Annotated in this window: 72 protein-coding genes, 2 tRNA genes and 1 pseudogene (2 of these 75 cut by a window edge); 66 read left to right on the top strand and 9 right to left on the bottom strand. The window is 36.1% G+C overall.

The genetic code is table 11. The features are described from left to right. The 3 genes from HFC68_RS02735 to HFC68_RS02725 all read left to right on the top strand — a co-directional run. On the top strand, positions 1-256 hold the final stretch of the coding sequence (locus HFC68_RS02735; RefSeq protein WP_158190488.1) for a Cof-type HAD-IIB family hydrolase. 566 nt of this gene lie to the left of the window's left edge; 256 of the gene's 822 nt are visible here — the last part of the coding sequence; the start codon falls outside the window, past its left edge; its stop codon occupies positions 254-256. A gap of 201 nt (positions 257-457) precedes the next feature. After that, on the top strand, positions 458-649 hold the full coding sequence (locus tag HFC68_RS02730; RefSeq protein ID WP_167399666.1) for an AbrB protein: 192 nt from the start codon (positions 458-460) through the stop codon (positions 647-649). Between the two features lie 24 nt (positions 650-673). Further along, on the top strand, positions 674-952 hold the full coding sequence (locus tag HFC68_RS02725; RefSeq protein ID WP_011673189.1) for a hypothetical protein: 279 nt from the start codon (positions 674-676) through the stop codon (positions 950-952). Positions 953-1,051: 99 nt separating this feature from the next. Here the strand turns inward: HFC68_RS02725 and HFC68_RS02720 are convergent, their stop codons facing one another. Beyond that, positions 1,052-1,276: a hypothetical protein gene (locus HFC68_RS02720; protein WP_002833755.1), complete on the bottom strand. Its 225-nt coding sequence runs from the start codon at positions 1,274-1,276 to the stop codon at positions 1,052-1,054. A gap of 171 nt (positions 1,277-1,447) precedes the next feature. Between HFC68_RS02720 and HFC68_RS02715 the strand changes: the two genes are divergently transcribed. Beyond that, positions 1,448-1,531, top strand: a tRNA-Leu gene (locus HFC68_RS02715). Between the two features lie 61 nt (positions 1,532-1,592). On the opposite strand, the gene HFC68_RS02710 is transcribed toward HFC68_RS02715, so the two are convergent. The 4 genes from HFC68_RS02710 to HFC68_RS02695 form a co-directional block, all read right to left on the bottom strand. Next, entirely contained in the window at positions 1,593-2,741 is a 1,149-nt protein-coding gene (locus HFC68_RS02710) for a tyrosine-type recombinase/integrase (protein WP_167399665.1), read from the bottom strand. A 150-nt stretch (positions 2,742-2,891) separates the two neighbouring features. Then, complete coding sequence (locus HFC68_RS02705) at positions 2,892-3,548, bottom strand: O-antigen ligase family protein (protein ID WP_167399664.1); 657 nt, start codon at positions 3,546-3,548, stop codon at positions 2,892-2,894. A gap of 67 nt (positions 3,549-3,615) precedes the next feature. After that, positions 3,616-4,026, bottom strand: a complete 411-nt coding sequence (locus tag HFC68_RS02700) for a hypothetical protein (protein ID WP_167399663.1) — start codon at positions 4,024-4,026, stop codon at positions 3,616-3,618. Between the two features lie 4 nt (positions 4,027-4,030). Further along, positions 4,031-4,369 carry a helix-turn-helix domain-containing protein gene (locus HFC68_RS02695; RefSeq protein WP_159295067.1) on the bottom strand — a complete coding sequence of 113 codons (339 nt, stop codon included), beginning with the start codon at positions 4,367-4,369 and terminating at the stop codon, positions 4,031-4,033. Between the two features lie 271 nt (positions 4,370-4,640). Between HFC68_RS02695 and HFC68_RS02690 the strand changes: the two genes are divergently transcribed. The 5 genes from HFC68_RS02690 (at position 4,641) to HFC68_RS02670 (ending at position 6,925) form a co-directional block, all read left to right on the top strand. Further along, positions 4,641-4,856 (top strand): hypothetical protein, encoded by a 216-nt coding sequence (locus HFC68_RS02690; protein ID WP_159295066.1) that lies wholly within the window; start codon positions 4,641-4,643, stop codon positions 4,854-4,856. Positions 4,857-4,938: 82 nt separating this feature from the next. After that, positions 4,939-5,160 carry a hypothetical protein gene (locus HFC68_RS02685; protein ID WP_167399662.1) on the top strand — a complete coding sequence of 74 codons (222 nt, stop codon included), beginning with the start codon at positions 4,939-4,941 and terminating at the stop codon, positions 5,158-5,160. Between the two features lie 223 nt (positions 5,161-5,383). After that, positions 5,384-6,211: an ORF6N domain-containing protein gene (locus HFC68_RS02680; RefSeq protein ID WP_167399661.1), complete on the top strand. Its 828-nt coding sequence runs from the start codon at positions 5,384-5,386 to the stop codon at positions 6,209-6,211. A gap of 17 nt (positions 6,212-6,228) precedes the next feature. After that, positions 6,229-6,531, top strand: a complete 303-nt coding sequence (locus HFC68_RS02675; RefSeq protein ID WP_060743940.1) for a DUF771 domain-containing protein — start codon at positions 6,229-6,231, stop codon at positions 6,529-6,531. Between the two features lie 97 nt (positions 6,532-6,628). Further along, a complete protein-coding gene (locus tag HFC68_RS02670; protein WP_167399660.1) occupies positions 6,629-6,925 on the top strand; it encodes a hypothetical protein in 297 nt (98 codons plus the stop codon). Here HFC68_RS02670 and HFC68_RS02665 read toward each other — a convergent pair. Next, the gene (locus HFC68_RS02665; RefSeq protein ID WP_167399659.1) at positions 6,908-7,702 is read right to left on the bottom strand and encodes a DUF4393 domain-containing protein; all 795 of its coding nucleotides are present in this window, start codon (positions 7,700-7,702) and stop codon (positions 6,908-6,910) included. The genes HFC68_RS02670 and HFC68_RS02665 overlap by 18 nt on opposite strands. Before the next feature lie 222 nt (positions 7,703-7,924). On the opposite strand from HFC68_RS02665, the gene HFC68_RS02660 reads away from it, so the two are divergent. From HFC68_RS02660 to HFC68_RS02430, 47 genes are all read left to right on the top strand, one after another. Next, entirely contained in the window at positions 7,925-8,386 is a 462-nt protein-coding gene (locus tag HFC68_RS02660) for a chromosome segregation protein SMC (protein ID WP_167399658.1), read from the top strand. After that, complete coding sequence (locus tag HFC68_RS02655) at positions 8,383-9,039, top strand: ERF family protein (RefSeq protein ID WP_167399657.1); 657 nt, start codon at positions 8,383-8,385, stop codon at positions 9,037-9,039. The genes HFC68_RS02660 and HFC68_RS02655 overlap by 4 nt, the downstream gene beginning before the upstream one ends. A 2-nt stretch (positions 9,040-9,041) precedes the next feature. Beyond that, complete coding sequence (locus HFC68_RS02650) at positions 9,042-9,440, top strand: single-stranded DNA-binding protein (RefSeq protein ID WP_167399656.1); 399 nt, start codon at positions 9,042-9,044, stop codon at positions 9,438-9,440. A gap of 10 nt (positions 9,441-9,450) precedes the next feature. After that, complete coding sequence (locus tag HFC68_RS02645; RefSeq protein WP_167399655.1) at positions 9,451-10,128, top strand: putative HNHc nuclease; 678 nt, start codon at positions 9,451-9,453, stop codon at positions 10,126-10,128. Next, the gene (locus HFC68_RS02640) at positions 10,129-10,893 is read left to right on the top strand and encodes a conserved phage C-terminal domain-containing protein (protein WP_167399654.1); all 765 of its coding nucleotides are present in this window, start codon (positions 10,129-10,131) and stop codon (positions 10,891-10,893) included. Continuing rightward, the gene (locus tag HFC68_RS02635) at positions 10,874-11,692 is read left to right on the top strand and encodes an ATP-binding protein (RefSeq protein ID WP_167399653.1); all 819 of its coding nucleotides are present in this window, start codon (positions 10,874-10,876) and stop codon (positions 11,690-11,692) included. The genes HFC68_RS02640 and HFC68_RS02635 overlap by 20 nt, the downstream gene beginning before the upstream one ends. A 117-nt stretch (positions 11,693-11,809) precedes the next feature. Beyond that, positions 11,810-12,220, top strand: coding sequence for a RusA family crossover junction endodeoxyribonuclease (locus HFC68_RS02630; RefSeq protein WP_167399652.1), 411 nt, complete (start codon positions 11,810-11,812; stop codon positions 12,218-12,220). After that, the gene (locus HFC68_RS02625) at positions 12,217-12,435 is read left to right on the top strand and encodes a hypothetical protein (RefSeq protein WP_159206102.1); all 219 of its coding nucleotides are present in this window, start codon (positions 12,217-12,219) and stop codon (positions 12,433-12,435) included. Before HFC68_RS02630 ends, HFC68_RS02625 begins: the two co-directional genes overlap by 4 nt. A gap of 26 nt (positions 12,436-12,461) precedes the next feature. Further along, the gene (locus HFC68_RS02620; protein ID WP_167399651.1) at positions 12,462-12,602 is read left to right on the top strand and encodes a hypothetical protein; all 141 of its coding nucleotides are present in this window, start codon (positions 12,462-12,464) and stop codon (positions 12,600-12,602) included. Between the two features lie 14 nt (positions 12,603-12,616). After that, on the top strand, positions 12,617-12,988 hold the full coding sequence (locus tag HFC68_RS02615) for an N-acetylmuramoyl-L-alanine amidase (RefSeq protein ID WP_167399650.1): 372 nt from the start codon (positions 12,617-12,619) through the stop codon (positions 12,986-12,988). A 55-nt stretch (positions 12,989-13,043) separates the two neighbouring features. Next, positions 13,044-13,298 (top strand): hypothetical protein, encoded by a 255-nt coding sequence (locus HFC68_RS02610; protein ID WP_167399649.1) that lies wholly within the window; start codon positions 13,044-13,046, stop codon positions 13,296-13,298. A gap of 36 nt (positions 13,299-13,334) precedes the next feature. Beyond that, the gene (locus HFC68_RS02605) at positions 13,335-13,799 is read left to right on the top strand and encodes a hypothetical protein (RefSeq protein WP_167399648.1); all 465 of its coding nucleotides are present in this window, start codon (positions 13,335-13,337) and stop codon (positions 13,797-13,799) included. Between the two features lie 39 nt (positions 13,800-13,838). Beyond that, positions 13,839-14,324 carry a hypothetical protein gene (locus HFC68_RS02600; protein WP_167399647.1) on the top strand — a complete coding sequence of 162 codons (486 nt, stop codon included), beginning with the start codon at positions 13,839-13,841 and terminating at the stop codon, positions 14,322-14,324. Positions 14,325-14,398: 74 nt separating this feature from the next. Then, the gene (locus HFC68_RS02595; RefSeq protein WP_167399646.1) at positions 14,399-14,713 is read left to right on the top strand and encodes a hypothetical protein; all 315 of its coding nucleotides are present in this window, start codon (positions 14,399-14,401) and stop codon (positions 14,711-14,713) included. Between the two features lie 5 nt (positions 14,714-14,718). After that, positions 14,719-15,081 (top strand): hypothetical protein, encoded by a 363-nt coding sequence (locus tag HFC68_RS02590; RefSeq protein ID WP_167399645.1) that lies wholly within the window; start codon positions 14,719-14,721, stop codon positions 15,079-15,081. Positions 15,082-15,154: 73 nt separating this feature from the next. Then, a complete protein-coding gene (locus HFC68_RS02585) occupies positions 15,155-15,571 on the top strand; it encodes an ArpU family phage packaging/lysis transcriptional regulator (RefSeq protein ID WP_167399644.1) in 417 nt (138 codons plus the stop codon). A gap of 357 nt (positions 15,572-15,928) precedes the next feature. Further along, entirely contained in the window at positions 15,929-16,768 is an 840-nt protein-coding gene (locus HFC68_RS02580) for a hypothetical protein (protein WP_167399643.1), read from the top strand. Positions 16,769-16,831: 63 nt separating this feature from the next. After that, positions 16,832-17,014, top strand: coding sequence for a hypothetical protein (locus HFC68_RS02575; RefSeq protein WP_167399642.1), 183 nt, complete (start codon positions 16,832-16,834; stop codon positions 17,012-17,014). Beyond that, entirely contained in the window at positions 17,014-17,340 is a 327-nt protein-coding gene (locus tag HFC68_RS02570; RefSeq protein WP_167399641.1) for a hypothetical protein, read from the top strand. Before HFC68_RS02575 ends, HFC68_RS02570 begins: the two co-directional genes overlap by 1 nt. After that, positions 17,330-17,656, top strand: a complete 327-nt coding sequence (locus tag HFC68_RS02565) for an HNH endonuclease (protein WP_167399640.1) — start codon at positions 17,330-17,332, stop codon at positions 17,654-17,656. Before HFC68_RS02570 ends, HFC68_RS02565 begins: the two co-directional genes overlap by 11 nt. A gap of 116 nt (positions 17,657-17,772) precedes the next feature. Then, positions 17,773-17,994, top strand: coding sequence for a hypothetical protein (locus tag HFC68_RS02560; protein WP_167399639.1), 222 nt, complete (start codon positions 17,773-17,775; stop codon positions 17,992-17,994). A gap of 107 nt (positions 17,995-18,101) precedes the next feature. Further along, a complete protein-coding gene (locus HFC68_RS02555) occupies positions 18,102-18,434 on the top strand; it encodes a P27 family phage terminase small subunit (RefSeq protein ID WP_167399638.1) in 333 nt (110 codons plus the stop codon). Continuing rightward, on the top strand, positions 18,431-20,113 hold the full coding sequence (locus HFC68_RS02550; RefSeq protein WP_167399637.1) for a terminase TerL endonuclease subunit: 1,683 nt from the start codon (positions 18,431-18,433) through the stop codon (positions 20,111-20,113). The genes HFC68_RS02555 and HFC68_RS02550 overlap by 4 nt, the downstream gene beginning before the upstream one ends. 18 nt (positions 20,114-20,131) lie before the next feature. Beyond that, the gene (locus tag HFC68_RS02545) at positions 20,132-21,283 is read left to right on the top strand and encodes a phage portal protein (protein WP_167399636.1); all 1,152 of its coding nucleotides are present in this window, start codon (positions 20,132-20,134) and stop codon (positions 21,281-21,283) included. Next, positions 21,267-22,007, top strand: coding sequence for a head maturation protease, ClpP-related (locus HFC68_RS02540; RefSeq protein WP_159251215.1), 741 nt, complete (start codon positions 21,267-21,269; stop codon positions 22,005-22,007). Before HFC68_RS02545 ends, HFC68_RS02540 begins: the two co-directional genes overlap by 17 nt. A 24-nt stretch (positions 22,008-22,031) precedes the next feature. Beyond that, positions 22,032-23,207 (top strand): phage major capsid protein, encoded by a 1,176-nt coding sequence (locus HFC68_RS02535; protein ID WP_167399635.1) that lies wholly within the window; start codon positions 22,032-22,034, stop codon positions 23,205-23,207. 136 nt (positions 23,208-23,343) lie between these two features. After that, complete coding sequence (locus HFC68_RS02530; RefSeq protein ID WP_005917217.1) at positions 23,344-23,652, top strand: head-tail connector protein; 309 nt, start codon at positions 23,344-23,346, stop codon at positions 23,650-23,652. Then, positions 23,621-23,998, top strand: coding sequence for a hypothetical protein (locus tag HFC68_RS02525; RefSeq protein WP_051069939.1), 378 nt, complete (start codon positions 23,621-23,623; stop codon positions 23,996-23,998). Before HFC68_RS02530 ends, HFC68_RS02525 begins: the two co-directional genes overlap by 32 nt. Further along, entirely contained in the window at positions 23,995-24,402 is a 408-nt protein-coding gene (locus HFC68_RS02520) for a hypothetical protein (RefSeq protein ID WP_138428800.1), read from the top strand. The genes HFC68_RS02525 and HFC68_RS02520 overlap by 4 nt, the downstream gene beginning before the upstream one ends. Further along, positions 24,399-24,812, top strand: a complete 414-nt coding sequence (locus tag HFC68_RS02515; protein WP_256677756.1) for a hypothetical protein — start codon at positions 24,399-24,401, stop codon at positions 24,810-24,812. The genes HFC68_RS02520 and HFC68_RS02515 overlap by 4 nt, the downstream gene beginning before the upstream one ends. 12 nt (positions 24,813-24,824) lie before the next feature. Then, positions 24,825-25,478: a major tail protein gene (locus HFC68_RS02510; RefSeq protein ID WP_167399634.1), complete on the top strand. Its 654-nt coding sequence runs from the start codon at positions 24,825-24,827 to the stop codon at positions 25,476-25,478. A gap of 12 nt (positions 25,479-25,490) precedes the next feature. Further along, complete coding sequence (locus tag HFC68_RS09410) at positions 25,491-25,784, top strand: collagen-like protein (protein ID WP_167399633.1); 294 nt, start codon at positions 25,491-25,493, stop codon at positions 25,782-25,784. A 58-nt stretch (positions 25,785-25,842) separates the two neighbouring features. Beyond that, complete coding sequence (gene gpG / locus HFC68_RS02500; RefSeq protein WP_005917207.1) at positions 25,843-26,154, top strand: phage tail assembly chaperone G; 312 nt, start codon at positions 25,843-25,845, stop codon at positions 26,152-26,154. A gap of 41 nt (positions 26,155-26,195) precedes the next feature. Beyond that, entirely contained in the window at positions 26,196-26,408 is a 213-nt protein-coding gene (locus HFC68_RS02495) for a hypothetical protein (RefSeq protein ID WP_005917205.1), read from the top strand. Positions 26,409-26,431: 23 nt separating this feature from the next. After that, positions 26,432-30,898 carry a phage tail tape measure protein gene (locus HFC68_RS02490; RefSeq protein ID WP_256677757.1) on the top strand — a complete coding sequence of 1,489 codons (4,467 nt, stop codon included), beginning with the start codon at positions 26,432-26,434 and terminating at the stop codon, positions 30,896-30,898. 11 nt (positions 30,899-30,909) lie between these two features. Continuing rightward, complete coding sequence (locus HFC68_RS02485; RefSeq protein WP_005917197.1) at positions 30,910-31,746, top strand: phage tail domain-containing protein; 837 nt, start codon at positions 30,910-30,912, stop codon at positions 31,744-31,746. Beyond that, positions 31,743-33,716 carry a phage tail protein gene (locus HFC68_RS02480; RefSeq protein WP_167399632.1) on the top strand — a complete coding sequence of 658 codons (1,974 nt, stop codon included), beginning with the start codon at positions 31,743-31,745 and terminating at the stop codon, positions 33,714-33,716. Before HFC68_RS02485 ends, HFC68_RS02480 begins: the two co-directional genes overlap by 4 nt. Beyond that, on the top strand, positions 33,700-34,470 hold the full coding sequence (locus HFC68_RS02475; protein ID WP_167399631.1) for a GH25 family lysozyme: 771 nt from the start codon (positions 33,700-33,702) through the stop codon (positions 34,468-34,470). Before HFC68_RS02480 ends, HFC68_RS02475 begins: the two co-directional genes overlap by 17 nt. Next, positions 34,467-34,769: a hypothetical protein gene (locus HFC68_RS02470; RefSeq protein ID WP_167399630.1), complete on the top strand. Its 303-nt coding sequence runs from the start codon at positions 34,467-34,469 to the stop codon at positions 34,767-34,769. Before HFC68_RS02475 ends, HFC68_RS02470 begins: the two co-directional genes overlap by 4 nt. 1 nt (position 34,770) lies before the next feature. Next, a complete protein-coding gene (locus HFC68_RS09295; protein WP_178084805.1) occupies positions 34,771-37,869 on the top strand; it encodes a hypothetical protein in 3,099 nt (1,032 codons plus the stop codon). A 12-nt stretch (positions 37,870-37,881) separates the two neighbouring features. Further along, positions 37,882-38,205, top strand: coding sequence for a hypothetical protein (locus tag HFC68_RS02460; protein ID WP_167399629.1), 324 nt, complete (start codon positions 37,882-37,884; stop codon positions 38,203-38,205). After that, positions 38,205-38,459 (top strand): phage holin, encoded by a 255-nt coding sequence (locus HFC68_RS02455; protein WP_167399628.1) that lies wholly within the window; start codon positions 38,205-38,207, stop codon positions 38,457-38,459. Before HFC68_RS02460 ends, HFC68_RS02455 begins: the two co-directional genes overlap by 1 nt. Further along, on the top strand, positions 38,443-39,573 hold the full coding sequence (locus HFC68_RS02450) for a peptidoglycan recognition family protein (RefSeq protein WP_256677758.1): 1,131 nt from the start codon (positions 38,443-38,445) through the stop codon (positions 39,571-39,573). The genes HFC68_RS02455 and HFC68_RS02450 overlap by 17 nt, the downstream gene beginning before the upstream one ends. A gap of 16 nt (positions 39,574-39,589) precedes the next feature. Continuing rightward, positions 39,590-39,841: a DUF6275 family protein gene (locus tag HFC68_RS02445; RefSeq protein WP_167399627.1), complete on the top strand. Its 252-nt coding sequence runs from the start codon at positions 39,590-39,592 to the stop codon at positions 39,839-39,841. A 209-nt stretch (positions 39,842-40,050) separates the two neighbouring features. After that, positions 40,051-40,527, top strand: a complete 477-nt coding sequence (locus tag HFC68_RS02440) for a Panacea domain-containing protein (protein ID WP_306106530.1) — start codon at positions 40,051-40,053, stop codon at positions 40,525-40,527. A gap of 5 nt (positions 40,528-40,532) precedes the next feature. Then, positions 40,533-40,961: a hypothetical protein gene (locus HFC68_RS09325; RefSeq protein ID WP_060743980.1), complete on the top strand. Its 429-nt coding sequence runs from the start codon at positions 40,533-40,535 to the stop codon at positions 40,959-40,961. A 435-nt stretch (positions 40,962-41,396) separates the two neighbouring features. After that, positions 41,397-42,038, top strand: coding sequence for a carbonic anhydrase family protein (locus HFC68_RS02430; protein WP_256677759.1), 642 nt, complete (start codon positions 41,397-41,399; stop codon positions 42,036-42,038). Between the two features lie 79 nt (positions 42,039-42,117). Here the strand turns inward: HFC68_RS02430 and HFC68_RS02425 are convergent, their stop codons facing one another. Then, positions 42,118-42,627: a DUF308 domain-containing protein gene (locus HFC68_RS02425; protein WP_011673190.1), complete on the bottom strand. Its 510-nt coding sequence runs from the start codon at positions 42,625-42,627 to the stop codon at positions 42,118-42,120. A gap of 336 nt (positions 42,628-42,963) precedes the next feature. On the opposite strand from HFC68_RS02425, the gene asnB reads away from it, so the two are divergent. From asnB to HFC68_RS02390, 7 genes are all read left to right on the top strand, one after another. Further along, complete coding sequence (asnB, locus tag HFC68_RS02420) at positions 42,964-44,844, top strand: asparagine synthase (glutamine-hydrolyzing) (protein WP_023440226.1); 1,881 nt, start codon at positions 42,964-42,966, stop codon at positions 44,842-44,844. Positions 44,845-44,859: 15 nt separating this feature from the next. Then, complete coding sequence (locus HFC68_RS02415; protein WP_061811987.1) at positions 44,860-46,383, top strand: UDP-N-acetylmuramoyl-L-alanyl-D-glutamate--2,6-diaminopimelate ligase; 1,524 nt, start codon at positions 44,860-44,862, stop codon at positions 46,381-46,383. Continuing rightward, complete coding sequence (locus HFC68_RS02410) at positions 46,383-47,639, top strand: carboxylate--amine ligase (protein WP_061811988.1); 1,257 nt, start codon at positions 46,383-46,385, stop codon at positions 47,637-47,639. The genes HFC68_RS02415 and HFC68_RS02410 overlap by 1 nt, the downstream gene beginning before the upstream one ends. 5 nt (positions 47,640-47,644) lie before the next feature. Further along, the gene (locus HFC68_RS02405) at positions 47,645-48,352 is read left to right on the top strand and encodes an aspartate/glutamate racemase family protein (protein ID WP_002833762.1); all 708 of its coding nucleotides are present in this window, start codon (positions 47,645-47,647) and stop codon (positions 48,350-48,352) included. A gap of 69 nt (positions 48,353-48,421) precedes the next feature. Further along, positions 48,422-49,234: a DNA/RNA non-specific endonuclease gene (locus tag HFC68_RS02400; RefSeq protein ID WP_023440229.1), complete on the top strand. Its 813-nt coding sequence runs from the start codon at positions 48,422-48,424 to the stop codon at positions 49,232-49,234. A gap of 131 nt (positions 49,235-49,365) precedes the next feature. Next, on the top strand, positions 49,366-50,811 hold the full coding sequence (locus HFC68_RS02395) for an amino acid permease (RefSeq protein ID WP_002833764.1): 1,446 nt from the start codon (positions 49,366-49,368) through the stop codon (positions 50,809-50,811). 127 nt (positions 50,812-50,938) lie between these two features. Further along, positions 50,939-51,009, top strand: a tRNA-Gly gene (locus tag HFC68_RS02390). A 77-nt stretch (positions 51,010-51,086) separates the two neighbouring features. Here the strand turns inward: HFC68_RS02390 and HFC68_RS02385 are convergent. Together HFC68_RS02385 and HFC68_RS02380 are read right to left on the bottom strand one after the other, a co-directional pair. After that, on the bottom strand, positions 51,087-51,371 hold the full coding sequence (locus HFC68_RS02385; RefSeq protein WP_002833765.1) for a hypothetical protein: 285 nt from the start codon (positions 51,369-51,371) through the stop codon (positions 51,087-51,089). Positions 51,372-51,448: 77 nt separating this feature from the next. Further along, a pseudogene (locus tag HFC68_RS02380) lies at positions 51,449-52,260 on the bottom strand (Cof-type HAD-IIB family hydrolase). Between the two features lie 208 nt (positions 52,261-52,468). Between HFC68_RS02380 and HFC68_RS02375 the strand changes: the two are divergent. The 3 genes from HFC68_RS02375 to HFC68_RS02365 form a co-directional block, all read left to right on the top strand. Next, positions 52,469-53,314, top strand: coding sequence for an aldo/keto reductase (locus tag HFC68_RS02375; RefSeq protein WP_061811990.1), 846 nt, complete (start codon positions 52,469-52,471; stop codon positions 53,312-53,314). A 260-nt stretch (positions 53,315-53,574) separates the two neighbouring features. Continuing rightward, on the top strand, positions 53,575-55,263 hold the full coding sequence (gene argS / locus HFC68_RS02370; RefSeq protein WP_167399626.1) for an arginine--tRNA ligase: 1,689 nt from the start codon (positions 53,575-53,577) through the stop codon (positions 55,261-55,263). A 265-nt stretch (positions 55,264-55,528) separates the two neighbouring features. After that, positions 55,529-56,018: the 5' portion of a Crp/Fnr family transcriptional regulator gene (locus tag HFC68_RS02365; RefSeq protein WP_167399625.1), read on the top strand. It continues 182 nt past the right edge of the window; only the first 490 of its 672 coding nucleotides appear in the window; its start codon is at positions 55,529-55,531; its stop codon lies beyond the right edge, outside the window.

Below are 56,018 nucleotides of genomic sequence, written 5' to 3'. Positions count from 1 at the left end.
TACTGAATTTAATTTAAAAGGTGTCGATAAGGGTCAAGCTACGCTAGAACTTGGACGCCATCTAGGTATAAAAGCGGATGAAATAATGGCATTGGGCGATAATAATAATGATGTAGCAATGCTTAAGAGTGTGGGACTTCCTGTGGTAGTTTCCAATGCTAGTGCATCTGCTAAAGCAAATGCTAAATATATTGCTAAAGGAAATTATGAGACAGGTGTGGCTGAGGCAATTAACAAATTTGTATTAGGGGAATAGTAGCATGCAAAAAAAGACTTATTACCGAAGTTCGCTGATTTTACTGATCCTATCGACGATTATTATGATAATGACTTGGGTGTCATCATTGAGTAAAACGAATAAATTTATTATTATAATAATTGTTGGGATAATTCTGACATGGTATATTCAATATTTCTCAACTCGACTGACAGATGTTAAGAAAAATGGGAGAAAGCAATGAAGACATTGAAAATTGGGATTCCCTTGATTGTGGCGGTAATTTTGGTACTCGTGACGGAATTTACGCACATGAGCGGGGCACCATTGGTAATTATGTGGGTCATTGGATTTTTATTTTCAATGATTGTAACTGCGGTGATTGAAATTCGAACACGAATGCAAGAATTTGCTAAGCAACAAAAAGAGTAAGAAAAGCAGCAGGGGGAAAAATAAATGTTTATCACAACCGAAGGTATCAATGCCGGTTATACAATTAAGGACGTGGTTGAAGCAACCAGTAGCTTGATGTTAGCTTCCGAAGACATCGATAAGTACAATATGTTTGATCAACTATTTGATGAAGCAAAACAAAAGTTGAAAAAGAAAGCTGATTTGCTTGAAGGCGACGGAATTATCGGCTTAAAGTACAATACAGAAGTAGTAGAAGTCAATGGAGCACCCAAGTTTTTGGTAGTCCATGGTTATGGTACAGTAATCTTAATTGATAAATAGAAACGACTAAGAAACAGGATTGTAAATCCTGTTTCTTTTTTCGATACTTAATTGATTTTTCTGTAACATATTAAAGGACTTATTAGCCACAATAATCGCTTATTGGGTATGGCGTTTAACTTCGAGGGGAACGATATCACAAATTTTAACCCGCACGGTATAATTAACTTTATAAGCGGCATAACGGTCGCTAGGATCATAGTCTAGAATGTCTACAATTGCATCATTATCAATCACATCGCTAATTTTTCCAACGAAAGGTTTCGAGAGGTCGTTGGATTTATAACATTTAACGATCCGATTAGCTTGGAATGTGTTTACCACGTCATCTCAACTCCTTGTGTCTATTATATCTTATTTATTGATATTATATCTTATTTGTGGTCATTTCCAGTGCTAATAATACTGATAAAGAGTAAAAATATGCTCATTTTGCGACAAAGAAAAAATATTTGTTCACTTTTAATAAGGGGAGGTGTAAAATGTGTTTGTTAAGCCACAGTGGCGGAATTGGCAGACGCGCAGCGTTCAGGTCGCTGTATAGGCAACTATGTGCAAGTTCGAATCTTGTCTGTGGCATATTAGAATGCTTTAACATAGGGGTTTACGGGGCGTGTGTGCAAAATATGTGCAAAATGATTTATTTAGCTTTGTGCTTAATTAAATCGTTTTGCTTTTTTTGTACCAGCTGATCTAAACCGTTGGTAATTATGGAATCGTTCTTCTCTTTGTACTCGTCAATTAGGTAGGAATAGGTTTTAATAGTGGTACTAACGTCTGAGTGACCTAAGCGTTTAGCAATTGCATAGATATCAACGCCAATTGATAGTAAATAAGCCACATGAGAGTGTCTAAGGCTATGGAAATGGAAGTTACGTCTATTTATACCTAGAGAATCCATAGCGCTTCTAAGAGCTTTATTTGCGCCCGTAGAACTCGGAACATTGTGTGAACGATGGCTTATGTAAATTAGTTCACATGGTGAACCATTTTGTTTATTTTTCAAATCTTTTAATACGTTAACTAGTGTATCACTGATAGGAATAATTCTGTTAGAACTTTCATTTTTGGTTGGCTTAAAACCCTTACCAGTGGCTGAATTTAAAGTTTTGTTAATGTTAATCGTCTTAAAGTCTAAATTAACGTCTTTCCAAGTAAGTCCCATAATTTCACCAATACGAGCTCCTGTAAATATTGCAGTCAAAACCATGTAATTGGCTGTAAAACGATAATCCAGATGTTCTATAAGATAATTAGTAAGTTTAGTTATTTCATCAACGTTCATATAGTCAACTTTAACAACACGATCTTTATTCCCATTAACCGTTACGCCATGAGTTATATCTTTACGAATAATATCGTCATATACTGCGTTACGTACGGAGTTCCCAATAATGTTGTTAATCTTTTTAACTGTAGAAGGTGCGTGAGTTTTAGCATACTTGTTTAAAAATTGTTGATAATCAGTTCGCTTGATATCGGTTAATGGTTTATCTTTGAAATATTTCTTAATTTCTCTATGTGTAATCATATAACGATCACTTGTAATCTTGCTTAGTGAATCTTTCTTATAAGTTTTAAACCATTCAAAAAAATAATCAGCAAACGGCATATCAGACTGTTTAATATCAAAGCCATTCTCTTTGTTCATTTCTAATTCATGAGCGAAGATAGTGGCTTCTTTTTTTGTCAAAAATCCAGATTTACTTTTGGTTCTAAATTCTCCGTTTTCATCACGAAAACTAACTCTAACTTGCCACTTGTTACCACGTCTTTTGATACTTGCCATATTCCTATCGAACCTCCGTTCTCTTGATACACAATCCTTTAATGGTAAAATTGGGTATATTAAAAGAGCTACTCAAGAGTAGTTTTATTTTGTTAAGTCACATCTTTCTTCTTGGCGGGAGCAGGGATGTGGCTTTTTTATTTTGTAAAATTATTGTTCAACAATTTCCTGTATATCATCAAAGCTTTTGGAAACTGCATCATCATCATCTGAAAATTCAGTTCCGAAGCTTGAGTAACTTCCAGAAGGTGAGGTTACCAGATTGGATAAAGTTGATATGTTATCGTTAGCTTTATCAAAATCTTCATAGCTATACTTTCCGGTATCGTTCTTTTTTAATGTATCTAAGTATGTATCTAGTTTATCTGTACCGTCAGTAATTTCAGTAATTTTATCCGCATTTTTACTTTCGATATCATCAATAGTCTTTTCAACATCGAATCCTTCGGGATCGTTATCAATAGCATTTTCCCAATCCTTATTGACTGAGTTACCTAAATCTTCTGAATCCCCCCATATAACATAATATTTAGCTAGAAAATTAGATGCAGTATTCTTAAACTTTTTATCTTTTGACTTTTTTTCTGCTGCCAACTCTTCCTTCTGCAGTTGAGCAACTCTAGCATTATGTTGATTTATTAATATTTCGCTACTTAGCGACAACACAGTCAAAACTACACCAATTGCAACAATAATTAATGATTTTTTCTTTGCTCTTTTTTGAGCGTAATCAATAAAGAATAGAATTGCTCCAACTAGTAGTACGATTAATCCTCCAAAGAATGTGAAAGCTAAAAAGGTTTCCATAAACTTCTCCTCCAAAATATGTACAGCTTTTATACCGTCAATCAGTATTTGGACGTAAGGCTAATAATTAATCATAAATAAGTTCCTTAACTAATGGTTCGAACCAACTAGGAAGATTAAACTCACTCATAAAGTTTACCCAATTTCTACGTTCATTTGGTACTTCGCCGTAAATCAATTTAGCAATCATTCGGATTGCGCGCTCGTTAGTTTCTCGTTCTTCCTTATTTTTAATGAAAGGAGAGAAAGTGTATAGGAAGGTAGGCCGTGAGAATTGAATGTGACTTATCTCATGGGCAAGTCTAAATGCAACGCTAATATTACATTCAAAATTATTGTTTAAATTGATAATCCTGCTTTTGCAAAACGCAACATCAGGATCTGCAGAGTTACCTTCAATGTTTTCTATCTTAATTTCTGCTTTATCCGCGATATAAATAAGACGAGCCAATAAATCATCATGTAAATTATTGTGCATAACACTATTCACCACTATTCTTATTAGCTCTAAGCATAGCTAACAGAGCTTTTTTATATTCTTCTGAAAGTGGTTTACCATCAAACATAGCCATACCTTCCTCAGATAGAGCCTTATCTAGGTCAACAGGCTCTTTAGTAGCAGAGGACTTATCTTCTGTACCTAACAAATAATCTACAGATACACCTAGAACTTTGGCGACAGAAGCTAAAGACTTTGGACTTGGTTCTCTTTTCTTCCACTGATATAAATAATTAGTACTTATTCCAGCTTTACGTTCTACTTCTGCTATTGAATATCCGCGTTCTTTAGAAATTTTTTTAATCTTATCAAATAGCGTCATAATAATGTTTCTCCAGACTTTAACCTCATTAATCTAAAACAAATTTTAGAAAAAACTTGAAAAATCCTAATATATGTTTTAGAATAAATCTTGTTAAGAAATATAGTTAATAAAAAGAGCAAATTAAAAACACCTATAAATCAGCTGGCAGGCGATATAGAAGGCTTTTTATTGCTTATTTAATTATGTCTTTATTCTAAGATATGTTTTAGAATATTGCAACAAATTTCTGGAATTATTCTTAACAATATTTATAAATGGAGGTGAACCCATGTTTATCCATATGGAAACAAACAATAAAGCTGAAGCAATCAAGGCTTGGTTATCTAATAATCGACGCCTAGAAAATCAGGGAAGCTTAGCTAAAAAATTTGGCAAGTCTCGAACTTTTGTAAGTTTATCGCTTAATAAACAGTCAGTAACAAAGGCTTCGGAAATTTTAGTAAATGACATTTATGAGTATTTGCATGAAAAATACGGAATCTAAAATTTAATTTCAGAACCTTTTAGTCAAAACGCATAGTTTTACCCCATGTTATAGGTGTAGGGCAAGAAAGGAGGAATCAGAAATGGAAGCAGAAAAAATTGTAGTGCCGGTCGAAGTAAACAACACAGAACTAAAAGAAACTTTAAAAATTGCAAAGGAATTAAATGCTGAATTAGAAAAAGCCAATCTGTTATTGGGCAGATTGGCTGGTAGAAATCAGTTTGTTGATTCGGAAGAGTTGTCTAAGTCGTCTTCATCAACTAATAAGTCAAATAATAAGTTGCGAACAAATAGATTTGTATAACGAGTTCCCTGCGTTTGAAGGAAAAGAGCTGTATTCGTTAAATCCATTTTTCCATTCTTGTCAATAAAATCTTTCATACGTTTCTTCATGGCATCGGGTTCCCAAAAAGCAGAACTTTCTTTCGAAACAGAATCATATACTTTCATAAATTCAGAAGCTTTCAAAAATATCACCACCTTTAATTGAACTAATTAAATTATACACACGAAAGAGGGAAAACAATATGAATGAATTAAAAGTATTAGGAACAGAGCGAATCGCCGGTTTCAAATTTACAGGAATAGAAGGTGGATTTGGCGAAGACAAAAAATCAATGCTGGTTAAAGACATTGCGATGATTCATGGAAGCACAGTTAAGAGAATTAATGAACTCATCAATAGAAATCAAAATAGGTTTAAAAAAGAAGTAGACATCATAGATTTTCTAGGTCGTTCAGAACGACTTAGAGATTTTGCAGAAAAACATGGATTTATCACTAGCAACCGTACAGAACATGTGTATCTTCTATCCGAACGGGGATATTTTAAATTACTGAAAATTTTAGAAGATGATACAGCATGGGATATCTACGATCAGTTGGTTGATGGCTACTTTAATATGCGACAAGCTTTGGATACTTCACGCTTGAGTCCTGAATTACAAATGTTCAAAGGTTTATTTGATTCAATGGCTAAACAAGAGTTAGAGACGAAAAGAATTGACCACAAGCTAGATAACATCTCCGAAATTGTGGGGACTAGCACGATTGATTGGCGACAAGGGACAACTCGTCTAATTCAACGTATCGCACAGTATCAAGGTGGCGGAGAAGCTTATAAGAATGTACGTAATGGTATCTATGCAGAAATTGACAAGCGTGCAGGAGTTTCGTTAAAAACTCGACTAACCAACAAGCGCCGACGCATGGCAGATGAAGGTATTAGTAAGTCTAAACGAGACAAACTAAATAAAGTTGATGTAATTCAAGACGATAAAAAGCTAATCGAAATTTACATGGCAATCGTCAAGGAATACGCCATTAAAAATAACGTTTGGGAAAAAGATTACTAGGAGCATAGGTGGACAGAATGGAAAATTTAAAAGTTAATATTCCAATACCTGACATGGCTCAAGTGCTACTTAATAAGTTGCAAGAATCAATCATCGGTAGAAGTTGGACGATGAAAGACTTGCGGGAATGCTGCGGTAATAAATCAGAGTATTGGATTAAAGAAAATATTTTATACAACCCTAAATTTTCGGTTGAGATTCAATCCATGATTAACGATGGACAAATCACTGAATCAAAGGGTAGCGGTTCGCCATGGCACTTCAAAGCAACAGCAATGGCTGAATTTATTGAAAAACATTATGAGGAGTTGAATTGGTAATGGTTGTATCAGCAAGTTTAGGGCAACTAGCGTTTTATCTAATTTCAGTAGTAGTGGCTGGATTAATTGGCTACTCAATTAAAGGAGGCGAGAAGTAATGAAGTTAGTACGAATTGATGAAGATATAGTTTTGGATATTGACGATGTTCAATTCGCTGTTTGGAGAACAGCCAGAGAAGATGTGTTGATCGGTTTTAAAAGTAATAGTAACAGCGTTACTACGGTAGATAAAAAAGTACTCGACGCTATTTGTGGTAGCGAGGAGCACTTAAATAAAAATAGTAATTTCTATATTGAAGACGGAAATTTAATTTTAAGAAACGGTGAACTATCATCTATCGTTTTTAACGATGCTCAAGTCGAAGGAATTAAATTTTTAATTAATTATCGATAATAAATTTTTCCCAAAGGCAGTAAATTTAATAACTCCCTTTTTGGAAACGATTGTTGAGTCGTCTGATTCACCAAAAGAATTATAAAAAAAATCAAAAAATGATGACGTTTCAAAGCTGGCATATACTTTTTCAAACGATTCATCTGAAAGCCAACTTTTAAAATTGATATCAATAATTCCCAATCCTTGTAAATTATCAAGTTCCATGGTGTAAGATGAAAAAATTTGATTTGAGGAAAGTATAACAGGTCCCGACATATCAACACTTCCGGTACTATCTGATACTTTTCTTAATACTTTAGAAATTGGTATAGCATTAATTAGGGTCGTATCCGAAAAATCATCACGAATTTCATTTATTAAATTTAGAGCTATGGCATCCTTAGAGCTGAGTTGAGATAGCACAGTTGAATATCTCGGCGTGATTGATTCGTTGCTTCTAGAGTCTAAGGTTTTGGAAAGTAAATTTTCAAACATAATTCTTATATCATCTTCACCAATTTTATATTTAGATTTTTCCAGAGTTTCTAAAAACTCAGGTAACTTGGACGAATCTCTATATTCGTTCGGAATTTGATTTACTTTTGCATGAACGTTTCTCTCGAATGCTTCTAACTTTTCTTTTGAGTAAATATTTAACATCAAAAGGGGAGAAAACAGGGTTCTTACTAACCCACCCGTAGCATCTCCTAATACCTGTGCCGTAGGATTTAAAATTTTTTCCACAGTACTTTCTGGTAGAGAATCTAAACCCGCTTTAATTAAATTAGGATCCATAAATATCACCTCCTTCCCATATCGATTATACAAGAAAGTAGGTGTTCATAATTAAGAATTCAAAATAAAAAGCCCACTACGGCAATAGTGGACTCAAATAAATAATTTACAAAGGAAGTATAACACAAATGAATCAACAACAGTTCGAACAATATGAACGTGAATACGAACAAGAACGAGAGCGTAAGGAAGTTGAAGCCTTATTCGGAAAGGAGAACGCAAGTGAATAATATTGATGAACTTGAAGTGGAACGCACTAAGTTAGATCGGAAGTTACGTGGACTAAAAAACAAGAAAGCAGAAATCGTTCTATCTATTGAAGAAGTTCAAGACGAGATTAATAAAATCAGTCAGAAAGAACTTCAAATGTTCGATGGGAGAGAGTTCCAAACAGAATCATTCAAGTATGTACGAACAGCTAGTAATCCTAGTAAGCCTAGTTGGTGGCAGGTAGTTAAGGCTGACAATGCCAAGCCAAAAGAAGTGGTTAAAGTATTAGCTGATATTGATGTGAACTTGATTAAGCGTGAACCAGATGTTTCGGCGATTAAGCGTTACGTTGCAGAAGGTCGTTTCATTGTTCGTGAAGGTGGTCAGTTAATCGACACTGAAACAGGAATGGTACTACCTTACAGAGCTAAACGTAAGGCAGACAAGTTAACAGTTAAGGCGGTGGAAGCATGAGTGAAAAAACGTTATATCAAAAGCTTCAAAATATCCACAAAAAAGTACCATACATTCAAAAATCCCAACAAGCTTCACAGTATTCGTACGCTGGATCTTCAGATGTCTTAGGTACAATTCATGGTTTGATGGATGAAGAAAAGTTAATTTTAATACCGCAAATTACTAATAAAAACACCGAAACAAGCCAGAATCGAAAAGGATCTACCGTAATATTTACTGAATTAATGATGACTATGACGTGGGTTAATTCAGATAATCCAGATGAAAAATTAGAATGTCAGTGGTACGCACAAGGAATTGACACAGCTGGAGAAAAAGGTGTTGGGAAAGCACTCACTTATGGCGAGAAATATTTTTTATTAAAATTCTTCAATGTAGCCACAGACGATTTAGATCCAGACGCATTTCAAGAAAATGTTAAAGCTCAAAAAGCACCCGAATTGATAAACGATGAACAAAAGAAGACTTTAAAGGAATTATTTAACAGTATGGCAAGTGTTACCAAAACACCGATTGAAAAAGTTTCTAAAGCTTATCTTAAAAAAGTTAAGTCAGATTCCATTGAAAAATTACAGGAAGATACTGCAATCGGATTAATCGAATTGGTAACTAACCAACTTAATAAGCAGACAGAGAAAGCAGGTAAGTAATTATGCGACAGATAACTATATCTGGAAATATTGGCAATGATGTACAAGTTAACTCAACTCAAAGTGGAAACAAAGTTGCCAACTTTAGTGTGGCTGTACGACAGAATCGACCTGATAATAACGGGGAATATGGTACTGACTGGTTTCGATGCTCAGTATGGGGAACGAGAGCTAGTACGGTAGAAAAATTCTACAAAAAGGGTAGCCATGTAGTAGTAACTGGGAGTTTATCAATTAATGAATATAACGGTAAAACACAGCTTCAAATTGACGTATCAGACTTCGACTTACCAGATAACCGCAATACAAACAATGCTAATTCAACAAAGAGGAATAGCAATAATTCATTTAACAATGGTGGACAATCAATCGATATTTCAGATGATCAGCTCCCCTTCTAAGGTGATGTAAATGAAGAGAGCAAGAGCGGAACAACGAGGCAGAGATTTGGTGATTCATCTCGATAGACCACTGAATCAAGATCACTTGGAAACTGTTAGCGGTGGGCAAGGCGAGTTCTACGTTGATTTTGAAGTGGCAGATCCAAGGAGAGCAAGAGTACAGCAACGAAGATTATTCTTTGCATTGCTCCATGACATTGAAACTTACTTCGTAGTGCCGAGTGAATTTTTAAAATCAATGTTCTATACCCAGTACGAGTTTTATACCGCAGGTAAGTCTATCAGCTTATCAGACACCACAGAATCGTCTGTTAGCGATGCTAACACGTTGCTAGACCTAGTCATTGATTTCATGTTCGAATGGCGAGTTCCGTTTAAAAAGGGCTATGAACTGTTACCGAAAGAAGAGGATTACTACCTTTATCAATGCTGTAGGCATCGAGTGTGCACTGTTTGTTCTAAGTATGCTGATATCCATCATATTGATGTAGTAGGACGGACAAATCGGAACAAGATTGACCACTCACAACGGCATGTAATGGCACTGTGTAGAGCACATCACAGTGAGATTGAGAGCATTGGATCAGCTAAGTTTGCCGCTAAGTATCACGTACCAGTTACTGGTATTAAGTTAAAAATTGAAGATTTACAAAAGTTAGGAATAAGAGGGAACTATGGAGGTGATTAATTGGCACAACGTAGAATGCTAAGCAAGCAGATTACAGAAACAGATATTTTTATGGACATGCCATTGTCAGCACAAGCATTGTACTTACATTTAATTATGAACGCTGATGATGACGGATTCATTGGAAATGCGAGAACTATTTTAAGAATGGTCGGAGCAAGCAACGATGATCTAAAACTTTTAATTGCCAAGCAGTTCATACTCTCCTTTGATGATGGAATTACTGTGGTTAAAGATTGGCGAATCCATAATTATATTCAAAAAGACCGATATCACAGAACTATGTACAAAGAACATCTCGAAGAATTAGAAGTCAATGATAACGGCGCTTATATCAAAGAAAAGCCAATGTATACAGAATGTATACAAGATGTATCCAAAATGGATACCCAGGTTAGGTTAGGTAAGGTTAGGTTAAGTAAGGATAGTAATATATATAGTTCATCTAACGATGAACCGCATATCGACTTGAAAACATTTAAAGAGATTATTAGCTACCTGAACGAAAAAGCAGGGACTAAGTACCGAGCTAGTGGATCTAAAACACAACGATTAATTAAAGCAAGATTTAATGATGGCTTTAATGATGAAGATTTCAAGAAAGTAATCAATATTAAAGTAGCTGAATGGAGTGGTACAGATATGGCTAAATATTTGAGACCAGAAACTCTGTTTGGTACTAAATTTGAAAGCTACTTAAACCAAGAAGTTAAGAAAAGCAAAACAAATAAAGGCGGTGATTCATATGGAGGACTTGAGTTTTAATCTTTTAAATCAAGCTAATTTAACTGATGAATATTGTAAAATCCACCCTGATCAGAAACTAGTAAGAGTAGGTAATGAACACAATTCCTTTTGTACATTATGTGTTAAAGAACAACGAGAACAGCACTTGAACGATTTAGTGCTAAAGGGTGTGCTTAGCAACTATCATCGAGGATTCAGGGATGTTTTAAAAAAGGATTCAATCATAGACGATGAAGACCTATGGGAAGCAAGTTTTGGTAACTACGAGGTCAATAGCGGTACAGAAGCAGAAGCTAATTTAAAAAAAGCACGACAGATTGCAGGCAAATACCTTAACCGTGATTATCAAGCTAATACCATTATTACTGGTAACCCTGGAGTTGGTAAGTCGCACTTGGCAATTTCGATGTTAAAAGGCGTTAATGAGAATATTAAACCTAACGCTTCATGCTTGTTTGTTTCAGTCAATGAACTGTTGCGATTGATTAAAGATTCATTTAATCATCCTGATAGCTATTACACCGAATCACGCATGGTGGACTTATTAGGTAAGGTTAGCTTGCTTGTGTTGGACGATTTGGGCAGTGAGGCCTCGTTTAAGCGTGATAACAGAGAAGCGAGTGAATATGTACAGCAAGTGTTATTTGGTGTCTTAAACAAGCGAAATCGAACGATTATAACCACAAATCTTAATAGTGATGAATTATCTAAGATTTATAACCCAAAATTGTTAAGTCGAATGTATAAAGGCGTTATGAAAAACGATGGAATTATTAAATTTAAAGAAACTCAAGATAAAAGGATGGCGATATTTTAAATGTGTGAATTATGTAAAGGAACTGGAAAAGTATATGTTGAAAGTCCAATTGGAGTGCAAATTAATCCATGCCCTAAATGTAATAAGGCTTATCGCAAGAGGAAAGGATACGAGTAATTGATTAAATTAACAATTCCAAGCGAACCAATAGCACAAGGACGTCCAAGATTTGTTAGTCGAGGAAAGTTTGTAAGCACGTATGATCCAGCTAAATCAAAAGCGTACAAGGAATTAGTAGCACAATATGCTAGAGAACAGTATCACGGTAAACTTTTAGAGGGTCAGTTGTATGTTGTGTTAAATGTATTTAGATCAGTGCAAAAGAGTATATCAAAAGCAGAACGTGCTAGGAGGCTATCAGGAACTCATAGACCGACTGTAAAACCCGACATAGACAATTACTACAAAGCAGTGACAGATGCTTGTACGGGGATTATATGGAGAGATGACGCCTTAATAGTAAATGTCAAGATGGGTAAATTCTATTCAGAAGAACCACGAGTAGAAATTTATGTGGAGGAACTATGAATTTTAAAAATTTGACTAGTGAAGAACGTATTGTAGCAAATTTTATTAACGAAGCTTTTGAAGAACGCAATCAAAACATGATAAGCACTATTGTTTGGATCAATAACCACACTAACTATTTAGTTAATCAGCGTCCAGACGTACACAGAGCGATGAACAATTTAACAAATAAGCAGTTTAATCATGTGATTGCAGAAATATTATTACCATTTTAGGAGGAATTAAGGAGGTTAATAATCATATGAAAAAACTTACAGAAATGACAGCAGAAGATATAATCCGTGGATTGCGTGGCAATGATTACACTTTGCAAGAATTAGATCGGGTTAAAGAAGCGCTTGAAGAACAGCATCAAGAATGGCGTAAACGCAATTTTAACTAGGAGGAATGAAAACAATGTACGTAATCAAAAACACAGCAACTAATAGATATTATCGTAGGCTAGGAAATCAAGCCCACCAATATGTGGGCATTGAAGATGCCACGGTATTCAGAAAATGGAAGCAAGCCAAACAGAAGGCGGACATCTTGCATGCGTCGATTAGTCCGATTGGTGAACAAATTAATTTTGAGGTCAAACAGCACAAGTTTTACGTGTTAAAGAATCAAAATGATAAAGGTTACATGAATCATGTTTCATATAGTGCACCGAAAGACAAGGCAATTATGTTTGCTAGTGAAGAAGACGCTAAGCGTGAAGCAATTGATCTAGCTACCGCTATGGCAAGAGTTGGTGTCGATCTTAGTTTTAAAGTGGAGGAAATCTAATGATTGTAATTATCAACGAGGATTATCAAATTAAAGTAGACAAGGGGTAAGAATAATGAATAAGACAATTGAAGTTGTAGCACACTGGTTTAATGATTCGGGAGACGCTGAAATTGTTCATATTAAGGCTCTTGATAAAAGCAGGGAATTAAAAAATGACTTATTTTGGTTTAGTGGGGATAATCGCCCGTTCTTTAAGCCGGGTACCCAACTAGCTGATGAAGAATTTATAAAGTTTAAATGTTATAAGCAACGTACGATGCAATCAATCGAAGAAGATATCCCTGATGATTGTTATATGCCTCTATAGTAACAGGATATTAACTAAGGAAAGCAGGTATCAACGATGTTTAAGTTAATTGGCAATGTGTCTAAGAAAGTATATCACGAGGCGGAAAATGCTTCTGATTTGAATAAGTGGCGATTAGATAAATTCATTGAAGACCGCTACAAAAAAGGTGGAGCAGTAAGTTCGTACGAAGCTCCAGAAGCCATGGTGATTGTGAAAGCTAATTCTGTTAAATCACGAAAAGAATATTTGAATGATTTATTGGACGAAGGAAAGTTCGAAGAATATCGAAGAATAACTATGGGAGATTCTAACCGTGATATTAAAGTGTATGGAAGTGGCAAAGATAATTCAGAACTTATTAATCGTCGTAAAAAGATTGAGAAGTTGTTCAGACAAGGAGTCACAAATACCGCTGAAATTGCAGGTGAGGTGCGAGTTGCAAGAAGTACGGTAACTCATGACCTTAGGGAATTGCGTAAGACTTATCCCGAACTAAGGCAAAAAAGAGCTAGATCGTAAGATTACGCGTAATCAAGGAAAAATTTTGGAGGAAGTTTAATGACTAAAGATGAATTTAATGGAATTTTAAAAGAAGAGGGCATGTGTTTAGCTTTTTATAGGGACGGAACAAAGGGCAATGGGTTTAATATCCTAGACAACAGACAACAAATATTAGTTAAATGCAATGGCTTAGATATTTTTTATAGTAGTGAATATGCATTTAATAAGTATGTGATTGAAGCAATGATTTCTTATATAAACTCTTCAATCGAAGAACGTAAACCAAAGCCACAGTTATATAACGTTGTGATTGGTAGAGATTTAGAGAACACTGGTTTCTATACTGCATGGGTGAATGCTGGAGGCTTTAGGATTAGTGGTAGTGTGAGTGAATCAATGCTTTATGATAAATCACAATTTAAATTTACAAAAGAGGAAATTGAGAAATATAAATCCAGATTATCTCCAATTGAACAAGCTATTGTTGATTTAGGAATATTCCCTGTTGGGACGGATTATAAAAAGGAGTTTGCTCATGAATAAAGATGAGTATGTAAAAACACTTGAAAACGTGTAGCTGATAAAGCAGTAGAAGCCTGAATTTGAGGAGGTAGAAGATGATTAAAAAGGTATTAAAGGGAATATGGGATATCAGGTGGGTAATCATCATACTATTTATGATGATTTCATTTATTACCTCCACAATACAAGATTTTATTAGTAAAGATTATGATTCTGGCTTTAATAATTTAATGATTGTTTTACTGACTATTGATGTACTTTTGTTGTCGTGGTCTCGTGCGAAAGCAGAAAAATTAATCAATCTCCAAGATGAAATAATTAATTCACAAGATGATTTAATCGCTAAGCAATCTAAATGGATTAACCAAGTTACTAAAAGTGCAAAAGAATCAGATGAAGAGGTGAAATAGATGCTATGTCAAAAGTTAAGAAGAGAGTTAGACCAACAAAAGAACAATGGCACGAGCTTAATCGTTTGTTAGATGATGTGGTTAAAATTGGTCATGTTAACGAAAGAAATTGTAGATGTACAAAATGCACAAAATTAAATAGCTATTCGGAATCTATTGGTTTATTAGACAAGCAAGAGATTGACGATGGGCGATGGGACAGACGTAGGTTGGAAACGAAACATCGTCACGAAAAAGATGCTATCGATATTATTCAATTAGCTTATCAAGGATGTAATAGGAAAGAAATCGCTAATAAAATTAAACGTAGTAAAGATTATGTTAGCAAGTTAGCAGTGGAATTTGACATTGAAATCCAAAGGAAATAAAAAAGCATCCCTCACAGAGGAACGCTTCGTAGCAATATCCAACAAATATTATTATACTACGGGAGCTGAGGGCGTGTCATTATTACCAGAATTAGATGAAGTTAAGACCATAGAAAAAGTTAAATGTTTTTTTGAAAAAGAATTCCCAACATTGCAGAACATGGCACATACTGCATTTGTCGATATTAAATCGCCAGTAATTAGTGGCATGCCAGTATCCCATAGTGCTGATAATGGGGCGGAAACTAAAGTTACTTTACATGTGTATGCGAAAGACATATTAAACAAGGTAATTATATCATGTGGTGGGTTGGATTATGATCATCGCCACGTATTAGAACTGCGTTATTTCAAACGATTAACTTGGTCGGAAATTGAAGAATTAACAGGTTACAATCGAGGTTATGAAAATAAAAGATTAAATGAAGCTTTACTACAATTTGCATGGGCGTTTGTGGATGTTGAAGATTTAAGGGTGTTCAAAAAGTAACAAAATCAGTACAAATTGGTTACACAAAGCATACAAGAACCGGTTTATATTAGTATTATCGAAAGATTAGCAAATAAATATCATTCCACCAGCAAGGCAAGTAATTAATCTTTCGAGTAAGACAAATGGTTAACAAGCACGATTCTTTTCGACAAATAAATTATTAGGAGACGTGTAGCTTGTTGTAAGGTTCGATTCCTTGCTGTCTTATTAATGTGAAAGGACGGTTCGACCGTAAGCTATGCTGAAAGCTAGTTATTTATTAAAGTCATGCTGATAGCATGGCTTTTTGTATAGACCTTCCAGAAACTATGAAGTAGACTTATCTATAAGATATTATTTGGAGGTTTTTATTTTATGAAGAATAGGGGACTATCTAAGGCAATTGAGAATTTAAGTAATTCATTTAAGCCATCTATGAATTATACTAATATTGTGAAAAAATTTGCGAAAACATATACGACAAGTGGTTTATTTGATAATTCTGATTTGACAGCTTTTACTAAAGTAATTCGTAAGCAATCAGAATATTTTAGAAATATACAGAAGGCAATACAAGAAGCACAGGAAAAAGCTATAAAGGATATTCCTTTACAAATTAAAGTGCTTGATAAGATGTATGCACTAGGCTGGTCAGCAGGTAGTGCAAATGAACTAACACTTAAGATGATAAATAAACCGAAAGAATTTTTGGAAATGAGTGACAAAAATTTAGATGAATTACTTTTAGAAAATTTTAGTGAAAAAGGTAGTTTAAAAAGTGAAATTTATGGTCTTTCAAATGATATACCAAAATATGCTGAAGTTATTCAGGTAATGGGAGATACGTTGGATGAAGATACAAATAATTGGATTATAATGTATCCACAGATATTTGCCTTGATAGATAGAGTTATTAGTTATCAAAGTAATGATTTTTCATTAAAAAATACAAAGTTTACGAATAAGGATAGCATAATTAAATTCTATAAAAAACTTCTTAAAAAAGATAATGCCAACGATTTATTTGAATATATATATTTAAAAACGATCGAGAGAGCAACTTATCTGTGGCAATCCCAGCCGTTTTCAGAACCAGAGTTAAAGTTTACCAGAAATGCGGTACAACACGGAAGGTACGATCCAAAGAATTATACATACAAACAATTTGCACAATTAGTATTGATGCTGTCAACGCTAACTATGTTTAATAATTAAATAAAATTTTACAAAGTCTTGATAATTTATTTTATTAAGACTTTTTATTTTGGAGGTAATCACATGTGGGAACACAAATGGATTGATGAATACTTATTTAGTACATTGCCATTACTTAAGATTCCTAAACCGATGAAGATTAGATTTCCAGCATCTGGCGGAACTAAATGGTGCGTTAGTTTCAAAACAATAGACCGACAAGGGGATGGAAGTAGACATGAATATATTGTGAAGGTAAATAGATAATGAGTTGGTTAAAGAGATTAATACTGGGTCAAGGTAGAGAGTATCCAATCGTTGATAGCACTAGAGTAATGCAGGTAGATGATACAGCTTATCTATCTCAACAGTTACCAGTGTTGGTAGTTAAACCAGACAGAGTGCCAGAGTTATTTATAGATGGTGAATCTTATCCAGTTGTTCAATTGTCATATCAGTTCATAACAAAGACAGCATCATCCAATGGTATTAACATAGTGGTTGCTGAATATATGGATGGTGACAAAGTTAAACAAATTATATTTGATAACAATACTGGCAAGATTAGTTCTGGTAATGAGTATGCAATCTAAACTAACTAAAGAACAACGCACTGCTTTCTATAACAGTGTTGCATGGCGTCAGTTACGCGATCATATATTGGAACGTGATAACCATGAATGCCAATGGTGTAAAGCTAATGGATTAGTGGTTACTGATATGAATACAGTATTGGAAGTCGATCATATTAAAGAGCTCGAGTATTATCCAGAGCTTAGATTTGATGAAGATAACTTACGGACATTATGTAAGGACTGTCATAACAAACGTCATGGTCGTATGAACTATCGTAGTAATGGTAAAGGTAAACATACTGACAAGTGGAAGGACGATGAACGATGGGATTAAGATGCATGTTTGGACATGAGTATATCTATCAAGGAGTAATGAGTATGGAAGGTAGTATCTATCGTTGTTACACATGCAATAGATGTAAGCATCAGAAGATTGTTGAGGTGGAATAGATGAAGCATAAGTCAAAGAGTCAAGTGATAGTCTATGTAGTCATGCGTGATCCACAAGCGAACATGCTGCAAGCACATCGTGTTTACTATAGTGAACGCAGAGCAAAGAACTACTGTAAAAAAATGAATGCAGACGTGGAGAAATTCAGTGGAATGTATTACATTCAAAAATGTTTATTCACAGATTTTGAAGCTTTTTTGACGAAATTTTCAGAAAAATAAGCCCCCCGGGTCAAAAATTTGAGTGTAATTATTGAAATTGAGAACCGGTGGGTGAGCTCGACTTCCCAGAAAAAAGAAAAAAATTAAAACGAGGGGGGGTGGGGAGTTTGAGTTTATCAAAAATTGAAGAATATTTTAAAAATAATAGTGACCAAGACAACATTCTATTGCAAGAAAAAATCAGTCGCTATTTGGATTTAAAAAGATTATATAAAAAGCTAGGAACAGCGATACAAAAGGACGGAGCCACCATTACAGTTGAGAATGGTAATCAAAAATTTACTAAGGTTAATCCAGCAATTCCAGAAAAAGAGAAGTTGAATACTCAACTTTTAAATTTGGAAAATGAGATTTTTAAGACGATTAAATCAACTGAAAACACTATCGAAAATCACGCCCAAAATGCCCCCTCAAGTAATAGTAAAGGTGGGCTAGTATGATTCATCAAAAGTACGTAGATGACTATATAAACGCCTATAAAACGGGAAAAATAAAACTAAACAAAGAACGAGTGATGCTGATTGATTATTTGGAGAAGTTTGTCCTAAATAACGACCAGCTTTTTTTCAACGAAGAAAAAATTGAAGATTATATTAACTTTACGGAAAAATGGTTTTTTCCGACAGTTTTATATCAGAGATTTTTAGCAGCATTCATTTTTCTTTATGATAAGACCACAGATGATGTGTATTATGATGAGCATTTTTGGGTGGTTGGGCGTGGTGCTGGTAAGAATGGAACGATCAGTTCACTGGGGGCATTTTTAATTAGCCAATTAAATGGAATACCTGGTTACAATGGTTCGATTGTGGCCAATTCGGAAGACCAGGCTAAAACTTCGATTACTGAAATCTACAATGTAGTTAAAAGAAATGACGTACTCAGTGATTCGTTTAATGCGAATAAATCGCAGATTGAATCAAAAGCAACTAATTCAATTGTGATGTATCAAACATCTAATGGGAAAACCAAAGATGGTTTGCGTGATGGCTTTGATGTGTTTGATGAAATTCACATGTATCAGGACGATTCAGGAGTTTCGGTTTACGAGTCTGGATTAGGTAAGGTACCCGAATCTCGGCAATTTGAAATTGGATCGGATGGATATGTTCGTGACGGCTATCTGGACGAGAAGAAGGATATTGCTTTACAGGTTATGGTTGGTAAACTACCGCCGGATACTATGTTTCCATTCTGGTGCAAATTAGATTCTGAAGAGGAAGTTGATGACGAAACCATGTGGGAAAAAGCCAATCCAATGCTTTCTAAACCCCTAACTGGTTATGGTAAGACATTATTCCGAAAGATTCGGAAGCAGTATCTAAAGATGCAGTCCCAGCCCAGCATGCGAGAAGAATTTCTAACTAAACGAATGGATTTACCATTAAAGGATCCTGAAAAGTCGGTCGCTCCATATGAGCAAATTAAAGCAACTAATGAACCAATTCCACTTGATCAATTAGAAGGTCGAGAGGCAGTTGGCTCACTTGATTTTGCCAGTATGCGAGATTTTGCTGCTTGCGGTTTAACTTTCAAAATGAGCGGCAAGGTCTACTTTATCTCGCATCAGTTTGCTCGTAAGCAATTTGTTGATAAGTATTATGGATATTCAGCGAATCCAGCTGATCGGCCTCGTAACGTTGCCCCAATTGGAGATTGGGAAGATCAAGGACTATTAACAATTCTAAATACTGAAACAATTGATCCCCGTGAGGTTGTCAATTGGTTTACCGAGATGCGTGAGAAATACGTGATTGATAAGGTCGTTCTTGATAACTTCCGAGCTGATTTATTAAGGAAATTCTTTGAAGATGCTGATTTCGAAGTTGACGTAATTAAAAATCCAACGGCAATCGATGGATTATTAGCTCCTCGAATTGAAGACGGCTTTGCTGCTAACAAATTTGTATGGGGTGATAACCCATTGTTGCGTTGGAATACGCAGAACGTTTTAGTAACCGTTGATGCGCGCGGTAATAAAAAATATGGTAAGAAAGAAGAACGCCGTCGAAAAACCGACGGATTTAAAGCATTTGAGTATGGTCAATATCGGGTTGATGAGATTGAGGATGTTGATCCGGAAGAATCACTCGATTTATTGAATGGACTTAATTTCTAATCGAAGGGAGGTGAACGTATGAGTGTGTTTAGTAGTTTTGCGGAAATATTTACACAACGTCATGATTCAAGCTTTATTTATGACCTTGAGGAATACGAAAGTACGGCGGAGCGTGCGTACATGAAACGTTTGGCCATTGATGAAGTAATCAACTTTGTTGCTAGAGCGGTTGGTCAGACGGAATTTCGAATACTAAAAAATCACAAACCGGTTAAGGATGAAGCTTATTATCATTTAAATGTACGACCGAATACCGATAAATCAGCTGGTGACTTCTGGCAAGAAGCAGTCTACAAGTTATTGCGTAAAGGTGAAGTATTAATTGTTCAGAGTGATACAAATGATTTATTGATTGCTGATAGTTTTATCAGAAATGAATATGCGTTATATCCGGACTCTTTTAGCGGAGTGGTAGTCAAAAATTATGAGTTTGAACGAACGTTTAGCATGGACGATGTAATTTATTTAACGTACGGGAATGCTCGTTTGGATAGTTATCTAAGCGGACTCTGGTCAGATTATGGTGAACTAATGGGACGAATGTTTAATCTTCAGCTCCGTAATAATCAGATTCGAGCGAACGTTAAAGCGAATATGACAACTGGAACGCAGGAGGCTAAACAGAAAGCCTTACAGAATTATATTGATAACATCTATGCTTCGTTTGAGAAGAAGTCCGTGGCGATTATTCCAACAACTAAAGGCTTCGACTATGAAGAACTAGGTAATAGTACAGCAAAGAATCAAAACTTTGATGAAATTAATCAAGTCAAGGATGCGTTTATTGATGATATTGCTGGTATTATCGGTGTTCCAACAGCGTTAATCCATGGGTCGAATGTTGAAAGCAATGAGAATACAACGTTGTTTAATCGTTACTGCCTTTCTCCGTTGCTGAAAAAGATTCGGGATGAACTGAATGCTAAGTTCTTTAGTAAAAACGAAGTATTGTCGGGTGATGCGTACATTGAAGCGGTTGGACTTGATCAACCTAACATTCTTGAGTTATCAGAGCAGGTTGATAAGTTGGCTTCAAGTGGCGTCGTGAAAATTAATGAAGTCCGTGAAGCTATGGGATTAGAGCCATTGCCAGATGGCGACCGAGTGATTATCACTAAGAACTATACGACTGATATGAAAGGGGGTGAGGAAGATGACAGTAAAAATTGATATTAAAGGGCCAATTATCTCTGACGAAAATTCAGCGTTTTATGATTATTTCAATTTACCTTATACATCACCATCAGTAATCAATAATGAACTTTCTGGAAAAACAGACGAAGTCGAATTGATTATTAATTCAAATGGTGGTGACGTATATGCCGCCAGTGACATCTGGACATCACTTAAATCTTATTCAGGAAAAGTAACAGCTAAAATATATGGGATGGCAGCTAGTGCTGCTTCAGTGATTGCTATGGGGGCTGATACTTTAGAGATGTCTCCAACAGCAAGGATGATGATTCATAATTCATCTACTTATGGCGAAGGAAATCATAATGACTTCGACAAGATTTCTGACGTTCTGAAAGGAACAGACAAATCGATTGCTCAAGCTTACATGGGGAAGACAGGCAAGAGTGAAAAAGAAGTTCTTGATATCATGGCAAAAACCAGTTTCTATACTGCTGATGAAGCTTTAGAAGCCGGGTTAATTGATTCTGTAATTAATTTTAAAAATGATAATACAGAAGAAGCGCCATTATTTGAAAATAGTAATTCAGGAATGATTCCCCAAACGGTAATCGATAAATTTGCCACAGTTGCCTTAGATGCACCGATTTCATCTGATTTAGTGAAAGACGTTGCTGACGAAGTTGTGAAAAAATTAAAAAATGTAGATACGCATAAGTCTAAAAACGAACAGGTCAATATTGATCCGTTCGTTTTTTAATATAAAGAAAAGAGGAAAATATACATGATTAAATTTGGTGATTACAAAAACTTTGCTAAAGAGCGTGCCAATTACGCAAAAATTGCCATGGATCCAGAAGCAACTAGTGAAGCCAAAGAAACGGCTTTAAATAACATGATGGACGCGCTTGGTAGCGATGCTAAAAACGAAGTTAAGTCCATCACGGAACAAAAGATGACTGAACTTGAAAATGCTCATCAAATGCAGATGACTAACGAAGAGGTTAAGTTCTTTAACGAACTCAAGACGGATACAGATACTAAGTCCACTGGCGAAAAGATTCTGCCACAAACAACGGTTGATGAAATCTTTGAAGATATGGTTCAACAACACCCATTCTTATCTGCAATCGGTCTTAAAAACAATGGTATTAGCCTAAAAATTATCAAATCTGATACGACTGGAACGGTTGTATGGGGCAAAATCTTTGGTGAAATTAAGAGCCAATTAGATGCCAGCTTCTCTGAAGACGATGCAACTCAAAACAAAGCAACTGCGTTCGTTGTTGTTCCAAAGGATTTAGAAGACTTTGGACCACAATGGATTAAGAAGTTTGTTGTAAATCAAATTACAGAAGCCTTTGCCGTAGCGTCAGAAGAAGCATTCTTGACTGGAGATGGTAAAGATAAACCAATCGGTTTAAATCGTGATGTTTCAAAAGGCGTGGCCGTTACAGACGGTGCTTATCCTGAAAAAGCGTCTGCTGGTGAACTAACTTTTGCGGATACTAAAACGGCTGCCAAAGAATTAGCAGGAGTAATTAAAGGACTTTCCAAGAAAGAAAACGGTCATCCAGTAGTTGCTAAAGGTCGAACAGTTTTGGCAATGTCCCCTGGTGATACATTGGATGTTGAAGCTCAATTCATGATTCAAAACTTGAACGGTCAATTTGTTACGGCAATGCCCTTTGGTTTAACGACTGTTGAATCTGAATTTGTTCCAGAAGGTAAAGTGATTGCGTTTATCCCAGATCGTTATGACGCATTCCAAGCTGGACCACTTCAAATTAAGCGATTTGACCAAACCTTAGCTTTAGAAGATTTAGATTTATTTACTGCTAAGCAATTCCTTTACGGTAAAGCACATGACAATACTGCATCGGCTGTTTATGATTTGAAATTATCTGGCACTGGTTCAGCACCAACTGACCCAACAACTGGTGGTAACACGGGAAAATAGAGTCGCCGTTAAAAGACGGCGTTTCTAGCAAAAACACCATTGCTGAAATCACAAGTTGGTTAGATGAACATGAGATTAAGCATGATGGAATTTCTAAAAAATCTGACTTGTTAGCACTGGTTAACGAGGTGATGTGATGGTAGATGATAACTTACTAAAAAAATTTAAATCACGATTACACATTTTTCATGATTCAGAAGATGAAAATTTAAAATCGATTTTGGAAGAGTCTAAGTCTGAAATTAAGCGAATGACTGGTAGTGACAATCTTACCAACGAGGGAGTTCAAAGCTTAGTTATTGAACGTTCTAGGTATGTTTATAACGATTCAGTTGAGTTCTTCGAAGGTAATTTTCAAAGTCAAATTTTAGGTGTATCGGCTAGTTTAACGTTTGGGGCAGGTGATGATGATGATGAGTCAATATCAGAAACCAAAAACGACTAGTGGTGACTTACGGATTCCAGTCAGTTTTTATCATCAAACTGAAAATCCAGATGGTGAACCTGGTCAAATGCCAACTGAACCAGTGTTTGATTGTTTTGCTCAAGTTTATGGCTCAAGCAATAAGGACAATGCAATCTTAGATGTGCATGGAGTTAAACGAGGGGTCACAATAAAGGTTCGAGATACCAGAGGTGAGTACCAGCCAGCTTATAACGATTCCGTTGTTATTACTGATTACAGGTATAAAGATTCTAATGGGAATTATATTCTTTGGAACATTTTGGACGTTCGTCCAGATTTCGAAGATGACCGTTTCGTGATTGTTGTTTTGGGGGTGACCGCATGAGTGTTGATGTACGAGGAGTAGATGAGGTTCTTGCTAAATTAGAAGAGAAATTTAAACCTAGTAAGTTGGCTAAGATTGAAAATGAAGCACTTCGGATTGCTGGTCGATTAATGGCTGTCAATTTGAAGAATGCCGTATCGTCTTATCGTGATACTGGGAAAACAGTAATTGAAGTTACCACTGGTAAACCTCGTCTTCGTGGTGGAGTTAGAACGATTAATGTTGGTTGGTCCGGTTCTGGTAGCGGGCAAAGATACCGTTTAGTTCATTTAAATGAATTTGGGTACACTCGCTACGGTAAAAGATACAGTCCAAATGGAATTGGCAAGATTCAGAAGACTTTTGATTCTTCAAGAAATGCTGTCAAATCACTGGAACGTCATGAACTGGAGAAATTACTATGATCGAACTCAAAGATATGATTGGAATTATTTATGAAGCATTAAAGAATAATCCAACGATTGCTAGTTTAACTAAGACTGCTAACGGTGGCTATCGTATTAAAAAATATGATTACCCAGAAACATCAGATCAGAGTAGAACATTTATTTTGATTCGACCGTTAGCTCCACCAATATCTGGTAATTCGGCTAGTGACATCGATATACAGATTGAATTTACTTTTCAAATTGCTGTCGAATCACCAGACCGAAAAGAAGCTAAATTAGTGCAACATGAAATTAAAGAAGAAATGCAAAAACTAAATTATGGACAAATGACCGATGGACTCGACGAATACTTTGAAACCACCGGTCATTTTGTTGATGCACGTAGATATCGTGGAAACACGAATCTATATGACACAAATTATTAGGAGGAAAGATATATGTTTGTTGGATATAAAAGATTAAAAATTCAACCATTTAATGAAGACGGAACTAAGAAATGCGATTTGATTATCGTTGAAGGTAAAAAACATGAAGGTGGTACTACTACAGCAGAAATTAGTGGACTAACAAAAGATTCAACTAAAGTTTCTGCTTCTAATGTTGATTACTATGTTGCTCGTGGAGGCGTTGGTGATATCAAAGTTCAACTTGGTATTTTAGATTTGCCTGAAAAGACTGCAGATATTCTATCTGGTTTTCGAGTTGATGAAAATGGAATTGCTTATGCTGGTGAAGACACGATGCCACCTCTTTGTGCAATTGAAATGGAAACAAAAGAGGACACCGGTGAGATTGCATTAGTTGGATTCTATACAGGTAACTTTGGACGTGAGAAAATCAATTTCCAAACACTTGATTCCTCAAAAGCTTACACTCCAGAAGCTGAAACGTGGAACTTCACACCTGGTTCTTCAACTGCTGCCGATGAAACTAATGGTGAATCAATGCAGAAATTTATTGGCGACGTCACAACAGATGCTGAAGTTATTAAGAAATTTGAAGACCAATTATTCAATCCAAAGAACGGTAGTGATACCGATCCAGATGACAAAGTTGAAACAGCAAAAGTTGGTCAAGCAAAAATTGCGTAAGGAGTGATTTAAATGGCACATACTGCTAACGAATGGAAAACGGGAGATACAATCACGGCTACTAAATTGAATGCAATCGAAAATGATTTAGCAGCAGTCGGCAATGGTGAACAGGGTCCGAAAGGGGATGCAGGTGCAACGGGTCCTGCGGGTCCAACTGGACCAAAGGGTGATAAAGGTGCCGATGGCGCAACAGGTGCATCAGTTAAAGCAATCGAACTTGAATTAACTAATGGTTCGGTTACTGGTGGAACCGCCACATTAACTGATGATTCTACAGTATCTATCACTGTAACGACTAAATAAGATTAAGCAAGGTTAGATCGAGAATCTAGCCTTGCTTTTTAATATGGAGGAATGATTTATGTCTGAACCATTGAAATTAACATTATTGATTAAAGGTAAGAAAAAAACATTTGTTGAGGATTTCATTCCAGCAAACGTAATTATTGGTGCATTAGATTTGATTGATTTTGAGGGAGAAAAAAGCATTCGAGACATGTACAACGAGCGTGTTCATTTTATTGCTGATGTATTTACCGATAAGGCAGTTACTGAAGATACAATTTGGGATGGCCTCAATGCATTAACATTTGGAGACACTTTGGAAAATATTCTCAATCAAATTGCTGGTGTAGATCCAAAAAACGTGAAGACGGAACCGAAGAACGATTAACCATAAGTGAAGCTCGTGAGAGAGTTTTAGCAGCGGTTGGTTTGATTGTTGAAAATCGACCAGGTTATACGCTCGGTTCCGTTATGAATGATATTGATTTTAAAACATTACAACAAATTATGGATGCTACATCCAAAAAAGAAAGTAAGAAGACTCAAACGACACAATCTGGTGTAAAAGTAACTCCTGGAATCATGGGAGTTGATCCAGGTGATGCTCCCGTTATGAGTCTTTTTGATTTGGCAAAACAATAATTGAGGAAAGGAGGTAAAAATAAATGGCAGATGAACCATTAGGTAGAATGGTCATCGAGTTAGGACTTGACCACTCTGATTTTGGTAAAGGTCTAGCTGGAGTTAAAAAAGAGACTAAGTATGCCATGGCTGAACTCAAGTCATCAATGTCGGTTGCTAAGATGTCGGGTAAAGAGTTTGATGTTCTATCAGCAAAAGCAACTGGTTTATCTAAAGTAATGATGTCACAAGAACGTCAAGTTCAAGCTTTAGGTAAGGCTTATAAAAATTCTTTAGTTGACGGTAAAGCAAGTAAATCAACCGCTAAACTAGCAACTGAATTACAGAATGCAAATGCTAAATTGATGTCTTTAAGAACTCAATACATCAATAATGCTGGAGCATTGGCTAAAGTCAGAGCCGAAACTACAGGCTATACTGGTCAACTCAATAAAATGAGTAAAGCAGCAGTTACGGTTGGAACTTCGATGAGTAACATCGGAACAAAGATGACTACTAAAGTAAGTATGCCAATTGCTGCTGGATTAGCTTATGCGACTAAATCCGCTGTTCAGTTTGATTCTCAAATTAAGGCTATTGGTCCTTTACTGACGAATGGTGCAACAGTTACATCTAAGTACAAAGCTCAACTCGACCAACTTGGTGATGCTTCTAAGAGCATGTCGGAGAAGTATGGAGTGTCTACGACTGAAATTAATAATGGTATGACTGAATTGATTCGTCGTGGTTACAACACTAATCAAGTATTAGGTTCCATGCCTTCAATCATGGATGCCACAATGGCTTCTGGCGAAGATTTAGGTTCTGTTTTGAATACTACATCTTCAATTGTTGAACAATTTGGACTTAAATCTAAGTCAACAGCTGGAACTTTGAAGAATACTCAAATGGTTACAGACTCAATCACTTACGCAGCTAATGCAACTGCTGCTGGATTTAGTGATATGGGTGAAGCTATGTCGTATGTTGGTCCACAGGCACATGCCGCTGGATTGTCTGTTCAAGAAACAGCTGCTGCAATTGGTGAACTCTCAAATAAGGGTATTGAAGGTCAAAAAGCTGGTACTAACTTACGAGGAATTTTAACATCGTTGGTTAAAGTTACTCCGAATGCTTCCAAAGCATTTAGTTCTATGGGGATTTCAGCTGGTGAACTTAAGAAAGATGCTAATGACTTACCACGTTTAATCGATGACATTACTAACGGTACTAAAGGCTGGGATAAAGCTGACCGAAACAAAGCTATTGCTACAGCATTTGGTCGTGAAAATCAATCAGCGATGAATGCCTTACTAGAAACTGGATCAAGTAAATTACGTCAATTAACTAAAGATACTGAAGATTCAACCGGTGCTACTAAGAAACAAGCTGAAGAAATGAGTAACACTTCAGAAAATAACGTCAAAAAATTATTGGCTTCATTGCAAGTTCTAGGTATTGAAGTAGGAGCTAAACTTGTTCCTAAATTAATTCCATTAGTTAATAAAGCTAAGGATTTAGTTGATGGTTTCTCTGATTTAGATGATTCTACTCAAAATACAATTATCAAGTTTGCATTACTTGCAGCTGCTGGCGGTCCAGTCCTGGCGATGACTGGTAAGTTAATTGGTGGATTTGGTAAAGTTGGCGGTTCGATTGTTATCGCAGTTGGTAAATATGCAGAGTGGAAAGCCAAAACACAAGCAACTAAAGAAGTATTAGGTGATGTTGCTACAGGAGCTACTACAGCTGGTAAAGAAGTTGAAGGATTAGCTACTAAAGCATCTGTTGCTAGCAAAGGTGGGTTAAGCATATTTGGTACAGCTTTAACGACCACAGAAGCTGGTGCTGGTGTACTTGGAACATCATTGACTGTAGCTGGTGCCGCCGTTACTGGTGTTGGAGTTGCAGCTTTAGTTGGTGCTGGTTATTGGGAACTTTATGGCAAGAAAGCTTACGAGAGTTCTCAACGTGCGCAAGAATGGGGATCTGATATTGGTAAAACTGCATCAGATGCAGCAACTGATATGAGTAACTTTGAAACTAAAGCTTCAACAGCGTTAGACAGTTTCAATACCAATGCTAAAAAAAGTGCTAAAGAAGTTGATAAAGCTTTTCAAGATATGGTTGATTCAACGACTAAGAGCGTTGATAAGAAGTATAAAGAAGCCGAAAAACTTGCTAAACAATTAGGTGGTACTGCTGGTCAAACTTTATTAGATCAAGCTAATAAAGAACGTACCGCTGATCAAAAACGTATTGCTGATATGCAATCAACTGCGAAAAAAGTTAGCGATATTACAGCTCAATCTGCTAAAGATGGAGTAAAGTTAACATCTGATCAAGCAACAGCGATTACGAACTTACAACGCAAAATGGCTAAAGATGAGATTGAAACTTTAAATCTTAAAGCTAGTCAGAAAAAATCAGTTTTAGCAGCAGAACTTGGTGAGACTGGTACCATGACCAAAAAGCAGTTAGCACAAACTGCTAAAGATGTTGGTGATGCAGCATACAAAGAAATCGACACTTATAACAAGAAATACGGGAAAATCAATCAAGCTCGAAAAGATGGGTTGATTACTGCGAAAGAAGCGAATGCCGCTGAAGAAGCTTTAACTAAAACTCACAATGCTACACTTACTCAATTAGGTGAAGATTTAATACGAACTGAAAAAGAACAGGGTAAGTCAAAGAGTGAGATTCTTCAAGATTTAGAAGCCAATGGTTTTACTGATAAGCAAGCTCAAAAAGCGATGCAAGAGTATACCAAGAGCCTTAAAGATACTGCTAGTACAGCAATTAAGCTTACAGGCGATATGTCAAAAGAGACTCAAAAGGCTGCTAAGTCATGGAATGATATGGTGCTTGATCCAAAGACTGGTAAGTTAAAAACCAATGCTCAAGCAGAAGTTGATAAAGCCGTTAAGAACAAAGATAAGTGGAACTCAATGATGCTTCTGGTCAAAGAAGGAAAAATGAGTACCAATACGGCTTCAATGATCGGAATTGCATCAGTTAATGCTGGCAAGTGGGACAAACTAACCCTTAAAGAGAAGAAGGCTTTAATCGCTACTAAGGGTGGCGATGATTTAGCTGCAATGATTGAAAAGGGTAAAGAGTGGAACAAATTCACTCCAGCTGAAAAGAAAGCAATTATTTCGGCTAAAGGTAAGTCTGATTTATTAAACGCACTTTCAAATCTTAAGACTTGGAATAAGTTAAGCGTTGATGAAAAGAAAGCTGTCTTAAAAGACAATGCTTCTCCAGCAATGGAGCAAGCTAAAATTGGACTTAATCAGTGGAATAACCTTACACCACATATGAAGACGGTTGTGGCTAAAGCTAAAGGTGCTAGTGATGTAGCTAAAGGCGTTAAGAACGTAAAAGATTGGAATAGTCTTCCAACCAAAGAAAAGAATTTAATCGCAAATGATAAAAATGCTAGTCAGATTGTTGGTAAAGTTACCAATGATTATAAAAAGTATATTAGTTTACCAAAGAGTGAAGTTAAGAGCTTATTAGCTAAAGACAACGCATCAAAGCCTGCTAACAATGCGAAAATTGCAGTCGATAAATATGGTCGAATTAAAATGCCTAATCCGATTGGATTAAAAGCAACCGATAAAGCTTCTGGTCCAGCCAAAACAGCTAAAAAGAATGTTAAAGATTTTGGTAACTCAAAACCTAAATCTGTTTCATTGACCGCTAAAAACAACACTAATAGTGGTGTTAATAGTTCAAAGACTTCGGTTAAAGGCTTTACTAGTATGAACGGTAAGAAACCTTTAACAACAGCTAATAATACTAAAAGCGGTGTTACCAGTTCTAAAGGCACAGTTAATGGATTTATGAAGATGCCAAGTAATAAATCTATCACTGCTAGCAATAAAACTAGCGGTGGTGTTACTTCAGCTAAGAGGTCAATTGATAGTGTTAAAGGCAAAGAAGTTACGATTACTGCTTTATTCAAGGCGGTTAAATCGGGTGCTGCTAAATTGTGGCACTCAATTGGTTTTGAAAAAGGTACGTCAAACTTCCAAGGTGGTTCAGCATTAGTTAATGATCAGGCTGGTCCAGTTTATCGTGAAGCAATTAAGATACCTGGTCGCCGAGCATTTGTTCCGGAGGGAAGAAATGTTGTAATTGAAGACTTGCCTAGAGGTAGTCAGATTATTCCGGCTCGACTAACTGCGAACATGATTAAAGGACAAAAGCTAGTAAGTCCTACTATTCCAGAATCTTCAAGCATCATTAAAGCTTCGGATAGTATTAGTGAATCCGTTGCTCCACAATCTACTGTTATTAATACGGTCAGCGACAGTGACCAGAAGTTAGTTAAAGCATTAGGTGATAAGTTTGATACGATGAGTAGCACTTTTGGTGAATTACTTGCGATTAACCGAGCTCAATTACAAGCGGTAATGCGACAAGGTAGTTTTGATGTTGATGGATTATATCGTAAAGAAGCTAAGGACTTGTCATTAAGTATGTATGGTCCATCAAGTTAGGAGGTGAATTTATGAAACCAAAATTCTGGATGAAGATTGGTGACCAGGATGAATTTGAAATCAGTCAACGAATTAAGGGATTGCTGTTTCGTTCTGAAGATTCAACACCACAATTTACCAATACGTATCAAGATATTGCTAACCTTGATGGTTCGCCGTTTGCTTATCAAACATTCGCTAGGTCAACGGTGAATGCTAATTTTTGGTTACAGTACCGAGATTACACTGATTTCAAATTATTAAAGCATGAGATTTACAGACTGTTTGGTTATCGTCAATTAATTCGGATTCGAACTAGCACCGATCCAGCCAAGGTTTATTTCGTCTATCCAACGCCATTTGAGATAGCTCCGATTAGTGTGGGTGACCATAATGCATTGTTTACGATTCCGTTCGATAATCCGAGTGGTTATCGATATTCAATGTATCGCTCTGATTCACCTTACACGTTTGAACAAAATGGTTGGCAACTAGGAATGAACCTTTTAGCTGAAGGTAATCCGACTTATCATTTTACAACGACTAAGTTTAAGGTTTACAATGCTTCGGATATTAAAATCGATCCGTATTTAAAGCGTCACGATTTAAAGATAATTAGTAAGTTTACTGGTAATTCTTTAAAGATTACGAATAAGACTAACGGTACTGTTTGGTCTTACAATAAAAAATCAGATGGTAAAGATACTATTACTCTTGATGGGGTTAATAGTTTTTTTAATGGTAAAAATTGTAATTCAGATACTAATTTTCAGAATCTGGAATTAGAAATTGGTAATAATGACATCGAAGTTACTGGAGCAACCTCGGTTGATATTACCTTTAGTTTTCCATTCATTTATCTATCATGACAAAACCAGTTCTTATTCAAGCGAAAAATAGCTCCAGTATTGATCGCTTAACTTCATTTGTTCCAGATAGCTTTGCTATTACGTGGGAAATGAATGGAGATTTTAAATTATCACTAACGACATGGAATGATGGCAGTCCAGCTTATGCTAATTTGTCAGTTGAAAATACGATTAAATACGATGGTTCTGAATACGTTATTAAGCAAGCCACACCAGATTATTCACAAGGCATTGAAACGCTTAGTATTTCAGCTACGCACGTTTATAGCGAAGTTGGTCAAATTTACCAACGTAAAGTAAAAAAAGGGGATGCGAATTACACTCCGACTGATATTCTGGAATATTTCTTTAAAGATAATAAATTAGGTTTTAGTTACAACGTAATTGGTAATTTTTCAAAGCAAAAAATTACTGATTTAGGTAACTGTTCCGCTAAGGATGCTTTATCTAAGATTTTAGAATTGTGGTCTGATTGTGTAATTTATCCAGTCGGTAGAGTTATCAAAGTATATACTCGAGACAACTTTTTTAAAAATTATGGTCACCGAATTGATTATCTTAATAGTGCTTCAGAGATTAACTTTGAATACGATAGCACTGATATCGTCAATCAAGTTAGAGCAGTTGGTCCAACTTTTGAAAAGACCGTTACAACTGGTTATTCTTCGAAGTTAAGTGGTGCTACAACCGCTGTTAACGGTGATTGGGGTCCAGCGATTCGTTATGCTGCTAAATTAATGGGAGTTAAAATTAGCGATGCGAATGTAAATAAAATCAAAGACTTAATCCAGCATGAATCTGGCGGTAGTGAAACAGTTGTTAATAATAGTGATTCGAATGCAGCAGCTGGACACCCTAGCAAAGGGTTAGTTCAATTTATTCAATCAACTTTTAATGCGTACATGGTCAAACCATACACCAATATTCTTAAAGGTTTCCACCAACTATTGGCATTCTTCAACAATAGTAATTGGGAAACTGATATGAAATTAGGTGGTTGGGGTCCAACAGGTAGTCGAAGACGTGATTCGATTATTCACGAAAAGACGATAGTTGCTGGTACTGGTGCTAAAAAAGTGATTGCAGATGCTAAGAAATATTTAGGCGTTCCTTATGTTTGGGGTGGTCATAATAAATCTAATCCCAGAGCTGGAATGGATTGCTCTGGTTTCGTTTCACAAGTTTATTATGATTTCGGTATTAATATCCCAGCTTACACTGTTTCAATGGAGAAATACGGACACACGGTAAGTACGCCACAAACTGGTGATATGTTGTTCTATGGTGCACACGGTTCAAGCCATCATGTGGCTTTAGCATTGGATTCTAAAACGATGATTTACGAACCACAGCCTGGTCAATCGTGTCGAATGGAACCAATTAGTTACTATCCGCCTTCATGGATTGCTCGTAATGATGATATGGCTAAGATAGTTGCTGATAATAATGATAGCGGAAACAACGATGATAACAGTGGTGAAGATGCAACCACATCGACAACAACCACCGAAAATTACTTTGAACCATTCATCGTTCAAGATGATGAATCTATCAAAAAATGGGGATTACATCCGGGCGGTGATGTTTCTAGTGACACCATTAAGAATAAAGATGAGATGAAAAAATGGGTACTTACTCAATTAAAACCAGATCCAACTTTAAGCATTAAAGCGACAGCTGATAATAATGATCCAGTGACTCCAGGTGACATGATTCGTTTAGAGATTCGACCTAAACAATTTGTGTCTAATATGGGAGTTGTTGGTTATGAGTACCACCCGTTTAGTAAGACTAGTCGTACGTCAATTACTTTGAACCAAACGGCTAAGACGATTCTTGATTATGAAAAATCTCGTAATAAGAATATTCAAACTGCTAAAAATTCAAGTATTAGTCAAGCGACTGATAATTCATCTGGTCAAGAGACCTGGACGGACGAGGAGGTGAACCAATTTGGATCAGGGTTATAACATAGTAGTTTTATCCGAAACACAAACGGATATTGACTGGGATAAGTTAGTTACTGATGGGGTTCAAGCTGTAGTGATTCGACTGTCACATGGGATCACTCAAGACACTCAAGCCAGTAATTTTATTGCTAAGGCGAAAGAAAAAGGAATGTATATTCATGGCTATCATGATTACGAAGCAATTGATGGTGAGGTTACGTTCTCACTCGAAAATGCTGAAACTCTTGGATTAACCAGTGGTGCATTTATGTTTTTAAATTCACCTCCAGATGATGTTTTAGGGTTCACCAATAACTGGTTATCCGCGGGTTGGAATGCTGGTGTTAAAGGAGAATCTGATGACTATTATCAATGGGTTGTTAGTGATACTGAACCAGATAAAGGTGACTTGTGGCAAATGGACGATATTCATGGCCTGGATAAGACAGGTGACCTGGTCACTGAACCGAAAAGTAATAATCCAGTTGTTGATCCGACTAATCCAAATCAACCTAAAGAGGGTGCTTTTGTTGGTTATGGAATTGATTCGACTGGCTTGCGAGGTGGTAATGCACTCGGTTATTCCACCAACGGTACTGATTTTTATTCCGTGATAACACCATTTGGAATTATTTTTCGGGATAACGATGCCGAACGAATAAGTAAATTAATGATGAATAAACTCAAATTGCAGTCACCAAATGGGACTGTTTTTATTTTGTCCGTAAATGATGATGGGGAGTTGAAAGCAATGAAGGAAAGTGATGTTACATGAATGAGATTAAAACCAATATTGGCAGTGGATTAAATGGTGATTACCGTAAAGATTTAAATGGTAATTTTACAATCATTAAAACTACTGAAGGTGGCTTGAAAAGGGATATCACTACTATAAAAAGTGACCACAAAACTATCTTAGAAAAATTAGAAGATGTTAAAAAGCTTGAGAAAGCTAATGCTGAGAGGTTAGAACAACAGCATTTGAATATCGAACAAATTGTCGCAGCGTTACAAAAATTTGAAGTTCCAATCGAATGGGACGGCGAAAACATAGTGATAAGAGAGGACGTTTAATATGATTAAAATACCAGAAGCAAGCATCATCACACTTGATACTTATAAGCGTGATTTACATGTTGGTGAAGCATTTGACTTAAGCGAGAACTTTAACGGTCGAGTTGGTGATGAACAAGTACCATTAGTTATTAAGTTTTTAGAACGAGGTAAAACACAACAATTTGAAGACGGATTAGTTCCGTTTATCAGCGGATTTGTTGGTGATAGACTTAATGATGATAATGTTGTAAATGCAGATACTGGTGTAGGTGTCAGCTACACAGGAACTCGTTCAGATATTGTTGGAATGGGTATGGTAAAAATGAATCTTCCGGGAACGATGTTTCCACAAGAAGGTTGGTTCTATGGATTCCTAGGGCTGGAAACTCCCGACCATTCTAAACGAGTATCAACCTTTAACGTTTGGTTTCATGTTTACAACGGCAATCCAGATATGTTCGTTAATAAAGAACCATTCAGAACAGAACTTCAAAAATTAATTGATAGTTTTACAACGGATATTGCTAACACCGAAAAGGACGCATTAACAGTTATTGCAGAATATAAGAAAAAATTCCAAGATGTTATTACAGAATATCAACAAAAATTCCAAGGTGTCGTGGATAATGCAACGTGGCTCACAGACCAATTAGATGTTATACAAGCTAAAATTAATTCTAGTGATATTGCGACTAAGAGTGAACTGGAGCAAGCTTTGTTACAAATGAACAAAGATATTTTTGAATCACTCAAACAAAAAGCCGATAAAACCTATATTGATAATTACTTAGCTAAGATTACTTATGTGCCTACTACATTTGTTGATTTAGACGCTTTGAAAGCTAAGTACCCATCTGGCGCTAACGGTCTCTACATTACCGCCGACACAGGGCATAAGTATATCTGGAACGGTAGCGAATGGAAAGATTCTGGCGCTTATCAAGCTGAAGGATTAGCGGATGGCAGTGTTACAATCGACAAACTTAACAACAATGCCTTTACCTACGTTAGTTCGGATAACATGGCATTCAATCGAACTGCATTATCTAAAGGCTTCAACAATTACGAAAAGTTAAAATTCGAAGTCGGAACAATTAGTGGCGCAGACGGCAGTGATGTTGAAGCCAATAATACTGTTCGAACAGTGTTAGGGGCGATGAACTACCAAGGAATTGCCGTATTTAATTTTAATTCATCGAAGTACCAATGGAAATTGGCGCAATATGACGCTAGCAAAAAGTTTGTTAAATTTTTAACGGATTGGAACGTTGGTCAAAATAACCATATTGAGTTTGAATCTGGTAAATATTACCGGTTGCTAGCATCCACTATTGATGGATCTAAGATAGATATTGACGACACTTCATTGAATGTTAAAGTGGCCAGTCTTAGTAACAAAATGATCTATAATCTTGGCGATTTGTCACGTAGCTTTGAACACATGATTACAATTGGCGGTGGCGCAGAACCAGAGATTAGCGTTGATAAGAGCCAAAATATTAAGATTACCATGCCAACAACTTCGTTAACTATGTTCGACGGACTGGGTTCTAACGTGGCGGTTAGCCCTGTAACCTACAAAGGCGTTACCTATACTTTGGCCCACGGTAATGTATTAGTATGGAATTTACAAAAAAATACAATCGACGTTCAAGCAATTAGCGACAATCGAGACAAGTTGAACATTGTTCTTGCGGACAACATTTACGGTCAAATTAATAATGGATTTTTCAGCCAATTCTATGATCGAAAAATTGCGCGTAATGATGTTGGTTACCAGATTAACATTGCTGGTAATAACCATCCAAGCTTTGTTTCGAATAGCGATAACTCATTAGACGTAATTATGCCGAATAGCTCATTATTCTACTTCAACCATTTTGGTAAGCAGATTAAGGTTTCGGATTCAAAATATTATAGTAAGGCTATTAATTTACCTACAAATAGCGTGTTACTTTGGAATTTCGACACCAACGAAATCGTGGTACAAGCGCAGGAAGCTGAACGTCCAGTTAATAGCATTATCCTTGCTAACAATATCTATAAGCATGTTACTAGCGGTTACTTTGAACAATATTTTGACCAACAGTTCGGCCCAGAATATGCTGACTCTTATCGTGCTTATGCTGAGCAAGATATTGCCTATAATGACCAAGATATAACGGTAGTGGGCGATGAGCTATGGATTGGGATGCAAAGCGCACCAAACCATGATGCTGCACACACTGGGCAGATTATCCGTTTAAATCGCAATCTTAAGCAAGTTGGTCGCTACGTTCATAATCTGGGACATTTAAACACCATGGATTATTGCGCAAATAATGATACATTATTAATCGGTAATTCTTCTGATGAAAAGAGCGCAGTGCCAGAAATCATTTTAATTCCAAACGTAAGTAAATTAAAGGTTAATCCAGATTGGCCGTTGATTGACTATAACAGTAGTGCCGTGATTAAGATTCAGTTTCCAGATATTAGTCCGATGGGAGTTGGTGCAGTATTCGGCGAAACTCCTGATGTGGCTTACTTACTAATTGGTGGTGCACCCGGAATGAACTCGGTTGTAAAAATTGAACTCGGAATGGGAACTTCAGACTTGTCTAGTGCTGGTTACGGTACTTTTATCAAAGATACTGATGGATATAATGGCACTGCACAATACGTACGACGTTACTACGGACGAACCATGGAGGTTAACCAAGGTGCCACGTTCTATAATGGCAAAATTTATGGCGCTTTTTCTCGAAGCAAGCCGCATTTTGCAAAAATCACACTTCATGAACCGCAATTAACGAACCATGATGGTTTCTATTCCATTGAAGATTGGACCATTGCGGATTATGGTACTGAACCAAATGGCATGGTCATTTACGATGGCCTTTATATGCGGACAACGTTTGATGGAAAGCTGGTAGATATGCCGTTAAGCAACCGACAAGGCGGACAAGCTAACATTGGTAAGACAGTTAAAATGCCGTTTAGAGGTAGTAACATTCAGGTTACGCCAACCTCGCCAGTAACTGATCTATATGTAGAAGTCGTAGACGGTCAAAACTTTAATGTGAAATCAGTAAGCGAAAAAACAGGAACATGTAATTGGTCAGCGGCTATTGATTAGCTGTTTTTTATTTTGAATAAATTAAAGGGGAAAGAAGGCGTAAAATTGCACACGCTATTGGGGTTGTCTTGGGGGGAATGGGCATCAATCACAACTGTCATTTTTTTTATGGCAGGTGTGGTTAGCCTACTTTTTAAGTACATCGTTTTTGGCCCTTTTCAGGACGATATAAAAGATTTAAACAAGAATTTTAAAGCACTTAACGATAATCTTAGAGAAATAAGAGTCAGCATCGATGAATTAGATAAGCGAGTAGATGAACATGACCGAAGATTAGATAGACATCACGAAAGGATTAAAGATTTGCATAACAAAATATGGAAGGATGATAACTAATGAAAAATATTAAGGAAACAGCAAAAAACATTAACTGGCGTGATGGCAAGTTGATATCGGGATTAATTAGTTTAGGCATTGTATTAGTACAACAAATAATGGTGATGTTTGGGTTTACTTATCCAGTCGACTGGCAAAACGTTATAGGGATTATTAATACCGTGCTAACCATCCTAGGGATGTTGGGGGTAATTAGTGATACAACACTTGTAAAGAATCCAAAGGGGGATAATAACGTTGAATCTAAAAAATAAATTAAAATGGGTTGTTGCAATTGCAGCAGCCTTTTTTGTTGGAACAACATTTAATTCTAAAGTAAGTGCAGCTACTGTTAACAATGATTATGCTTTGAGTTCAAACCAGGGGTCATCGTTACGAACAAGCAACAACGTAATCATTGCACATGCTACAGCAGTATATGCTCCTGCTAAAAATGTAGCTACTTATGAAAATCGGACATGGTACAGTAATGGTGCTTACGTTCAGTACATCGTTGGTGATGGTGGCAAGATTTACCGAGTTGGTGCCGAGGGGTACCAAGCGTGGGGTGCTGGTAGCTGGGCTAATGCTAATGCTCCTGTACAAATTGAATTGGCACAGACGTATAATCAAGCAGAGTTCCGTAAAGACTACGTGGCTTATGTTAATTTGTTACGCTCAAGCGCAATTAAATACGGTATTCCGACCAATGTCGATAGTTCAGCATGGCGAGGTGTAAAGTCACATCTTTGGGTAACTAATCACGTTTGGGGCGATCACACCGACCCTTACGGTTACCTTGCTAGCCACGGTATTACTAAAGCTCAGTTTGCGCACGATGTTAAATATGGATTTAGTTCATCTGGAAATAACGTAAATCCAGCTCCAAAACCAAACAAGCCTAATAAACCAGTGAGACCAGCAAAAAAGGAAGCTGTTCACGTAAACTATGCCTTACACCAAAAAGGTAAACAATGGTTAAGCCCAGTCAAAGATTTTAATTCTGGGTCAAATGGTTTCGCTGGTGTTCCTAATAGCGTGCATGACATGCTTTACATCAAAGTAAATCGTGGATCAATCAAATACCGTGTTCACACAATTGAGGACGGTTGGTTACCATGGGTACACAAAGGCAATAAGAATGATACGGTTAACGGCGTAGCTGGTATTAAAGGTCACACAATCGATGGTGTTCAGATGTACTACACCACACCAAAAGGTGAAACTTACCAGCAAGCCTACTATCGTTCACAAACTACGCAACGAGCTAACTACTTAGGGACTTGCGCTGATAATGGCACAGTTGCTGGGTACGACAGCTGGGCAGGCATGTTTGGCGAACCACTCGACCGATTACAAATTGATGTCGACGATTCTAGCAACTATTAATAGGAAGGAAACTTGTATGAACGAAAAAGAATTTACAAATTTATGTAAGGAAAAGGTTGCTAACTATCTAAAATCTGAGAAAGGACTAGACGTCAATGCTGACGATATCTATGTAGTATGGATTTGTAAGATATTACAGAATAGCAAAGCATTACTAAGCTCTACCTTTAATGATGGTATGTATTTTGAAGCGACTTACAATGGCGACAAGAAGCAGCTCTACCTAGACGCCTATAAAAAAGAAAAGAATATCGGTTTTGATATCTAAACTTTAACCTCTGCCTTTTCGGTGGAGGTTTTTTAATTGGTATACAAACAATATAGATTGTAATAATGAATAATAAATGTTCATTTAATTGAGGTTTAGTATTTATTCATCATTTTTAAGTTTGTATAAGTTTGTATTATATCGTATCATTAAGCTATAAAATTAGTTGACATTTTATTGGTCTACTTAATTAGTATTGGTAGTTGGAGGTGGTAATTATCAACGTATTAAAAATTGTTAATTGGTTTAGGGTAACTAATTCCGCAGATTTAAGAAAATATGACTTTTCAGAAGAATTAACGCAAATGAAGGTTATGAAGTTACTGTACTATGTACAGGGATTGTATTTGAAGTTGTATGATAAACGAGCATTTGATAATGATATTTTAGCTTGGCGTTGGGGACCAGCAATTCAAGAGGTTCATGATAAATATATTGGGCAACGTGAAATAGTTGGAGAAATCTCAGAGCAAGACTTAGCTGATTTTAAGGAAGTTAATAGTGACGAAAGGCTAGCAGAAATTGTTGAAGCTGTTAACGAGGCAATGGGAAACATGTCTGCGAGTGATTTGGTACGTAAAACACATGAAGAACGTCCTTGGAAAGAAACCGAACAGAGCGATGTTATAGCAGACGATTTGATAAAGGATTTCTTTGATAAAAATTTTAAAGTGTCTAGGGAGTAATAATCATGACACTTAAAATTGATAACGGTAAACCAATTTATAAAAATGAAGTTATTTTAAAGAATATAAAGCCGCAAAGGCTGGCTTTTAACTTTTCCTTTATAAGTAAGGATAAAAAATATTCTTATTATGGAAATAGTATGCAAAAGGCGGACAAAATATCTTTACTTTCAAAAATGATGATTTTATCTGAAGATGATTTTACTATTATTATGAACCGCCATAGAGATCAAGGATTAGAGAGGCTAGATGAACTGGAAGGACAGATGCATATACATCCTGATTTTGTTAGCTCTAAAAGATTTGATAAATGTTTAGATGGCTTTTGGGTATTTAGACTCGGTGGAAAAAAAGGAAGAGTTATAGGAAAAATCTATAAGACTACGTTTTATGTTCTTGGAATTGATACTTCATTTTCAGCTTATAAGCATTAAAATAGGTCTTTTGCTTAACTATGGAGGACTTTTTAATGCAAAAAAACAAAAAATCACCCAATCATTTAATCAGATTGAGTGATTTTTATTGTCATTTATATAAAATTAGATTGTGCAAAAAGTGTGCAAAGTAATTTTATCTTTTTAAGCGTTATAATATCTTCATACTATGACGCATACATCAAAATCCTTGATATAACAGCAATCTCCAAAACTATTTTAATTTTAATATGTATTAAAAATCTTGTCTGTGGCATATAATTTTAACGTATATAAATTAAAGGAAACTAGAAATTAATTGAGAAATTTAACTTCTAGTTTTTTTGTGTTGGTGAAACGATTCACATCGTTGAAGATTTACCCTGAGCAAAAAACTGGCGTAAAATTAGATAAAAAGTATACTGATGCTGTAATTGATTTTTTTGAAAGGAATAGATGATGCGCAAACTAAAGTATACTCAACAAGATCAGTGGGAATCAGAGGCTCGAGAAACCCAATCACCAATTCTAATCGAAACAGCAAAGTTAAAAGCTAAGAAAAATCAGATTGTGGATGGGTTGAAAAATTATACTGTAACAGAATTACATAAAAATTATAATAGTTTATCGTTAACTGCTAATGGGAAAATGGAAGCAGATCAACGAAGCTTCCAGCTGGAGGAGGTTCATTTCCATCATCCAGCAGAACATTGCTTTAAGGGTGAGGCTACACCGCGAGTACTAGAGGCCCACTTCGTCCATTATGGTCGCCTCAGACAGCCTTTAGTGGTCAGTGTGACCTTTAAGTTGGGGTCTAAAAATGCTACTTTTGATAAAATATTAACGGCTATGGATGATAATAAAGTGGAACAATTCATACTTTTAGATGATTTGATTCCAAAAAGGGGTTATTTTTATCGCTACATAGGTTCATTGACTACTCCTCCATTAACGGAGGGCGTAGAGTGGGTGGTATTTGAGCAAGCCCAAATGATTGATATTGATCAACTTAATCACTATATGGCGACATTTAAGGAACAAAATAATCGAGAACTGCAAAAATTAAACCACCGAAAAATTGAAAAATATGAAATTTAAGCTAAAAAGCTGGTGTCAACGAAAGTAACAGAGACAATGACTAAACAATCATTGAGAATACTTTCGATGACACCAGCTTTTATATTGCATGGATAATTAAAGAAATTCCAAAAATCAAAAATAATAGAGCAATCATCATAGAAATGGAGATTGCAGTAATAAGGGGTGAGAATAGTAAAACAATTCCTAGGATAATACCTAAGATTGAGATAAATACATCTAAAACAAAATATTTGTGGCTAAAATTTCTAATATAATTAGCCAGCCAAAGGGTGGTGAAGGAATCACCTAAAAACATTAAAGCAATCAAGACTGAAACATAGACCATACCAAACGAATCATTGAATAACATTAGAAATCCGACGATGATGTCAAGTACGGCATTTAGGGTCAACCAAGTAGTTTTACCAAGAAAAGGTCGGATCCAAAATAATTTATAAAATCCCGTAGATAAGGACGCAATGGCGGCGATGATAATCACCATCCTAAAAGTTGATAAAGGGTTTTTGATTGAAAAAATAGCAATCACAATAAACAAAACACCTAAAATTAGAGCAAACGGATCAAACTTATTAATACGATTTTCCATCTAAATCACTACTTTCTTGAAGTTTTTATTCAGCCAAAAAAGGTTGGAAAGAGCTAAATTGTACATCGAATTTTAAAAGTAGTATCTTAAAGGCTAAAGTACTACTATCCGACACTAATCTAGTTAGCTTCATTTTAGAGAGATTGGTTGAATTGTTCAAACAATAAGAATTCGAAATCACGATTAATTGTTGATGCAACGTTTTATTTTCCAGTTAACATATTTAAGAATAATTAACGGTAGTAGTATTGGTTTCTAATTTTTGCTAAAATGTTATCTGTTACTGGAATTATAGAACGATATGTATATATTTGAAAAATAAAAGGGGATTACAAAATGTGCGGATTTGCTGGTTACATTAATCAAGCTAATGTAAATAAAGACACAATCAAGTCAATGGCCGATCGAATTAAACACCGAGGACCAGACGATGAAGCATTTTTCCAAGATGAAAATGCGTCAATGGGATTCCGTCGCCTATCAATTATTGATTTGGCACACGGACGTCAACCCATGATGAATAGTGCTGAAACTAAAGTATTAACTTTCAATGGTGAAATTTATAACTACAAACAAGTTCGTGAAGAACTAAAAGAATTAGGATATGAATTTAGAACGGATGTTGATTCAGAAGTCCTAATCCATGGTTATGACGCATGGGGACCAGAATTACTTAAAAAACTTCGTGGGATGTTTGCCTTTGTAATTTATGATAAAGAAAAACAAGAAGTATTTGGTGCTCGTGATCATTTTGGAATCAAGCCTCTTTACTACTACGATGATGATAAGACGTTCCTTTGGGGTTCAGAAATCAAATCATTCCTAGAACATCCAAACTTTGTGAAGGAATTCAATGAAGAACTATTACCAATCCACTTAAGTTTTGAATTTATTCCTTCTAAAGAAACGATGTTTAAGAATGTTTACAAGCTTCTTCCAGGAACTTACTTCATTCATAAAAATGGTAAAACAGAAACCCATACTTACTTTAAATTTAACTACGACCATATCGACGAATCACAAACTATCGAAGAAGATTCAAAGAAAATTCGAAAGATTGTTAGTGACTCTGTAGATGCACATATGATTGCAGACGTTGAAGTTGGTAGTTTCTTATCTAGTGGAATTGATTCAAGTTATGTTTTAGCAGAAGCTGCTAAACTTAAACCTATCCAATCTTTCTCACTTGGATTTAGAAATTCTAAGTATAGTGAATTAAGTTACTCAACTGAATTTGCTAAGGAAATCAATCAAAAGAATACACCACTCTACATGGATGGTGATGATTACTTTGATATTTTGCCAACCATCATGTACTACATGGATGAACCACTATCAAATCCATCAGCAATGCAATTATTCTATCTTTCCAAAGGTACTCGTAAGAATGTCAAAGTGGCTCTTTCAGGAGAAGGTGCCGATGAATTCTTTGGTGGATACAATACTTATCTAGAAGCTTTCACATTTGAACGTTACCAAAAGATGGTTCCTAGCTTTATTCGAAAAGGGTTGGCTAAGGCAGTTTCAGGCCTTCCTCGTTTCCATGGACGTCGTTTCTTGATGCGTGGGGCTCAGCCACTTAGTGAACGCTATTACCGCGTAAATTACGTATTTAATCAACAAGAACGTGATCAAATTTTACGTAATCCAGCTTTGAATGTTGATTCAGGAGCTTATACACAACATATCTTTGACGAAGTGAAGGGCAAAGATGAGATGACTCAAATGCAATACTTTGACATCAATACTTGGCTTCCATTTGATATCTTGCACAAAGCTGATCGAATGAGTATGGCTAACTCACTAGAAGTTCGGACACCGTTGGTTGACCGGGAAGTAGCCAAATTTGCTGCAACCATGCCAATTAAGACTCGAATTCATAAAGAAGAAACTAAGGTATCTCTTCGTCGTGCTGCAGAAGCTGAATTACCAGAACGAGTAGCTAAGAAGGAAAAACTTGGTTTCCCATCTCCAATCGCCAACTGGATTAAAGAAGATAAGTATCGTAAACGAATTGAAGCAGCTTTCAATTCAGACATTGCTAAGAAATTCTTTAAGCCAGAAGCTTTAATGCATATTCTTGAAGAACATGTTAACGGAAAATCAAGTATGCAAAAGATTTTCACAATTTACACATTTATTTTATGGTATGGAGTTTTCTTCCCAGAAGATACCAATACTAATACAATAGATTTAGTTAAGAGAACTCAAGTATAGGTGGAGATGAAATAGATGGACCTTGAAATTGCCACTGTTAAGGCAATCCTTACAGAACATGATTTATTAAAAGAAATCAAATCAACTAAAACAGTTGCAAATACTGGAATATCTTATGATTCTAGAACCGTAAAGCCAGGTTATATGTTCTTTTGCAAAGGAAATTTCAAACCAGAGTATTTATCAGTAGCCCGCCAAAATGGTGCTACCACTTATGTGTCTGAGAATGAATATCCAGAAGGAACCGGCATGACTGCGATTATTGTAACGAATGTTACAAGAGCCATGGCGGTTCTTTCGGCTACTTATTACAATTTTCCGCAAAATGACTTGTTTATTATCGGGATTACGGGAACGAAGGGTAAGACCAGTTCAGCTTACTTTGCACACTCAATTTTGAATCAAAAGTATCCAAACCAAGTGGCTCTATTTTCAACAATTGATCGAATTGTGGGACCCAAGCCTAAGGACCAATTTAAATCAGATTTAACCACACCAGAATCAATGAATTTATTCCATGATATGCGAGTCGCTGTGGATAATGGGATGAAATATCTGGTAATGGAAGTGTCTTCGCAAGCTTATTTAAGAGACCGGGTTTATGGATTAAAATTTGATTGTGGAATCTTTTTAAACATTACGCCGGATCACATTGGGCGCAATGAGCACAAAGATTTTGAAGATTACTTGCATTGCAAATTACAATTAATGGTTAACTCTAAACGTTGTATTATTGATGCAGATACAGATCGCTTTGATGATGTTTTTGGCGCTGCAAAAGCAACAACTGATCCGGAACAAATTTATTTGTTTAGTGCAGATGTTGAAAATGGCGGAGTAGATTTCTTAATTCAAGATGAAGAAGATGATCTTACTTCCAATCGATTCACTTTGGTTGAAAGCAGTTCAAAAGCAGAAGCATTCCACGTGGCAGGTGATTACGATTTAAACGTGGCAGGCGATTACAATCAAAGTAATGCAACGGCTGCCATTATTGCTGCTGCCCTTGCAGACGTTACTTATCAGGATGCAGTGTTACCACTAAAATCAATCGTGATTCCAGGTCGTATGGAACATCTAGATGTTCCAGGACATGGAGTGGTTTTTGTAGATTATGCACACAATTATGCTAGTTTGCACGCACTATTAAAATTCTTAAAGCATCAATATCACGATGGTAAGGTTATCGTGGTGGTTGGAAGTCCTGGTGATAAAGGGATTTCGAGAAGAGCTGGGTTCGGTCAAGCGTTGAGTGAACAAGCAGATATTGCTTATTTGACAACGGATGATCCAGCTTTTGAAGATCCAGAACAAATTATCCAGCAAATTATGGATAATATTAAACCTGGTACAGTTGAAGTTCGTCAGGTACTTGACCGACACGATGCAATCGAGCAAGCGATTATGAATAGTAGTGAGAAAGATGTGGTCGTGCTTGCCGGAAAAGGTGAAGATCCATACCAAAAAGTTGGAGGGGTAGATACTCCTTGGCCAACTGATATGGGAGTAGCAGAAGAAGTGAAGAGGGGATTAAGTTAATGGAAAGACCAACTAACAATTTTACGCCAATTCTATTAGGTAGTGATTTTAATGCTTATGGGATGGCTCGTTCATTTTACGAAATTACAGGAAGACGTGTTCAAGCGTATGCCGGGACCGTGCTAGCACCCACACGTTTTACTAAAATCGTGAATGTTGATATTATTCCTGGTTTTTCAGAAGACCCTGTTTTTATTGAATCAATGCGTAAAATTGCTAAAAAATACGAAAATTCTGACGAGAAGGTTGTTTTACTAGGGATGGGCGATGGCTATGCTGAATTGATTTCAAAGCATAAAGAAGAGTTGTCAAAAACTTTCATCTGTCCCTACATCGATTATGATTTATTGAAACAATTGAATAATAAAGAACGTTTTTATTCAATTTGTGATGAATATAATTTACCATATCCAGCAACCCATTTTATTACGAAGGCGCAATATGAAAGTGGTGAGAAATTCATCTCCCCTTTTGAATTTCCAGTTGCTTTGAAGCCAGCTGACAGTGTGGAATGGCTCGATATTCATTTTGAAGGTCGTAAAAAAGCTTTCAGAATTAAAACTCAAGCAGAACTTGATGAAGTCATCGGTAAAATCTATGACAATGGCTATACTTCTGATTTGATTTTACAAGACTTTATTCCAGGTGATGATAGCAACATGCGAGTTTTAAATGCTTATGTTGATCAAAATCATCAAGTAAAAATGATGTGTTTAGGTCATCCATTATTGGAGGATCCGGCCCCATCAGCAATCGGAAACTACGTAACAATTATTCCTGAATTTAACCAAGAAATTTATGACACGGTTAAAAACTTCCTTGAAAGTATCAATTATGTTGGATATGCCAACTTTGATATGAAGTATGACAGCCGAGATGGTAAGTTTAAATTATTTGAAATCAATATTCGTCAAGGCCGTAGTAGCTTCTTTGTTACATTAAATGGATATAACCTAGCTCGTTGGGTGGTTGAAGACCGAGTTAACAATGCGTTGGCTGATCGTGAAACTGTATACGCTAATGATGTTCCAGGCAACTGGAAGTTATGGTTGGGCGTTCCAGTTAAGGTCTTCAAAAAGTATGCTAAAAATAATGATGATAAGCAAAAGGCACTTGAACTAATTAACAATGATCAATATGGATTTACCGCTATCTACGATGAGGATATGAACTTTAAGCGTAGCTTATTAATGTGGTGGATGAACCATAATTATGTTAAGAACTTTAGGAAGTATTTTAAGGAAAATAAGGGGTAAGACCTGTGAAAAAATTCTTTACGATTATTGGTGGAATGGGGACTCCAGCAACTGAAAGTTACATTAGGTTATTAAATGCTAGAACTCCTACCCATCGCGATCAAGATTATTTAAATTACATTTTAGTAAACCATGCTACAGTTCCGGATCGTTCAACTTATTTAATGGACCATTCGCAACCAAACCCTTACCCAGATTTATTAGAGGACATTCAAGAACAAAGCAAGCTGAATCCAGCCTTTTTTGTAATTGCCTGTAATACTGCACACTTTTTCTATGATGATTTGCAAAAAGCAACGGATGTGCCCATTGTGCATATGCCCCGCGAAACTGTAAAACATATCAAAGAGCAGTATCCAAATGCTAAAAAAATCGGGATTATTGGGACACCTGGAACGACTAGTGATGGAATTTATGACCGTGAATTGTTAGCTGAAGGTTTTGAAGTTGTTAAACCAACTAAAGCAATTCAGGATTTAACTAGCAAGTTAATTTTTGATGATATCAAAGAACAAAATCTAGTCGATGCTGAGCTTTTCTATCATATTCTAAAAATGATGGTAGAAGAACAAGGAGCCGATGTGGTAATTTTAGGTTGTACTGAATTATCGTATGCTCAGGAAATGGCTCATGATCACAGTTTTCCGGTTGCAGATTCACAATCGGTATTAGTAGATAAATCGATCGAAATGGCTTTGAAACTAAGAAAGTAAAAATAAAAGTTGGGATTAAACTAAACCAGTTTGTCCCAACTTTTTACTATGATTAACTTGGAGGAAGAGATGAGTAAACGAAGAAGAAAAAATAAGCAGTCTACTAGTATTTGGCTTGTTTTAGTAATTGCCATTTTAGGAACTTTTTTCAAAGGAAATGATATTCATCAGTTTGTTTCTAATCTGACTAGTCAGGGGATCCCACAAACGACTAAATCGGTTAAAAGTGTCGAGGATACTCAATTATCTCAACAAACTTTTAAATCCGGTGGAACAGCTTATATTTACGTTAACAATAATAAAAGTACCCTTAATCCCGCAGATTGGAAGAAAAACCAAATTATTTACGGTAATTTAGATCGTTTGAATCGGACGACACAAGCAACGGGATATCTAAGTCGTGTAAACTTAGTTAAGTCGAATACCAGAACCAGTCAGACTTGGAATCCAACTGGTTGGCATCAAAAACGTTTAACCATTAACGGTAAAACAACTGAAATTCAGAACCGAGGCCATTTACTAGCATATTCAATTACTGGTAAATTTGATCAAAATGGGAATTTCAATGCTCATGAATTAGGATCATTAGATAACCCCAAAAATCTAGCTACTCAAACAGCATACAGTAATCAGCAGACTATGCAAATTTTTGAGGAACGGGTACGGGATGCATTAGCTAAGAATAAAAAGGTTATTTACCGCGTTTCGACTGTTTTTAAAGGAAATGGATTAATGCCAACTGGCTACCATGCGGAAGCTATTTCAACAGATGGATCGTTAAATTTTAACGTTTTTGTTTGGAATGTACAACCAGGGGTTCAATTTGATTATGCAACCGGACGATCACGAGTGGATCGTAGTATGACAGTAAGAGCAAATTAAAGATTAAACGATTAATCGATATGATTAATCGTTTTTTTATTACGTTAAACTTTTTAAATTGGAGTGGAAGATATATACTAAAAACATAAATCTATATGATATCGCTTACTTTACGTTAGGGGGAGACGTTAATGGAAAATTCGAAAGATAATCGAAGCTTTAGATGGTTTAATATCGCACTGATTTCATTTACAGCAGTTTGGGGTCTTAACAACGTTGTAAATAATTTTGCTAATCAAGGTTTAGTTGTTATTGTTTCATGGATATTAATAATGCTATTATATTTTATTCCGTATACCTTGATGGTAGGTCAATTAGGTTCTACCTTTAGAGAAGCTGAGGGGGGTGTATCGTCATGGATGAAGGAACTTTCCAATAGCCGGCTTGCTTATTTTGCGGCTTGGACATACTGGGTGGTCCATGTGCCATACTTAGCCCAAAAGCCACAAACTATTTTGATTGGTTTTAGTTGGATGTTCAAAAATAACGGTAGCTTTGTTAATCAAACTCCATCTTATGTTGTTCAAGGATTAAGTTTGATAATCTTTTTAGCATTTGTTTGGATGGCTTCCAAAGGAGTGACAACTCTGAACCGAATTGGGAGTATTGCTGGAATTGCGATGTTTATCATGTCAATTTTATTCATTATTTTAGGAATTTCAGCGCCATTTATCACGCATTCAGCTATTGCCACAGCTCACATGGATCAATTTAGTACATATATGCCAAAATTTAATTTTAATTACTTTACAACGATTTCAATGCTAGTTTTTGCGGTTGGTGGTGCAGAAAAAATTTCACCATACGTTAACAAAACCAGAAATCCAGCTAAAGAATTTCCGTTGGGAATGATTTTGTTGGCAATCATGGTGGCTATATCAGCAATTTTAGGTTCTTTTGCGATGGGAATGATTTTTGATGCACAACATATTCCTAATGACTTGATGGCCAATGGTTCTTATACGGCTTTCCAAATTTTGGGTAATCAATTCCACGTTGGCAATACATTAACTTGGATTTACGCCTTTGCTAATATCTTGGCTAATTCGGCAGCTTTAGCGATTTCGATCGATGCACCACTACGAATTTTGTTAAATGATGCGGATAGTAATTATGTGCCAGCATTTCTTACTAGAAAAAATGCTAAAGGAATTGCTTATAATGGTTACAAATTAACTGCAATTTTAGTTTCAATTATTATTATTGTGCCGGCCTTAGGAATCGGCGGAATGAATGATTTGTATAATTGGTTAATGAATTTAAACTCAATTGTTATGCCAATGCGGTACCTTTGGGTATTTGTGGCCTACATGTTATTGATGAAACAAATTAATAATTATAAATCTGATTACGTATTTGTTAAAAATACTAAGATTGGTTTTGGTTTTGGACTATGGTGCTTTATTTTCACAGCTTTTGCATGTATTTTAGGAGTTATTCCAAAGGCTGATTTTGCAGCTAATCCAACTAGCTGGTGGTTCCAATTAGCGCTTAATATTATTACACCATTTGCATTAATTATTTTAGGATTGATTTTACCGGTTATTGCACGGCGAAATCAGAATAAGTTAGATTAGGACTGAAATTTTTAATTTTATGTTAGAGAATGAGAAAGGGAAATCCAACTCGTGGCGGAGTTGGGTTTCTCTTTTTTTATGATTCAACTTTACAATTCAATTTTTTTGAACTAAAATTAACTCATATGCGAATGTAGTTTAGTGGTAAAATTCAAGCTTCCCAAGCTTGTGTCGCGGGTTCGATTCCCGTCATTCGCTTCACTGAAAAACAAAATAGATTTATTTAAACAAGAAACCCTACTATCAACTAAAGATAGCAGGGTTTTTATTATAAGTTATTTTTTAAGATTGAAAGTAACTGTATCCTCATCTTCTAAAATAGCAGAATATCGGTAATACAGTTTCTTTTGAACGTAAGCTGCTTTCCATTTTTGAGATAGAAAGGACATCAAGAAAAGGGATGCAGTACTGATGATGCCCGCTAATCCAGCAAACCCCACGTCAACCCAAGGCGCATTCGCGTCGTTAGATTTATTTTTGGAGAGTAGGGCTTTTGAGACAATAATTTTAGGAGTCTTTGCGTTAATCCTTTTTTTTAAATCACCAGTACTTGTAATCATAGCGATCAATCCTTTCTAGTTAAATATAATTGCTCACCTGCATTATAACACTATCGAAAAAATAAACCGTGTTAATTTTATTTAAAAATTAATTTTTCGAGGGCGTTTTTAATGCCATCAGCGTCATTAGAACTGGTAATCATATCAGCATGAGATTTGGCTAAATCGGAACCATTCTCCATGGCAACGGCCGTACCAACAAAATCAAACATCGGGATATCGTTTTGCTCATCACCAAATGCAATGATTTCTTCAGGGTGAATACCTAATTTTTCGGAGAGAGTTTTGAGAGCCGCCCCTTTATTTACATTTTTATGCATAACTTCAAGAAAATTATCGGCTGCTCGAACCACATAACATTGATCATCAAAGGCAGTATGAACAGCTTCTTCTACTTGATTTAACTCTGCTGTTTCACCAACAAAAATGCCCTTAGTAATGGTAAAATCAGCAGGAAGTTGATCAGGAGTTTTAATTAATAAGCCAGCTTTATTTTCCCAAGCCTGGACAACCGTAAAACGATTGACTTCAAGGTTACTGGTGTAGATATTGCTGTCACGATCCAGTACGTTATAAGCAACGTGATATTTTCGAGAAAATATCACGTTGCTCGATAAACTGAGTTGGAAAGTTCATGACTTGCAATTACTTCACCAGTCACAGATTCGATTACAGAACCGTTATAAGTGATGACGTATTGGTCGTCTGCGGTAATACCCAATTCATTTAAGAAAGGCTTTACACCGGCGAGGGGACGCCCTGAACAAAGCACGACTTTAAGGTGATTTTGAAGACACTTAGCAATGATATCTTTGGTGGATGGTAATAGCGCGATATTTGAATTTAACAGGGTATCATCTACATCAATAGCAATTAATTTGGGAGTCATAAGTAGTCCTACTTTCTAAATTTTATCTATGTATAAGTATAGAGATATAAAGTTGATAGTGGCGTTTTTTATGTTAGGAACATTTTCCAAAAATAAGATTCGGATTTGACGAAAAGAAAATAAATTTTTTATATACAAATGAAATTTTCAAAATTTTTTTCAAAAAACCAGTTATAATAGAGGGTAGTAAACATTTCGGAGGACTAAAATGACTAAGCAAACATTTGAATTTGATAGCGAACTAGAAGTAAATCGTTTAGGTTTTGGAGCGATGCAATTACCTGGTACAGGAGTTTGGGGACCAAGTACGGATGAAGAAAATGCAGTCGCGGTGGTAAAAGCAGTTTTAAATAGCGATGTTAATTTTATTGATACAGCAGACTCATACGGGCCTTTTTACGCTAATTTATATATAAAAGCGGCTCTAAAGGATTATCAAGGACCGCATAAGCTAATTGCTAGTAAAGTTGGTTTCACGCGTCCAGGCCCTAATCAATGGTCTGTAGTGGGTGATCCAGATTATTTAAGACAACAAGTAGAGTTAAATTTACGTACACTTGGGCTTGATAGTATCGACTTAATGCAGTTGCATCGAGTTGATCCTCGTTTTCCAATTGAAGAACAAGTTGGTGTTTTAGCAGATATGCAAAAAGAAGGTAAAATTCGTCATATCGGCTTAAGTCAAGTAACCGTAGAACAAATCAAACGAGCTCAAGCTGTTGCTAAAATTGCATCCGTCCAAAATCGCTACAATTTAATTGAGCGTGATGATGAAGATGTTCTTCAATATGCAGAAGAAAACCACATGGCATTTATTCCTTGGTTCCCACTGGCGACTGGTAGATTAGCTCAAGAAGAACATGGGATTTTATCTCAAATTGCCAATAATCATCTTGCTACGCCAAGCCAAATTGCATTAGCGTGGTTGTTGCAAAAATCAGATGTGATTTTGCCAATTCCAGGAACATCTAACATTCAACATTTTGAAAGTAATATCCAAGCAGCTTACATTACACTTTCAGATGCTGAATTTAATGCACTAGAACAATTATAATTAAGTAGTGGAACTTCATAGAAGAGTCTGATATAATGAATCGGTAATTAGTAGGGTAGTAGTAGGCTTTAATCTTATCTAAGCGAGTCTGAGTTGGTGTGAGTCAGATATAAGGTAAAGTTGAAGGCGTGACCTTATGGATATTAATTTAATAAATAAGTGGATTATTTAATCAATTAGAGTGGTACCGCGGGAAATCTCGTCTCTTACATTTTTACGAATGTAAGGGGCGTTTTTTATTTCGCAGAATGGAGGAAAAAATGGATTATAAGAAGAAAGTTGCTGCCGCTTTAGCACCTGCACTAAACGAGTATCTTACTGATACAGAAATTTACGAAAAAATTGAAATTCCTAAGGAAAGTAAGATGGGTGATTACGCCTTTCCAACCTTTACCTTAGCTAAGGTATTGCGCAAAGCACCACAAATGATTGCGAGTGAATTGGTTGAAAAGATTGACCAAGATCAATTTGAAAAGGTTGAAGTTGCTGGACCATATATTAATTTCTTCCTTGACAAGACTGCTTTTGGAGCAGAAGTTTTAGGTACAGTTTTAAGTCAAAAAGCTGAATATGGTCAAAATGACGATGGTAATCAAGGAAATGTTCCAATTGATATGTCATCTCCTAACATTGCTAAACCAATCTCAATGGGACATTTACGGTCAACAGTAATTGGTAACTCATTGTCATTAATTATGAGTAAAAATGGGTACAATCCAATTAAGATTAACCATCTTGGAGACTGGGGAACTCAATTTGGTAAGTTGATCACAGCCTACAAGCTTTGGGGTAGCGAAGAGGAAGTTAAAGCAGATCCAATTAACAAGTTACTTGAATACTATGTTCGTTTCCATAAAGAAGACCAAGAAAAACCAGAACTAGACGACATTGCTCGAGACTGGTTTAAGAAGCTTGAAGATGGTGATGAAGAAGCCATGAACCTTTGGCAATGGTTCCGTGAAGAATCGCTAAAATCGTTTAAGCAAATTTATGACAAACTAGGAATTACATTTGATTCATATAAGGGTGAAGCTTTCTACAACGATAAGATGGATGAAATTGTCCAAATTCTTGAAGACAAGGGTCTGCTTAAAGAAAGCCAAGGAGCTCAAGTAGTTGATTTAGAGAAGTACAATTTAAATCCAGCATTAATTAAGAAGACGGATGGAGCAACCCTTTACATTACTCGTGATTTAGCTGCTGCTTTGTATCGTTACCGGACTTATGATTTTAACCAATCATTGTATGTTGTTGGTGCTGAACAAACTAACCATTTCAAGCAACTAAAGGCTGTTTTAAAGGAAATGGGCTTCGATTGGTCGGATGATGTACATCATATTCCATTTGGTTTAATTACCTTGAATGGTAAAAAGCTTTCAACTCGTTCAGGTCGAGTTGTATTGCTGGATGAAGTTTTAAATGATGCAGTTAGTTTGGCTAAAAAACAAATTAACGATAAGAACCCGGATTTGGCTAATGCAGATACTGTAGCTAAAGAAGTCGGTGTCGGTGCGGTAATCTTCCATGATCTTAAGAATGAAAGAACCAACTCATTTGATTTCAATCTAGAAGATGTTGTTCGTTTTGAAGGGGAAACAGGACCTTACGTTCAATATAGTCGAGCTCGTGCTGAAAGTATTTTGAGAAAAGCTGGTAACGTCGAAGAATTCGCTCAATTAAATATTACGGATCCTAAAGCTTGGGATACCTTGAAAGCTCTTCAAGATTTCCCTAATATTGTGAAGCGAGCAGCTGCTCAATATGAACCTTCGGTAATTGCTAAGTACGCCCTAGGTTTAGCAAAGGCCTTTAACAAATACTATGCTAACTCTAAAATTTTGGCTGACGATGAAGAAAAAACAGCTCGTTTAGCATTGGTTAAGAGTGTAAGTATTGTACTAGAAGAATCCTTACGCCTATTAGGAGTAAAAGCTCCTGACGAAATGTAATAACTGAACTAATTTTAAAATAAAAAAGTGAATATTTCGTAATTTATAAATGAGGACCGCGTTCAAAATGATGTTTTTTGGACCGGTTTTTTATTTTCTCATAAAATACTCATAATTTTAATCAAGATAGCGCTTTACAAATGAATTACACCTTTTTGGACCTAAACTACACGATTTGGACTAAAAATTACATATTAAATTCTGTTTTTGATTCCGTTAGACTGTTTACATCATCAAAATCAAACTTATTTGGAGGAATTTAAGCATGATAAATAATCAGTTGGAGTTAGAGGTTAAGAGTTTCTTAGAAGGACAATCAGATTTTGCTAACTTACCTAGTTCGGAAATTACACGATTGAGTCAGGTGATCAGAAAGAAAAAAATTCGCCAAGGACAGTGGATTTTTGATCAAGAGGATGAATTTGAATATGTATTTTTGATGAAGGAGGGACACGTTAAATTGTTTTCGATGAATCTAGAAGGGGACATGACTTCTGTCTCATATATCGTTCCGCAGATGGTTTTTCCACTGCGAGGGATCTTGCAAGGCCGAAATTATTGCTATAATGCAGTTGCAATGTGTACCTCAGAAGTTTACATTTTACCCATCAAAGAGATGCGTAAAATTATTGTTCATCATTACGCTTTTACGATGGCATTTATGAGACGGATGGAGCACCACCTTCACCGTTCAGAAAAACTATTAGAAAAAACAACGTGTTCTAGCGCAGCTCAACGGGTGCGTCAGGTATTAG

The organism is Pediococcus sp. EKM201D, from assembly GCF_011800215.1.
In the GTDB taxonomy this organism is placed as follows: Bacteria; Bacillota; Bacilli; order Lactobacillales; family Lactobacillaceae; genus Pediococcus; species Pediococcus pentosaceus.
This window is presented reverse-complemented; position numbering and strand designations above follow the sequence as displayed.

Bases quoted from the DNA above. Each gene is read 5' to 3' on its own strand.
- HFC68_RS02730 (WP_167399666.1), top strand. From the start codon at position 458: ATGAAGACATTGAAAATTGGGATTCCCTTGATTGTGGCGGTAATTTTG.
- HFC68_RS02725 (WP_011673189.1), top strand. From the start codon at position 674: ATGTTTATCACAACCGAAGGTATCAATGCCGGTTATACAATTAAGGAC.
- HFC68_RS02710 (WP_167399665.1), bottom strand. From the start codon at position 2,741: ATGGCAAGTATCAAAAGACGTGGTAACAAGTGGCAAGTTAGAGTTAGT.
- HFC68_RS02705 (WP_167399664.1), bottom strand. From the start codon at position 3,548: ATGGAAACCTTTTTAGCTTTCACATTCTTTGGAGGATTAATCGTACTA.
- HFC68_RS02700 (WP_167399663.1), bottom strand. From the start codon at position 4,026: ATGCACAATAATTTACATGATGATTTATTGGCTCGTCTTATTTATATC.
- HFC68_RS02695 (WP_159295067.1), bottom strand. From the start codon at position 4,369: ATGACGCTATTTGATAAGATTAAAAAAATTTCTAAAGAACGCGGATAT.
- HFC68_RS02690 (WP_159295066.1), top strand. From the start codon at position 4,641: ATGTTTATCCATATGGAAACAAACAATAAAGCTGAAGCAATCAAGGCT.
- HFC68_RS02685 (WP_167399662.1), top strand. From the start codon at position 4,939: ATGGAAGCAGAAAAAATTGTAGTGCCGGTCGAAGTAAACAACACAGAA.
- HFC68_RS02680 (WP_167399661.1), top strand. From the start codon at position 5,384: ATGAATGAATTAAAAGTATTAGGAACAGAGCGAATCGCCGGTTTCAAA.
- HFC68_RS02675 (WP_060743940.1), top strand. From the start codon at position 6,229: ATGGAAAATTTAAAAGTTAATATTCCAATACCTGACATGGCTCAAGTG.
- HFC68_RS02670 (WP_167399660.1), top strand. From the start codon at position 6,629: ATGAAGTTAGTACGAATTGATGAAGATATAGTTTTGGATATTGACGAT.
- HFC68_RS02665 (WP_167399659.1), bottom strand. From the start codon at position 7,702: ATGGATCCTAATTTAATTAAAGCGGGTTTAGATTCTCTACCAGAAAGT.
- HFC68_RS02655 (WP_167399657.1), top strand. From the start codon at position 8,383: ATGAGTGAAAAAACGTTATATCAAAAGCTTCAAAATATCCACAAAAAA.
- HFC68_RS02650 (WP_167399656.1), top strand. From the start codon at position 9,042: ATGCGACAGATAACTATATCTGGAAATATTGGCAATGATGTACAAGTT.
- HFC68_RS02645 (WP_167399655.1), top strand. From the start codon at position 9,451: ATGAAGAGAGCAAGAGCGGAACAACGAGGCAGAGATTTGGTGATTCAT.
- HFC68_RS02635 (WP_167399653.1), top strand. From the start codon at position 10,874: ATGGAGGACTTGAGTTTTAATCTTTTAAATCAAGCTAATTTAACTGAT.
- HFC68_RS02625 (WP_159206102.1), top strand. From the start codon at position 12,217: ATGAATTTTAAAAATTTGACTAGTGAAGAACGTATTGTAGCAAATTTT.
- HFC68_RS02620 (WP_167399651.1), top strand. From the start codon at position 12,462: ATGAAAAAACTTACAGAAATGACAGCAGAAGATATAATCCGTGGATTG.
- HFC68_RS02615 (WP_167399650.1), top strand. From the start codon at position 12,617: ATGTACGTAATCAAAAACACAGCAACTAATAGATATTATCGTAGGCTA.
- HFC68_RS02610 (WP_167399649.1), top strand. From the start codon at position 13,044: ATGAATAAGACAATTGAAGTTGTAGCACACTGGTTTAATGATTCGGGA.
- HFC68_RS02605 (WP_167399648.1), top strand. From the start codon at position 13,335: ATGTTTAAGTTAATTGGCAATGTGTCTAAGAAAGTATATCACGAGGCG.
- HFC68_RS02600 (WP_167399647.1), top strand. From the start codon at position 13,839: ATGACTAAAGATGAATTTAATGGAATTTTAAAAGAAGAGGGCATGTGT.
- HFC68_RS02595 (WP_167399646.1), top strand. From the start codon at position 14,399: ATGATTAAAAAGGTATTAAAGGGAATATGGGATATCAGGTGGGTAATC.
- HFC68_RS02590 (WP_167399645.1), top strand. From the start codon at position 14,719: ATGTCAAAAGTTAAGAAGAGAGTTAGACCAACAAAAGAACAATGGCAC.
- HFC68_RS02580 (WP_167399643.1), top strand. From the start codon at position 15,929: ATGAAGAATAGGGGACTATCTAAGGCAATTGAGAATTTAAGTAATTCA.
- HFC68_RS02575 (WP_167399642.1), top strand. From the start codon at position 16,832: ATGTGGGAACACAAATGGATTGATGAATACTTATTTAGTACATTGCCA.
- HFC68_RS02570 (WP_167399641.1), top strand. From the start codon at position 17,014: ATGAGTTGGTTAAAGAGATTAATACTGGGTCAAGGTAGAGAGTATCCA.
- HFC68_RS02565 (WP_167399640.1), top strand. From the start codon at position 17,330: ATGCAATCTAAACTAACTAAAGAACAACGCACTGCTTTCTATAACAGT.
- HFC68_RS02560 (WP_167399639.1), top strand. From the start codon at position 17,773: ATGAAGCATAAGTCAAAGAGTCAAGTGATAGTCTATGTAGTCATGCGT.
- HFC68_RS02550 (WP_167399637.1), top strand. From the start codon at position 18,431: ATGATTCATCAAAAGTACGTAGATGACTATATAAACGCCTATAAAACG.
- HFC68_RS02545 (WP_167399636.1), top strand. From the start codon at position 20,132: ATGAGTGTGTTTAGTAGTTTTGCGGAAATATTTACACAACGTCATGAT.
- HFC68_RS02540 (WP_159251215.1), top strand. From the start codon at position 21,267: ATGACAGTAAAAATTGATATTAAAGGGCCAATTATCTCTGACGAAAAT.
- HFC68_RS02535 (WP_167399635.1), top strand. From the start codon at position 22,032: ATGATTAAATTTGGTGATTACAAAAACTTTGCTAAAGAGCGTGCCAAT.
- HFC68_RS02530 (WP_005917217.1), top strand. From the start codon at position 23,344: ATGGTAGATGATAACTTACTAAAAAAATTTAAATCACGATTACACATT.
- HFC68_RS02525 (WP_051069939.1), top strand. From the start codon at position 23,621: ATGAGTCAATATCAGAAACCAAAAACGACTAGTGGTGACTTACGGATT.
- HFC68_RS02520 (WP_138428800.1), top strand. From the start codon at position 23,995: ATGAGTGTTGATGTACGAGGAGTAGATGAGGTTCTTGCTAAATTAGAA.
- HFC68_RS02515 (WP_256677756.1), top strand. From the start codon at position 24,399: ATGATCGAACTCAAAGATATGATTGGAATTATTTATGAAGCATTAAAG.
- HFC68_RS02510 (WP_167399634.1), top strand. From the start codon at position 24,825: ATGTTTGTTGGATATAAAAGATTAAAAATTCAACCATTTAATGAAGAC.
- HFC68_RS09410 (WP_167399633.1), top strand. From the start codon at position 25,491: ATGGCACATACTGCTAACGAATGGAAAACGGGAGATACAATCACGGCT.
- gpG (WP_005917207.1), top strand. From the start codon at position 25,843: ATGTCTGAACCATTGAAATTAACATTATTGATTAAAGGTAAGAAAAAA.
- HFC68_RS02490 (WP_256677757.1), top strand. From the start codon at position 26,432: ATGGCAGATGAACCATTAGGTAGAATGGTCATCGAGTTAGGACTTGAC.
- HFC68_RS02485 (WP_005917197.1), top strand. From the start codon at position 30,910: ATGAAACCAAAATTCTGGATGAAGATTGGTGACCAGGATGAATTTGAA.
- HFC68_RS02480 (WP_167399632.1), top strand. From the start codon at position 31,743: ATGACAAAACCAGTTCTTATTCAAGCGAAAAATAGCTCCAGTATTGAT.
- HFC68_RS02470 (WP_167399630.1), top strand. From the start codon at position 34,467: ATGAATGAGATTAAAACCAATATTGGCAGTGGATTAAATGGTGATTAC.
- HFC68_RS09295 (WP_178084805.1), top strand. From the start codon at position 34,771: ATGATTAAAATACCAGAAGCAAGCATCATCACACTTGATACTTATAAG.
- HFC68_RS02455 (WP_167399628.1), top strand. From the start codon at position 38,205: ATGAAAAATATTAAGGAAACAGCAAAAAACATTAACTGGCGTGATGGC.
- HFC68_RS02445 (WP_167399627.1), top strand. From the start codon at position 39,590: ATGAACGAAAAAGAATTTACAAATTTATGTAAGGAAAAGGTTGCTAAC.
- HFC68_RS09325 (WP_060743980.1), top strand. From the start codon at position 40,533: ATGACACTTAAAATTGATAACGGTAAACCAATTTATAAAAATGAAGTT.
- HFC68_RS02430 (WP_256677759.1), top strand. From the start codon at position 41,397: ATGATGCGCAAACTAAAGTATACTCAACAAGATCAGTGGGAATCAGAG.
- HFC68_RS02425 (WP_011673190.1), bottom strand. From the start codon at position 42,627: ATGGAAAATCGTATTAATAAGTTTGATCCGTTTGCTCTAATTTTAGGT.
- asnB (WP_023440226.1), top strand. From the start codon at position 42,964: ATGTGCGGATTTGCTGGTTACATTAATCAAGCTAATGTAAATAAAGAC.
- HFC68_RS02415 (WP_061811987.1), top strand. From the start codon at position 44,860: ATGGACCTTGAAATTGCCACTGTTAAGGCAATCCTTACAGAACATGAT.
- HFC68_RS02410 (WP_061811988.1), top strand. From the start codon at position 46,383: ATGGAAAGACCAACTAACAATTTTACGCCAATTCTATTAGGTAGTGAT.
- HFC68_RS02400 (WP_023440229.1), top strand. From the start codon at position 48,422: ATGAGTAAACGAAGAAGAAAAAATAAGCAGTCTACTAGTATTTGGCTT.
- HFC68_RS02395 (WP_002833764.1), top strand. From the start codon at position 49,366: ATGGAAAATTCGAAAGATAATCGAAGCTTTAGATGGTTTAATATCGCA.
- HFC68_RS02385 (WP_002833765.1), bottom strand. From the start codon at position 51,371: ATGATTACAAGTACTGGTGATTTAAAAAAAAGGATTAACGCAAAGACT.
- HFC68_RS02375 (WP_061811990.1), top strand. From the start codon at position 52,469: ATGACTAAGCAAACATTTGAATTTGATAGCGAACTAGAAGTAAATCGT.
- argS (WP_167399626.1), top strand. From the start codon at position 53,575: ATGGATTATAAGAAGAAAGTTGCTGCCGCTTTAGCACCTGCACTAAAC.